The organism is Microbacterium sp. NPDC089186 (genome assembly GCF_040685115.1).
GTDB classification, from domain to species: domain Bacteria; phylum Actinomycetota; class Actinomycetes; order Actinomycetales; family Microbacteriaceae; genus Microbacterium; species Microbacterium galbum.
Window position 1 is genome coordinate 565,612 of the sequence record NZ_JBFBHJ010000002.1, and the last position, 54,243, is coordinate 619,854.

Annotated in this window: 57 protein-coding genes and 4 tRNA genes (2 of these 61 cut by a window edge); 41 read left to right on the top strand and 20 right to left on the bottom strand. The window is 66.7% G+C overall.

All coding sequences use genetic code 11. The annotated features are described in order from the left end of the window. The 6 genes from AB0N82_RS08925 to AB0N82_RS08950 form a co-directional block, all read left to right on the top strand. Positions 1-60, top strand: partial view of a hypothetical protein gene (locus AB0N82_RS08925; protein WP_363390588.1) — the 3' portion only. The gene continues 135 nt to the left of window position 1, outside the view; only the last 60 of its 195 coding nucleotides appear in the window; its start codon lies off the left edge, out of view; its stop codon occupies positions 58-60. A gap of 13 nt (positions 61-73) precedes the next feature. Then, the gene (locus tag AB0N82_RS08930; RefSeq protein WP_363390591.1) at positions 74-298 is read left to right on the top strand and encodes a hypothetical protein; all 225 of its coding nucleotides are present in this window, start codon (positions 74-76) and stop codon (positions 296-298) included. Then, the gene (locus tag AB0N82_RS08935; protein WP_363390594.1) at positions 291-2,570 is read left to right on the top strand and encodes a hypothetical protein; all 2,280 of its coding nucleotides are present in this window, start codon (positions 291-293) and stop codon (positions 2,568-2,570) included. The genes AB0N82_RS08930 and AB0N82_RS08935 overlap by 8 nt, the downstream gene beginning before the upstream one ends. A 211-nt stretch (positions 2,571-2,781) precedes the next feature. Beyond that, positions 2,782-3,636, top strand: a complete 855-nt coding sequence (locus tag AB0N82_RS08940; protein WP_363390597.1) for a replication-relaxation family protein — start codon at positions 2,782-2,784, stop codon at positions 3,634-3,636. Further along, positions 3,633-4,082, top strand: coding sequence for a hypothetical protein (locus AB0N82_RS08945; protein ID WP_363390600.1), 450 nt, complete (start codon positions 3,633-3,635; stop codon positions 4,080-4,082). Before AB0N82_RS08940 ends, AB0N82_RS08945 begins: the two co-directional genes overlap by 4 nt. Positions 4,083-4,430: 348 nt before the next feature. Then, positions 4,431-6,065: a recombinase family protein gene (locus tag AB0N82_RS08950; protein ID WP_363391204.1), complete on the top strand. Its 1,635-nt coding sequence runs from the start codon at positions 4,431-4,433 to the stop codon at positions 6,063-6,065. Here AB0N82_RS08950 and AB0N82_RS08955 read toward each other — a convergent pair. From AB0N82_RS08955 to AB0N82_RS08970, 4 genes are all read right to left on the bottom strand, one after another. Then, positions 6,022-6,098, bottom strand: a tRNA-Met gene (locus AB0N82_RS08955). The genes AB0N82_RS08950 and AB0N82_RS08955 overlap by 44 nt on opposite strands. A gap of 27 nt (positions 6,099-6,125) precedes the next feature. Further along, positions 6,126-6,197, bottom strand: a tRNA-Thr gene (locus tag AB0N82_RS08960). Between the two features lie 67 nt (positions 6,198-6,264). Beyond that, positions 6,265-7,695, bottom strand: a complete 1,431-nt coding sequence (locus tag AB0N82_RS08965; RefSeq protein WP_363390603.1) for a peptidoglycan DD-metalloendopeptidase family protein — start codon at positions 7,693-7,695, stop codon at positions 6,265-6,267. Between the two features lie 240 nt (positions 7,696-7,935). Continuing rightward, positions 7,936-8,733, bottom strand: coding sequence for an inositol monophosphatase family protein (locus AB0N82_RS08970; RefSeq protein WP_315995066.1), 798 nt, complete (start codon positions 8,731-8,733; stop codon positions 7,936-7,938). Between the two features lie 61 nt (positions 8,734-8,794). Here AB0N82_RS08970 and AB0N82_RS08975 point away from each other — a divergent pair, with 61 nt between their 5' ends. Next, positions 8,795-10,384 carry an NAD(P)/FAD-dependent oxidoreductase gene (locus tag AB0N82_RS08975; RefSeq protein ID WP_363390606.1) on the top strand — a complete coding sequence of 530 codons (1,590 nt, stop codon included), beginning with the start codon at positions 8,795-8,797 and terminating at the stop codon, positions 10,382-10,384. Here the strand turns inward: AB0N82_RS08975 and AB0N82_RS08980 are convergent. Continuing rightward, positions 10,381-11,784, bottom strand: a complete 1,404-nt coding sequence (locus AB0N82_RS08980) for a PLP-dependent aminotransferase family protein (RefSeq protein WP_363390609.1) — start codon at positions 11,782-11,784, stop codon at positions 10,381-10,383. The two genes, AB0N82_RS08975 and AB0N82_RS08980, sit on opposite strands and share 4 nt — an antisense overlap. An 81-nt stretch (positions 11,785-11,865) precedes the next feature. Between AB0N82_RS08980 and AB0N82_RS08985 the strand changes: the two genes are divergently transcribed. Continuing rightward, positions 11,866-12,540 (top strand): pyridoxamine 5'-phosphate oxidase family protein, encoded by a 675-nt coding sequence (locus AB0N82_RS08985; protein ID WP_315995069.1) that lies wholly within the window; start codon positions 11,866-11,868, stop codon positions 12,538-12,540. Positions 12,541-12,606: 66 nt separating this feature from the next. Here the strand turns inward: AB0N82_RS08985 and AB0N82_RS08990 are convergent, their stop codons facing one another. After that, a complete protein-coding gene (locus AB0N82_RS08990) occupies positions 12,607-16,080 on the bottom strand; it encodes a bifunctional proline dehydrogenase/L-glutamate gamma-semialdehyde dehydrogenase (protein ID WP_363390612.1) in 3,474 nt (1,157 codons plus the stop codon). A 99-nt stretch (positions 16,081-16,179) separates the two neighbouring features. Here AB0N82_RS08990 and AB0N82_RS08995 point away from each other — a divergent pair, with 99 nt between their 5' ends. Further along, positions 16,180-17,067, top strand: a complete 888-nt coding sequence (locus AB0N82_RS08995) for a LysR family transcriptional regulator (protein ID WP_363390615.1) — start codon at positions 16,180-16,182, stop codon at positions 17,065-17,067. 93 nt (positions 17,068-17,160) lie between these two features. Here AB0N82_RS08995 and aztD read toward each other — a convergent pair whose 3' ends face one another. The 4 genes from aztD to aztB are packed head-to-tail and all read right to left on the bottom strand — an operon-like array spanning position 17,161 to position 21,367. Further along, entirely contained in the window at positions 17,161-18,357 is a 1,197-nt protein-coding gene (gene aztD, locus AB0N82_RS09000; RefSeq protein ID WP_363390618.1) for a zinc metallochaperone AztD, read from the bottom strand. A 33-nt stretch (positions 18,358-18,390) separates the two neighbouring features. Then, positions 18,391-19,296 carry a zinc ABC transporter substrate-binding protein AztC gene (gene aztC, locus AB0N82_RS09005; RefSeq protein ID WP_363390621.1) on the bottom strand — a complete coding sequence of 302 codons (906 nt, stop codon included), beginning with the start codon at positions 19,294-19,296 and terminating at the stop codon, positions 18,391-18,393. Then, on the bottom strand, positions 19,293-20,498 hold the full coding sequence (locus AB0N82_RS09010; RefSeq protein WP_363390624.1) for an ABC transporter: 1,206 nt from the start codon (positions 20,496-20,498) through the stop codon (positions 19,293-19,295). Before AB0N82_RS09010 ends, aztC begins: the two co-directional genes overlap by 4 nt. Before the next feature lie 14 nt (positions 20,499-20,512). After that, positions 20,513-21,367 (bottom strand): zinc ABC transporter permease AztB, encoded by an 855-nt coding sequence (gene aztB, locus AB0N82_RS09015; RefSeq protein ID WP_315995075.1) that lies wholly within the window; start codon positions 21,365-21,367, stop codon positions 20,513-20,515. Positions 21,368-21,414: 47 nt separating this feature from the next. Between aztB and aztA the strand changes: the two genes are divergently transcribed. Continuing rightward, positions 21,415-22,113 (top strand): zinc ABC transporter ATP-binding protein AztA, encoded by a 699-nt coding sequence (gene aztA / locus AB0N82_RS09020; protein WP_363390627.1) that lies wholly within the window; start codon positions 21,415-21,417, stop codon positions 22,111-22,113. Here the strand turns inward: aztA and AB0N82_RS09025 are convergent. Further along, positions 22,085-22,513, bottom strand: coding sequence for a MarR family transcriptional regulator (locus tag AB0N82_RS09025; protein ID WP_315995077.1), 429 nt, complete (start codon positions 22,511-22,513; stop codon positions 22,085-22,087). The two genes, aztA and AB0N82_RS09025, sit on opposite strands and share 29 nt — an antisense overlap. 147 nt (positions 22,514-22,660) lie before the next feature. On the opposite strand from AB0N82_RS09025, the gene AB0N82_RS09030 reads away from it, so the two are divergent. The 3 genes from AB0N82_RS09030 to AB0N82_RS09040 all read left to right on the top strand — a co-directional run bounded on the left by AB0N82_RS09030 (position 22,661) and on the right by AB0N82_RS09040 (position 24,171). Further along, on the top strand, positions 22,661-23,035 hold the full coding sequence (locus tag AB0N82_RS09030) for a hypothetical protein (RefSeq protein ID WP_315995078.1): 375 nt from the start codon (positions 22,661-22,663) through the stop codon (positions 23,033-23,035). Between the two features lie 92 nt (positions 23,036-23,127). Continuing rightward, entirely contained in the window at positions 23,128-23,481 is a 354-nt protein-coding gene (locus AB0N82_RS09035) for a hypothetical protein (RefSeq protein WP_363390632.1), read from the top strand. A 345-nt stretch (positions 23,482-23,826) separates the two neighbouring features. Continuing rightward, on the top strand, positions 23,827-24,171 hold the full coding sequence (locus AB0N82_RS09040) for a hypothetical protein (protein ID WP_363390635.1): 345 nt from the start codon (positions 23,827-23,829) through the stop codon (positions 24,169-24,171). Positions 24,172-24,649: 478 nt separating this feature from the next. On the opposite strand, the gene AB0N82_RS09045 is transcribed toward AB0N82_RS09040, so the two are convergent. Next, a complete protein-coding gene (locus AB0N82_RS09045) occupies positions 24,650-25,453 on the bottom strand; it encodes an XRE family transcriptional regulator (protein WP_363390638.1) in 804 nt (267 codons plus the stop codon). A gap of 447 nt (positions 25,454-25,900) precedes the next feature. Here AB0N82_RS09045 and AB0N82_RS09050 point away from each other — a divergent pair, with 447 nt between their 5' ends. From AB0N82_RS09050 to AB0N82_RS09090, 9 genes are all read left to right on the top strand, one after another. Next, positions 25,901-26,908, top strand: coding sequence for a hypothetical protein (locus tag AB0N82_RS09050; RefSeq protein ID WP_363390641.1), 1,008 nt, complete (start codon positions 25,901-25,903; stop codon positions 26,906-26,908). Between the two features lie 123 nt (positions 26,909-27,031). Then, the gene (locus AB0N82_RS09055; RefSeq protein ID WP_363390644.1) at positions 27,032-28,282 is read left to right on the top strand and encodes a hypothetical protein; all 1,251 of its coding nucleotides are present in this window, start codon (positions 27,032-27,034) and stop codon (positions 28,280-28,282) included. An 82-nt stretch (positions 28,283-28,364) separates the two neighbouring features. Continuing rightward, positions 28,365-30,575, top strand: a complete 2,211-nt coding sequence (locus tag AB0N82_RS09060) for a hypothetical protein (RefSeq protein WP_363390647.1) — start codon at positions 28,365-28,367, stop codon at positions 30,573-30,575. A 713-nt stretch (positions 30,576-31,288) separates the two neighbouring features. Beyond that, positions 31,289-31,837: a hypothetical protein gene (locus AB0N82_RS09065; protein WP_363390650.1), complete on the top strand. Its 549-nt coding sequence runs from the start codon at positions 31,289-31,291 to the stop codon at positions 31,835-31,837. Positions 31,838-32,543: 706 nt separating this feature from the next. Continuing rightward, entirely contained in the window at positions 32,544-32,786 is a 243-nt protein-coding gene (locus tag AB0N82_RS09070) for a hypothetical protein (RefSeq protein WP_363390653.1), read from the top strand. Beyond that, positions 32,758-33,564 carry a hypothetical protein gene (locus AB0N82_RS09075; protein WP_363390656.1) on the top strand — a complete coding sequence of 269 codons (807 nt, stop codon included), beginning with the start codon at positions 32,758-32,760 and terminating at the stop codon, positions 33,562-33,564. Before AB0N82_RS09070 ends, AB0N82_RS09075 begins: the two co-directional genes overlap by 29 nt. A 220-nt stretch (positions 33,565-33,784) precedes the next feature. Continuing rightward, positions 33,785-34,036: a DUF3892 domain-containing protein gene (locus tag AB0N82_RS09080; RefSeq protein WP_363390659.1), complete on the top strand. Its 252-nt coding sequence runs from the start codon at positions 33,785-33,787 to the stop codon at positions 34,034-34,036. A 46-nt stretch (positions 34,037-34,082) separates the two neighbouring features. Continuing rightward, positions 34,083-35,045 carry an exonuclease domain-containing protein gene (locus AB0N82_RS09085; RefSeq protein WP_363390662.1) on the top strand — a complete coding sequence of 321 codons (963 nt, stop codon included), beginning with the start codon at positions 34,083-34,085 and terminating at the stop codon, positions 35,043-35,045. A 667-nt stretch (positions 35,046-35,712) separates the two neighbouring features. Continuing rightward, positions 35,713-36,930 carry an SIR2 family protein gene (locus AB0N82_RS09090; protein WP_363390665.1) on the top strand — a complete coding sequence of 406 codons (1,218 nt, stop codon included), beginning with the start codon at positions 35,713-35,715 and terminating at the stop codon, positions 36,928-36,930. 306 nt (positions 36,931-37,236) lie between these two features. Here the strand turns inward: AB0N82_RS09090 and AB0N82_RS09095 are convergent. From AB0N82_RS09095 to AB0N82_RS09110, 4 genes are all read right to left on the bottom strand, one after another. Continuing rightward, positions 37,237-37,318: transfer RNA gene (locus tag AB0N82_RS09095), tRNA-Tyr, on the bottom strand. 91 nt (positions 37,319-37,409) lie between these two features. Continuing rightward, positions 37,410-38,291, bottom strand: coding sequence for a PfkB family carbohydrate kinase (locus AB0N82_RS09100; protein WP_363390668.1), 882 nt, complete (start codon positions 38,289-38,291; stop codon positions 37,410-37,412). Continuing rightward, positions 38,288-38,788 carry an FBP domain-containing protein gene (locus tag AB0N82_RS09105; RefSeq protein WP_315995081.1) on the bottom strand — a complete coding sequence of 167 codons (501 nt, stop codon included), beginning with the start codon at positions 38,786-38,788 and terminating at the stop codon, positions 38,288-38,290. Before AB0N82_RS09105 ends, AB0N82_RS09100 begins: the two co-directional genes overlap by 4 nt. A gap of 46 nt (positions 38,789-38,834) precedes the next feature. After that, entirely contained in the window at positions 38,835-39,314 is a 480-nt protein-coding gene (locus AB0N82_RS09110; RefSeq protein WP_315995082.1) for a hypothetical protein, read from the bottom strand. Between the two features lie 106 nt (positions 39,315-39,420). On the opposite strand from AB0N82_RS09110, the gene AB0N82_RS09115 reads away from it, so the two are divergent. Both AB0N82_RS09115 and AB0N82_RS09120 read left to right on the top strand, forming a co-directional pair. After that, a complete protein-coding gene (locus AB0N82_RS09115; protein ID WP_315995083.1) occupies positions 39,421-39,909 on the top strand; it encodes a YajQ family cyclic di-GMP-binding protein in 489 nt (162 codons plus the stop codon). Positions 39,910-39,975: 66 nt separating this feature from the next. Then, entirely contained in the window at positions 39,976-40,539 is a 564-nt protein-coding gene (locus AB0N82_RS09120) for a hypothetical protein (protein WP_363390673.1), read from the top strand. Here the strand turns inward: AB0N82_RS09120 and AB0N82_RS09125 are convergent. Continuing rightward, positions 40,529-41,659 (bottom strand): site-specific integrase, encoded by a 1,131-nt coding sequence (locus tag AB0N82_RS09125; RefSeq protein WP_363390676.1) that lies wholly within the window; start codon positions 41,657-41,659, stop codon positions 40,529-40,531. The two genes, AB0N82_RS09120 and AB0N82_RS09125, sit on opposite strands and share 11 nt — an antisense overlap. Beyond that, positions 41,607-42,197 (bottom strand): helix-turn-helix transcriptional regulator, encoded by a 591-nt coding sequence (locus tag AB0N82_RS09130; protein ID WP_363390679.1) that lies wholly within the window; start codon positions 42,195-42,197, stop codon positions 41,607-41,609. Before AB0N82_RS09130 ends, AB0N82_RS09125 begins: the two co-directional genes overlap by 53 nt. Before the next feature lie 92 nt (positions 42,198-42,289). Between AB0N82_RS09130 and AB0N82_RS09135 the strand changes: the two genes are divergently transcribed. The 12 genes from AB0N82_RS09135 to AB0N82_RS09190 all read left to right on the top strand — a co-directional run bounded on the left by AB0N82_RS09135 (position 42,290) and on the right by AB0N82_RS09190 (position 50,518). Continuing rightward, complete coding sequence (locus tag AB0N82_RS09135) at positions 42,290-42,487, top strand: helix-turn-helix domain-containing protein (RefSeq protein ID WP_363390682.1); 198 nt, start codon at positions 42,290-42,292, stop codon at positions 42,485-42,487. 35 nt (positions 42,488-42,522) lie between these two features. Beyond that, on the top strand, positions 42,523-43,113 hold the full coding sequence (locus AB0N82_RS09140) for a hypothetical protein (RefSeq protein ID WP_363390685.1): 591 nt from the start codon (positions 42,523-42,525) through the stop codon (positions 43,111-43,113). Positions 43,114-43,856: 743 nt separating this feature from the next. Beyond that, positions 43,857-44,141, top strand: coding sequence for a WhiB family transcriptional regulator (locus tag AB0N82_RS09145; protein WP_363390688.1), 285 nt, complete (start codon positions 43,857-43,859; stop codon positions 44,139-44,141). 31 nt (positions 44,142-44,172) lie between these two features. Beyond that, positions 44,173-44,245: transfer RNA gene (locus AB0N82_RS09150), tRNA-Arg, on the top strand. A gap of 28 nt (positions 44,246-44,273) precedes the next feature. Then, positions 44,274-44,546, top strand: a complete 273-nt coding sequence (locus AB0N82_RS09155) for a hypothetical protein (RefSeq protein WP_363390691.1) — start codon at positions 44,274-44,276, stop codon at positions 44,544-44,546. Beyond that, a complete protein-coding gene (locus tag AB0N82_RS09160) occupies positions 44,543-44,914 on the top strand; it encodes a helix-turn-helix domain-containing protein (RefSeq protein ID WP_363390694.1) in 372 nt (123 codons plus the stop codon). The genes AB0N82_RS09155 and AB0N82_RS09160 overlap by 4 nt, the downstream gene beginning before the upstream one ends. A gap of 12 nt (positions 44,915-44,926) precedes the next feature. Beyond that, positions 44,927-45,469 (top strand): hypothetical protein, encoded by a 543-nt coding sequence (locus tag AB0N82_RS09165; protein WP_363390697.1) that lies wholly within the window; start codon positions 44,927-44,929, stop codon positions 45,467-45,469. Further along, positions 45,466-45,771, top strand: coding sequence for a hypothetical protein (locus AB0N82_RS09170; RefSeq protein ID WP_363390700.1), 306 nt, complete (start codon positions 45,466-45,468; stop codon positions 45,769-45,771). The genes AB0N82_RS09165 and AB0N82_RS09170 overlap by 4 nt, the downstream gene beginning before the upstream one ends. Further along, positions 45,768-46,028 (top strand): hypothetical protein, encoded by a 261-nt coding sequence (locus AB0N82_RS09175; RefSeq protein WP_363390703.1) that lies wholly within the window; start codon positions 45,768-45,770, stop codon positions 46,026-46,028. The genes AB0N82_RS09170 and AB0N82_RS09175 overlap by 4 nt, the downstream gene beginning before the upstream one ends. A 751-nt stretch (positions 46,029-46,779) precedes the next feature. Next, complete coding sequence (locus tag AB0N82_RS09180) at positions 46,780-49,389, top strand: phage tail tape measure protein (RefSeq protein ID WP_363390706.1); 2,610 nt, start codon at positions 46,780-46,782, stop codon at positions 49,387-49,389. Beyond that, positions 49,386-50,024: a hypothetical protein gene (locus tag AB0N82_RS09185; protein ID WP_363390709.1), complete on the top strand. Its 639-nt coding sequence runs from the start codon at positions 49,386-49,388 to the stop codon at positions 50,022-50,024. The genes AB0N82_RS09180 and AB0N82_RS09185 overlap by 4 nt, the downstream gene beginning before the upstream one ends. Further along, positions 50,021-50,518, top strand: coding sequence for a hypothetical protein (locus tag AB0N82_RS09190; RefSeq protein WP_363390712.1), 498 nt, complete (start codon positions 50,021-50,023; stop codon positions 50,516-50,518). Before AB0N82_RS09185 ends, AB0N82_RS09190 begins: the two co-directional genes overlap by 4 nt. Before the next feature lie 4 nt (positions 50,519-50,522). Here AB0N82_RS09190 and AB0N82_RS09195 read toward each other — a convergent pair whose 3' ends face one another. Beyond that, positions 50,523-50,684, bottom strand: coding sequence for a hypothetical protein (locus AB0N82_RS09195; RefSeq protein ID WP_363390715.1), 162 nt, complete (start codon positions 50,682-50,684; stop codon positions 50,523-50,525). 80 nt (positions 50,685-50,764) lie between these two features. Between AB0N82_RS09195 and AB0N82_RS09200 the strand changes: the two genes are divergently transcribed. Beyond that, a complete protein-coding gene (locus AB0N82_RS09200) occupies positions 50,765-51,721 on the top strand; it encodes a hypothetical protein (protein WP_363390718.1) in 957 nt (318 codons plus the stop codon). Between the two features lie 183 nt (positions 51,722-51,904). On the opposite strand, the gene AB0N82_RS09205 is transcribed toward AB0N82_RS09200, so the two are convergent. Continuing rightward, positions 51,905-52,027: a hypothetical protein gene (locus tag AB0N82_RS09205; protein ID WP_363390721.1), complete on the bottom strand. Its 123-nt coding sequence runs from the start codon at positions 52,025-52,027 to the stop codon at positions 51,905-51,907. Positions 52,028-52,207: 180 nt separating this feature from the next. Here AB0N82_RS09205 and AB0N82_RS09210 point away from each other — a divergent pair, with 180 nt between their 5' ends. The 4 genes from AB0N82_RS09210 to AB0N82_RS09225 form a co-directional block, all read left to right on the top strand. Then, the gene (locus AB0N82_RS09210) at positions 52,208-52,405 is read left to right on the top strand and encodes a hypothetical protein (RefSeq protein ID WP_363390724.1); all 198 of its coding nucleotides are present in this window, start codon (positions 52,208-52,210) and stop codon (positions 52,403-52,405) included. A 384-nt stretch (positions 52,406-52,789) separates the two neighbouring features. Further along, the gene (locus AB0N82_RS09215; RefSeq protein ID WP_363391226.1) at positions 52,790-52,966 is read left to right on the top strand and encodes a hypothetical protein; all 177 of its coding nucleotides are present in this window, start codon (positions 52,790-52,792) and stop codon (positions 52,964-52,966) included. Between the two features lie 186 nt (positions 52,967-53,152). Further along, positions 53,153-53,494 carry a hypothetical protein gene (locus tag AB0N82_RS09220; RefSeq protein WP_363390727.1) on the top strand — a complete coding sequence of 114 codons (342 nt, stop codon included), beginning with the start codon at positions 53,153-53,155 and terminating at the stop codon, positions 53,492-53,494. A gap of 616 nt (positions 53,495-54,110) precedes the next feature. Continuing rightward, on the top strand, positions 54,111-54,243 hold the beginning of the coding sequence (locus AB0N82_RS09225) for a hypothetical protein (RefSeq protein ID WP_363390730.1). The gene runs 176 nt beyond the window's last position; 133 of the gene's 309 nt are visible here — the first part of the coding sequence; it begins with the start codon at positions 54,111-54,113; its stop codon lies beyond the right edge, outside the window.

Sequence of the window (54,243 nt, forward strand, 5' to 3'; positions counted from 1 at the left end):
CTCATCGGTGCCTCGACGGCCCTGCTGTGGTGGTTGCGCGTCCGTCGGGACCGCTGGTGAAGGGAGCCAAATCATGACTGCCCAGAAACGGGGTCGGGGTCGGCCGCGCCGCGAGTATCGCATCCGCGTCCGCGCTGAACGCCGCGAGACCCCGGACTACGACAAGCTCGCCCGTGCCCTCCTCGAGCACGCCGCCATGGAAGACGCCAAGAAGAACGGGAAATCAATGACCATCCCGGAATCGGACGGTAGTGCGCCGAACGCCGCCGCGGATGAGGGAGGGGGTAATCATGATTGAAGCGTGGCGACAGCTGCACTGGCCGCGCCCATTCGATCAGGACGCGGCGCTCGGCTTTGTCGAAACGCTCGCCGCAGATGAGTCACGCGGCCCCGTCGTAATTGAAGCCCGCTCCGAAGCCGGCGCCATTCGTCATCTCATCGGCGGGCATCGCACCACGGTGTCGAGCATTGGCAGCAGCCTGCGCAGGCTGCTCCCCGGCGTCTCGATTACCGACCTTGAAACCGACCGCGAACCGGTCGAACGAGCTGGCCGCGTTCGGATCCGCCAACGCCACCTCGGCCTCAGTCTTGATACCTCCGGCGCAGCCCTTCGAGCCTTGTACTCGGCGTTGTCGCAGGCGGTGGGGAAGGGCGACGTGCTGGTGCTGCAGATCATTCTGGGCGCGAGCGTCCCACCGCAGCCGATCCCGGCGTTCACGCCCGACCCGAACCTGACCATCTTCGACCTCGTCACGAAAGGCACCCGCCCCGCGCAGCCAGAGGTGCGGGCGGACCTGCGAGACAAACTCGGCCAGTACCGCTTCCGCAGCACGATCCGCGTGGGGGTCAGCGCAAGCAGCCCTGTCCGCCGTCGGCTGCTTGTTCATGCCGTGCTCGCAGCACTCCGTCAACTCCAGACCGGGTCGACCCGCATTGACCTTGTCTCCGACCGCCCCGAGCTCGTCGACGAAGCGATCATCCCGGCGAAGAAACCGCTGCGCCTGACGGCCAGCGAAGCGCTATGCCTCCTCGGATGGCCCACCGGAGACGGTGCGCTCCCGGGACTGCCGCCGATCTACCCGCGGCGCATTGCCCCGCCCGTCGGGTTTACCCCGAGCGCCGAGCGGATCTTCGCCCGCACCAACGCGCCCGGCCCAAGCGTTCCCGTCGGGATCGCCATCGCAGACGCTGTCCGCCACAGCCACGTCATGGGTCCAAACGGCGTCGGGAAGAGCACGGTGCTGCTGAATCTGATCGCGGCGGACGTCGCGGCGAATCGCAGTGTGGTGGTCATCGACGCTAAGCGCGACCTCGCGATGGATGTCCTGACCGTCATCCCTGAGCACCGCGCGGGCGATGTGGTTGTCCTCGACCCGAGTAGCGCTGACCCCGTCGGTCTCAACCCGTTCGCCGGAGCAGGTGACGACGGCCCCCTCATCGCTGACCGCCTTCTCGCCGTCTTCCGCAGCCTGTTCCCCTCGGCCTTCGGCCCGCGGACGAGCGACGCCGTACACGCCTCGCTCCTTCTCCTCTCCAGCCAGGACGGCTCGACCCTCGCTGATCTGCCGCGGCTCTTAACGGATGACCGGTTCCGCCGGGGCTACACCGCGACCATCACCGATCCCTCTCTGGCCGGCTTCTGGGCGCAGTACGACGCGCTCAGCGACGGGGCCCGTGCCGCCATGGTCGGCCCCGTACTCACGAGGCTCAGGCAATTCCTCCTTCGGCCCTCCATCCGCGCTGTGCTGGACCAGCCAAAACCCCGCTTCGATCTCCGCGACCTGTTCACCAAGCCCCGCATTCTGGTCGTGCCTCTGAACCGTGGTCTTCTCGGCCCGATCTCGGCTGAGCTCTTGGGCTCGCTACTGGTGTCGCAGCTGTGGCAGCTGACCCTGGCCCGCGCCGGGGTACCCAAAGACGAGCGCCTCCCCGTATCCATCTACCTCGACGAGGCGCAGATGTTCGTCAAGCACGAATCAGACCTGGGCGAAGCACTCGAGCAGTCCCGCTCCATGAACGTCGCCTGGCATCTTGCGCACCAACACCGGGCCCAGATGCCCGCCAGCCTTCTCGCGGGCATTGCCGCCAACGCGAGGAACAAGATTCAGTTTCAAGCTGATCCCGCCGACGCAGCCGCCGTGACGAAGTACTCAGACTTGACGCCCGCGGACGTGATGAAGCTCCCGCCCTACAACGTCTACGTCGACCTCGTCTCCGGCGGCGTGCAATCCGGCTGGTTCTCCGCCGTCACGCTGCCACCACCCGCCGCCGTATCCGACCCCGAGTGCGTGCTGGCCGAGAGCCGTGCCCGCTACGGACGTCTCGATGACCCACCAGCTTCGGCCGCTTCCTCGACGCCATCCCCGAGCTCGCCCCAGGGCGGCGGCGCGACCGTCGCGGACGCGGCACCCGACGACGATGTCGTGACGCTCGTCGTCCTCGGCACCGAGCCAACCCCTCTCCAGACCTCACCCGCGCCGGATCGCACAACGGGCGATGGACCGACCGACGCCGCAAGCGACGCGGGTGATGACGAACCGATCGGTCGCCGTCCGAGGAAGCGCTCATGACTGCCCAGCAGCGCACTCTGAGAAGAGGTGAGCGGCGTCCGCTCGGGCGTCCGTTCGCCCGTCCGCTCGCCGGAACTTCGACCGCCGTTCTGCCCCGTAATCCCGCGGCACCAGCGCCGAGTTGGGAGCGGATTATCCCGCCCCAGGCGGGATGCCCACGGCCCACCCAACTCGCCAGCTCCGTCCTCCGCCCCACAGGGGGACTCCGACCATGACGACCCCATCCTCATCTTCACGGACGGGCGCCGGACCGTCCCGGCTGCGCGACCTGCGCCTGAGCCTCTCAAGCCGCGATCATCAGATCCTGCAGTTCCTCAGCCGCCATCGTTACGCCACCACCACGCATCTCCGCGACGTCTACTTCGCGGACCACGCCACCGCCACGGCGGGCACCCGGGCCTGTGTCCGCGTCCTCCACCGGCTGCTCCGCGACCGGCTCGTGGCGCGACTGGAGCGCCGCGTCGGCGGCACCGCCCGCGGGTCCGCGGCCAGCATCTGGTACCTCGATGCCGCCGGCGAACGCCTCACACGAGACGAGGACGCGGCCCGTCGCCGCTTCGCTTCAGTCTCGACCGTGTTCCTCGAGCACACTCTCGGCGTGGTCGACGTCCATGTCGCCCTGATCGCCCAGACCCGACGCACCGGCACCCAGCTCGAGTGCGTCGCCATTGAAGCCGAGGCCTGGCGCAGCTTCTTCACCGCCCACGGGACAACAACCATCCTCAAACCCGATCTCTACGCCCACCTGGCCACCGCCGAGTTTGACGATTACTGGTACATCGAGTGGGACGCCGGCAGCGAGAGCATTCCCGTCGTCCTGGCCAAATGCCGCACGTACGCCGCCTACAAGGCCACCGGCCGCGCCCAGGCCGAACACGGCGTCTTCCCCCGAGTGCTCTGGATCGTGCCGTCGCAGCGCCGCGCAGAGCGGCTCACGAGCGCTATCCACCGCTACCCGGAGCTGCCGAACCGGCTGTTCACCGTCATTACACCGGACCAACTCGCGGCCACAATCGATCCCGCCACCGACACCGAAACGACTGAACCCCGAAAGGAGCAACTATGAGCCCCGAAACACCATCGCCACCGGACCGCGACCCCGAACAAGGGAAGTGGGACGACGATCGGTTCGGCCCCGAAGCCCAAGCCTCCGTCGATCGCTCACTCCAGACGCTTGTTGAGCCCGACGATGCGCTCCGACTGCTTGCCCTCGTAAAGGAAAACGGGGCAGGGTTCGCGGCCTACCTCCTGCTGCCGGACACGAACATCGCCGCCGTCAACCTCGAGGAGGCCTTCCACGACGCCTACGTCGACGCCTGGGAGACCTTCGCCGAATTTCGCCGCGACGTCCTCGACGGACTTGGCTGGCTCGTCGCCGTCAAGAACGTCATGAACGAGCAGGGCATCCCCGACGACCATCTGCGCTGGAACCACGCCGTCGTCGATGAACGCATCGCCGCCACCTACGACGCCATCCGCCTCGACGGCTGGTGGCACATCTTCTACAAGTAGCCCCCGCAGATAACGACTTCCGGCCCCTGTGCGGGGTCGGGCACAAGTGCACCCATCCGGGTGCTCAACTTTTCCCCAGGTCAGCGATGACAAAACCACATCACTAAACATCTCGACTTAAAAGGTCAGATGAGCGTAAATCAAGAGGCTACGTCCGTCGCCCAGGCGGCACGGGCGCTATGGAAGGGAGGCAAAATGACAGACACAAAGCACACCGCCGCGCGGCCGGGTCGGGGGTCGTTCGCAGGCTGGGAGCAGCTCCTCGGCCTGGACGGAACCGCCCCGCTAACGACGAGTGACTCTGGAGGCCAGGCCATCCTGTACCTCCGCGTCAGTACCCAGCGCCAGATGCACACGGCTGTGGACATCGACGCTGACGGCAACTCCATCGCTACACAGCGTGAACTCTGCATCAAGCGCTGCAAACGCCTGAAGGCACCGATCGCTGAGACGTTCGTCGAACCAGGCAACTCCGCGCAATCAATCGCGAAGCGACCCGTCTTTCGGGAGCTACTGAGCTACGTCGAGGAACACCCCGAAGTGGGGTACGTCGTTATTTACATGCGTTCGCGAATTTTCCGCAACCAAGCTGACGCCGCCATCACCAAACGCATCCTTGCCAGCATGGGCGTGAAGCTCATCTCCGCCAAGGAAGAGTTTGGCGATGGCTACATGGCCGACGCCATGGAAGCCATCACCGACATCATGAACGAAGTCCAGGTCCGTCAGAGCGGCGAGGACATCAAGAACAAATTGCTGCACAAGGCGAAGAACGGCGGTACGGTCGGCCGCGCCAAGCTGGGCTATCTGAACGTCCGCAAAGACTTCGACGGCCGACTCGTCAACACCATCGACATCGACCCCGTGCGTGCCCCGCTCATCAAGTGGGCGTTCGAGCAGTACGCGACTGGCGAGTACAGCACGATACGGCTGGCGGACGCGCTCGCCGAGCAGGGCCTGACGACGAGGAAGTCCGCCAAATGGCCGGAGCGACCGCTGTCCCGGAGCCAACTCAGCATCATTCTCCGGGATCCGTACTACCTCGGCATGGTGACGTTCAAAGAGCAGGTCTATCCCGGTCGTCATCCTGCGATCATCGAAACCGCACTCTTCGAACGAGTGCAGGAGGTCATGAACGCCCGGCTGAAGCGCGGTCAGCGAGACCGGGTCCACAGCCACTTCCTCCGGGGTATGTTGCTCTGCGGTCAATGCGATGCGGAGGGAAGGGAGCACCGCCTCATCTTCAACCAAGCCCGCAATCGACACGGCGAGCTGTTCGACTACTACCTGTGCCGAGGCCGACAGGATGGCGTCTGCGAGCTACAGTACCTCCGAGTTGCCGACGTCGAACGTGCCATCGCGACGCTGTTCGGGACAGCCTCACTGCCGGGCAGCGTGCTCAAGGAAGCTCGCGAGCAGTTGCAAAACGCCCTGGAGCACCTTCTGGCACGTCAGCGAGAGCAGCGTGTTCGGCTCTCGAAGGAGCTGCAGAAACTCGAAGCCAAAGAGGAACGCCTCGTCGACATCGCCGCAGAGGGCGAGCTGCCGCCGGAGACCGTTCGTAAGCGCCTCCGGGAGCTTCAGATCAAGAAGAACGGCGTCAGCGCGAAACTCGCGTCAACGGAAGACTTCCTGCGCGCCAAGACCGAGTCCGCGATGATCTACCTCGACCTGATGGAGAAGCCTCGCGCACTGTTCCTGTCCGCGAGCGACGGCGTGCGCCGCATGCTGCTATCAGCCTTCTTCTCACGTATCTGGATCCATGACGATGGGTACCAGGTGACCGCATCCTCTGAGTACCAGCCAGATGTCGCTGACATCCGCAGCGCAGCGATTGAGGCAGCGGCCAACGAAAAAAGCGCCGGAAATAATTCCGACGCTTCTGCTCGCGAACCCCTGGCTCAATATCTTGAAGTCATTTGTTCGAGTAAGACGACCTTGGTAGCGGGAGCGGGGCTTGAACCCGCGACCTCACGATTATGAGTCGTGCGCTCTCACCAACTGAGCTACCCCGCCGCGTGGCATCCGGATACCGAATGCTTGAGCCCCGAGTCAGGATTGAACTGACGACCCCTTCCTTACCATGGAAGTGCTCTGCCACTGAGCTATCGGGGCGTACCCGGATCGCTCCGGGCAACTAGAAGAGAATATCAGACCGAGACACTCTCTTACGAATCGAGGGTCATCCTCCGGCGTGCTGGCGCAGCCAGGCGATCGGGTCGATCGGCGTCGTGCCGTTCTGGAGGATCTCGACGTGGGTGTGCGCTCCGAAGGAACGACCGGTGTTGCCGGTGCGACCGAGGAACTGACCCACGTGGACCTTCTCGCCCTGCGTGACCTGGAGCGAGCCGTATTGCATGTGGCCGTAGCGGCTCGAGACGAGCTGCCCGTCGATCTCGTGGTCGATCAGCACGGTGACGCCGAAGGCGCCGCCCTGCTCGGTCGCGATGCGCACGGTGCCGTCGGCGATGGCCTGAACGGGCGATCCCTCGCCGGGAACGAAGTCGGCACCCTCGTGGAAGCCGCCGTCTCGCATGCCGAAGCCGTACGAGATGGACACACCCACGGCGAAGGGCCACTGGATGGGCGCGGTCGGGTCGTTGACGTAGAAGTCGGACGGGCGGGTGATGCCCGAATCGAGAGCCATCTTCGCGTAGGTCGTGGCACTGTAGCCGTCGTCGGCGCGGTCGACGACGCCGGCCTGCGCCTGCGCGGGGGCGACGTAGGCCTGGATCTCGCCGTCGCCGGCGGCGACGTCGCTGCCGCCGACCGCGAGGCGGGTCGTGGCGGACGCGGCCGGGGCCGTGACGCTGTCGGTGCCGCTCGCCGAGGCGAGGGCGCTGACGGGCATGGTCATGCCGACGGTGAGCAGGCCGACGACGCCCATGACGCCCACCGAGAACGACGTGGCCGCGATGCGGCGGACGTTCCGGCGGGTGCGCGGAGCGGCCGCCGCCGCGGCGGGCAGCCCCTCCGCGACAGGCTCCTGGGGCGCGACGATCGGCGACTGGATCGCGGTCTCGCCCGTGAAGGCGAAGAGTCGCGCGGCGGTGGCGAACTCGTCGGCCTCGTCCGCGGACGCGGAGGGCGATGCGACGGGCTCGTCGGCGGCGACGGAGGCCGCGAGCGCGGGGACGGCGGCATCCGGGCTCTCGTCGACCGGCTCGGCGGCGACGGCGTCGTCGACGGCGGAGTCGATGATGACCGAGGATGCCGGGCGACGACGCGAGCGGCGGGTGACCGGAAGCGTGATGGGCGAGGTCGGCAGCGAGACCGGGGTGGTGGCCACGTCGCTGTCGGCGCTCTGCAGGATGACGGCGACCTCGTCGGAGCGGCGCTCATCGACGACGGTGACCTCGAGGGCGTCCGCCTCGTCGGCTGCGGCGCCGTCGGCCGGACCCTCCGCGACAGTGTCGCGGTCGGGCAGCGTCGGCTCGATCGTCGCGGCGATGACGGTCTCCATGACGGCCATCGCGACGTTCTCGATCAGCTCGGGCTGAGAGGCGGCTTCGGCGTCGACGGGCGCCGGATCGGCGGGCTTCGGGGCGGGCTCGTCGACGACCGCGGTGGGTGCTTCGCTCGCGGCGAGACGGCGCATCTCGGCGCGGGTCAATCGCGGAGCGGACTCGGCGGCGGGCGTGGCGAGGGGGCGACGAGACCGCCGGGTCGGGGCGGGCTCAGTCTCGGGGGCTTCTGACGGCAACGCGCGGGGGCTCTCGTGTCGTGTCGCAGGCGCGACGGCTTCGGGCTTTGGGGGCTTGGCCTTTTCCGCAGGTTCGGGTCGCGGAAAAATAACGAACTGGTAAACACCCTACCTCGGGCGGTCTGGGAATGCCATGAGCGCCCCGCCTTTTCACCTGTCGTAGTCGAGCAGGGGCTCCAGGCGGTCGAAGAAGGCCGGCCCGGCGGCGATGACCATGCCGTTGCCGGGGCGCCCGCCGGGCGCCCCACCCACCGTGCCGCCCGCCTCCTGCACGAGGAGCGAACCGGCCGCGTGGTCCCAGGGCTGCGTGCCGCGCTCGTAGTAGGCGTCGACGCGCCCCGCGGCCACCGAGGCCAGGTCGAGGGAGGCCGCACCGATGCGGCGCACATCGCGAGCGATCGGCATGACGCGCGCCAACTGGTCGAGCGCCGGACCGTGGGTCTCGGGGTTGTAGCCGAAGCCGGTGGCCACGAGGCCGCCGGCGGGGCCCACCTCGCTCACCGCGAGGCGTCGGTCGCCGAGCCAGGCTCCCCCGCCGCGCGAAGCCGTGAACAACTCGCCCGTGACGGGGTTGAAGACGGCTCCGGCGAGCGCCGTCCACGCCGCCGTCTCGGCGGTCCCCTCGACCGCGGCGATGCTGACGGCCCATGCCGGGATGCCGTAGGCGTAGTTCACGGTGCCGTCGATGGGGTCGACGACCCAGGTGATCCCGCTCGTGCCCTCCTCGGCCCCGGACTCCTCGCCGAAGAACCCGTCGTCGGGCCGCTCGCGCGCGAGCTCCGCGCGGATGAACGCCTCCACCTCACGATCGGCGGCGGTGACGATGTCAGCGGCGGCCGACTTGGTCGCGGCCACCGTCACCCCCTCCTGTCGACGGCGATGGGCGAGTTCGCCGGCCTCACGGGCGATGCGCGCGGCGATGTCGAGCAGTTCTGCGGGAAGGGTCATGGCATCCACGCTAGTGCGCCACCCCCTGCGCGGAATTCGTCGCCCTGGTTAGCGTGGGGTCATGACCGCTTCGGATTCTCGCCGGTACGACGTCGTCATCGCGGGGGCCGGGCACAACGCCCTGGTCGCCGCGGCCTACCTCGCCCAGGCCGGGCGCCGCGTGGCGGTGATCGAGAAAGCCGAGGCCGTGGGCGGTGCCGCCGTCTCGGAACGCCCGTGGTTCGGCGTCGATGCCCGCCTGTCGCGCTACTCCTACCTGGTGAGCCTGCTGCCCCAGAAGATCATCGACGACCTCGGGCTGCGGATCACGCTCAAACGGCGTCGGTACTCGTCGTACACACCCGACCCGCGCGATCCGTCCCGCGGAATCCTGATCGACACCCAGGATGCCGAGGCGACCACCGCGTCGTTCGTCCGGACCCTGGGCGACGAGGGCGCCGCCGAGGCGGAGCGGTTCTCGGCCTTCGGCGAGCGCCTCGCCCCGCTGGCCGCGGCGGTGTTCCCGACGATGACGGATCCCCTGCCGACCGCCGAGGAGCTTCGCGCCCGGGTGGGCGACGACGACCTGTGGGACGCGCTGACGACACGACCCCTGGGCGACCTGCTGCGGCGGTCGTTCGAGAGCGATCTCGTGCGCGGCATCGCCCTCACGGACGGACTCATCGGCACCTTCGCCACCTCCGACGACCCCTCGCTCGTGCAGAACCGCTGCTTCCTGTACCACGTGATCGGCGGAGGGACGGGCGACTGGGACGTGCCCGTGGGCGGCATGGGTGCCATCACGAAGGAGCTCGAGCGAGCCGCTCTCGAGTCGGGCGTCGAGATCTTCACCGGCGTCGAGGTCGTCTCGATCTCGCCCGACGGCGACGTTCACACCATGACCGACCGCTCCGAGGTGTTCCACGGCGAGCTCGTGCTCAGCGGCGTGGGCCGCGCCGCCCTCGACCGATTGCTGTCCGCGGGCGGGAGCGCGACCACGGGCGCCGAGACGCCCGAGGGCGCTCAGGTCAAGGTCAACATGCTGCTGTCGCGCCTTCCCCGCCTGCGCGACGGATCGGTCACTCCCGAGGCCGCCTTCTCGGGGACCCTCCACGTCAACGAGACCATGACCCAGGTGGATGCCGCGTACGCGGCGGCATCCGGAGGGCTCATCCCCGAGCCGCTCCCCGTCGAGATCTACTGCCACTCGCTGACCGACCCGTCGATCCTGGGCGACCACCTCGTCGCGGACGGCGCACAGACGTTGACGATGTTCGGACTGCAGGTGCCGCACCGACTCATCGCCGACATGGATCCCGTCGCCGCGGGCGCGAAGCTGCTGGCGGCGGCGCAGGCCTCGCTCGAATCGGTCATCGCGGAGCCGCTGCGCGACTGCATCCTCCGCGCCCCCGACGGGCGACTCTGCATCGAGGCGCGCACGACCCATGACCTCGAGGAGTCGCTGAACATGATCGGCGGCGACATCTTCCACGGCGCACTGTCGTGGCCGTGGCTCGACGCCCCCGCGTCGACGCCCGCCGCCCGGTGGGGCGTCGCGACACCTCACCCGCGCGTGCTGGTGTGCGGCTCCGGCGCGCAGCGCGGCGGGGCGGTCAGCGGCATCGGCGGGCAGAACGCGGCGATGGCGGCGCTGGAGATCCTGGAGGGCTAGAGACCGCGCGCCACCGCGATGATCCGGCCGACGGCATCCATCAGGGAGGGCGTGGGCGGCTCGGCATAGCCGAACACGATGCCCGCGGGCAGGTCCGCGGCGGTCCCCGGCACCGCATAGGACGACAGGGGCGAGACCAGGATGCCGAGGGCGGCGAGCGCGTCGACCATCGCCCGCTCAGACGCCGGTGGGGCGTCGTCGAGCAGCACCACCGCGTGCAGCCCACCGTCGGTCGCGGTCAGCGTCACGCCGTCGACCGCGGCGAAGGCATCCAGGAGCAGCCGGCGGCGGTGGCGGTAGTCGCGGCGGCGGCGAGCGGTGTGCCGGGCCAGAGCTCCCTCCGCCAGATAGAGGGCGAGCGCGCGCTGCTGGACCTGCGACACCGGCGGGTCGAGGTCGGTGCGCGCCTCGACGATCCGATCGCGCAGGACACCGGTCGCGACGATCCAGCCGCAGCGCAGCGCCGGACTGAGCACCTTCGACAGCGTGCCGATCGACACCACGTTCGCGGGATCGAGCAGATGCAACGGCGGCAGGGGCATCCGGCCGTGCGGGAACTCGCTGTCGTAGTCGTCCTCGACGACGACCGCGCCGACGCGCGATGCCCCCTCCAGCAGGCGGGAGCGGGCAGCGGCATCCAGTCGGCTTCCCAGGGGGTAGTGATGATGCGGGGTCACGATCACGGCGTCGAGGTCGTCGTGCGCCTCGAAGGCGTCGAGGTCGAACCCCCTATCGAGCCGGACGGGCAGAAGCACCGCCTCCGCGCCGAGGCGGCCAAGCAGGCGACGGACACGCGGGTAACCGGGGTTCTCGATCCCCACGCGCAGGCGGGAGCCGCGGGGCGAGAGGGAGAGCAGGGTGAGCAGCATCGCGTCGCTCGTGCCCGCGGTGACGATGACGTCGTCGGGTGCGAGGTCGAGGCCGCGGGTGCGCCCGAGGTGGGCCGCGATCGCCGCACGCAGCGCGGGGTCGCCCGTGACATCGGCCACGTCGGGCGCCACCTCGATCGCGCTCGCCCGACGCCAGGCCGACCGCCACGCGACGTCGGCGATGCCCGCGGTGCCGGGGCGACCGGGACGTAGGTCGACGACCGGGGCGTTCGCCGCGGGCACGGGCGACGTCGACGTGGCGGCGGACGACGCCGCGACCGGGCGCGCGATGTCGGCGACCGCCGTGCCCCCGCCTGGTCGGGCGACGAGATACCCCTCCCCCGCGAGGATCTCGTAGGCCGACACGACCGTCCCGCGCGCGAGCCCGAGGTCGGCCGCGAGCGCGCGTGTCGACGGCACGTCGTCACCGCCGCGGACGCGCCCGGCCAGCACCGCCGCTCGGATCCCGCGCGCGAGCTGTTCGTGCAGCGGGACGGGCGCGCTGCGATCCAGGATGCCGACGTCGATCACGACCCGATTCTGTCACCGGTCCACTCGATCGCCACAGAACCGGACTAGGCCATGATCCACGCGGCGGGGTGAGATCTACCCATGACCGATCTGCCCCTGACGACCCTGACCCGTGTGCGCCGCGGAGCCCACCACCAGGTCACCGACCGCGCAGCCTTGTACGACGTGATCGACGGCGCCCTGTCCGCCACTCTCGCAATCGTGCGCGACGACCGCCCGATCGCCCTCCCGGTCGGCATCGGCCGCGACGGCGACGACCTCCTCGTGCACGGGTCGACCGGCAGCGACTTCTTCCGCCGCCTCGCCGCGGGCGCGCCCGTCTGCGTCACGGTGACGCACCTGATGGGGCTGAAGTACGCGCGCTCCCTGTTCGACAGCTCGATGCGGTACCGGTGCGCGGTCGTGCACGGCGTGGCATCCGTCGTTCCGCCCGAGGAGAAGGAGGCGGCTCTGCTCGCCCTGTCGGAGCACCTCATGCCCGGGCGCAGCTCCGACGTCCGGCCGATGAACGCCCGCGAGCTCGCTGCGACGATGGTGCTGCGCATCCCCCTCGCCGAGGCGAGCGTGAAGGACAACGCCGGGTCGCTCGTCGAGGAGGACGACGACGGCGAGGATCGCCGCGTCTGGGCGGGGATGCTGCCGCTGCGGGTCGTCGCCGGAGAGCCGGTGACGTCGGCGCAGACGACGGAGGGGACGCCGGTCCCCGCCTCGGTGCGCCGCGCGGCGGAGCGCATCGCGGCGTCGGGCATGGCGTAGCCGCGACCGGACACGGGAAAGGCGGGGCCGCCCCGGAAAAAGGAGCGACCCCGCCTTCGACGACGTTCAGCGGCGGACGAGCGGCGGCACCGCGTACCGGCGGGGCGTGCCGAACCGGTGCGCGGTGATCGACACGGCCTGCTCGCGCAGGAACGGCAGCAGCTCGACGTGTCCGGCTCGCGTGACCTCGCCGGCGTAGACCGCGACAGACGGCGACCCCCCTGTGGCCTCGGCGACGGCGAGCGTCGAGCCGCCCAGCAGGCGCACGCGCCCGCCGGTGCGCGCGAGGCGCGCCGCGCGGCGAGCCCAGTCCGCGGCGTCCTCCACCGCGGCACGGACGCCCACGCCCTCGAGCCATGCGCGCACGGCGGGCGACAGCTCGGCGGCGGCGCTCACGGTCACGACGGAGCCCGCCCGCACGCCCGCCGCGACCACGCGCACGAGGGCGGACGCCGACGCGTCCTCGACCCGCACGGTGACCGGCACGGCGGCGTAGCGCAGCACGTTCTGCTCCGACTCCAGCGCCGTCACGTCACGGGCGAGCGAGAACTCCTCGGCCCACGCGGCGGCGTCGCTCGCGAGCGCCTCGGCGAGCCAGTCGCGGTCGGCGGCGGGCACGGCGGCCAGCGCCGGGGCGGCGAGGGCGTCGGGCGTGCGAGGCGTCGAGGTCTCGGCATCCGCCCACGTTCCGAACCCGAAGAGGTAGTGCGGTCCGCCGGCCTTGGTGCCCGCGCCGACGGCCGACTTCTTCCACCCGCCGAACGGCTGCCGCTGCACGATCGCGCCGGTGGTGCCGCGGTTGACGTAGACGTTGCCGGCTTCGATGCGAGCGAGCCAGGTGTCGATCTCCGCGGAGTCCAGCGCGTGCAGCCCCGAGGTGAGGCCGTACTCGATCGCGTTGACGATCTCGATCGCCTCGTCCAGCGTCTCGGCGGTCATGATGCCGAGCACGGGTCCGAAGTACTCGGTGCGGTGGAAGGCGCTGCCGGGCTGGACGCCCTCGCGGATGCCGGGGCGCCACAGCGAGCCGTCGTCGTCGAGCTTCTTCGGCTCGACCACCCAGCGCTGGCCGGGCTCGAGGGTCGTGAGCGCCTGCAGGAGCTTGCCGTGCGCCGGCTCGATGAGCGGCCCGACGCGCGAGGCCTCGTCCCACGGCATCCCGACCTCGAGCGAGGTGACCGCGTCGACGAGCTGGTCGCGGAAGCGACGCGAGCGCGCCACCGAACCGACGAGCACGACGAGGGATGCCGCCGAGCACTTCTGCCCCGCGTGTCCGAACGCCGACATCGCGACGTCCTTCGCCGCGAGGTCGAGGTCGGCGCTGGGCGTGACGATCACGGCGTTCTTGCCGCTCGTCTCGGCGAGCAGCGGCAGGTCGGGGCGGAACGAGCGGAACAGCTCGGCCGTCTCGTAGGCGCCGGTCAGCACGACCCGCTCGACGGCGGGGTGGGTGAGGAGCTGTCGGCCGAGGTCGTTCTCGGACACCTGAACGAGCTGCAGCACCTCACGCGGCACGCCGGCCTCCCACAGCGCCTCGACCATGACGGCCCCCGAGCGCTCGGCCAGGGCCGCGGGCTTGATGACGACGGCGGATCCGGCGGCGAGCGCCGCGAGGGTCGAGCCGGCGGGGATCGCGACGGGGAAGTTCCACGGCGGCGTGACCACGGTCACACCGACCGGGGTGAAGGTCGCGCCGTCGACGGTCTCGAGGGTGCATGCCTGCTCCGCGTAGTAGTGGGCGAAGTCGATCGCCTCCGACACCTCGGGGTCGCTCTGCTCGATGACCTTGCCGCATTCGGCGCCCATGACCTCGAGCAGGTCGGCGCGGCGCTTCTCGAGCGCATCCCCGGCGCGGTGCAGGATCTCGGCGCGACCGGCGGCCCCGAGCGCACGCCACGACGCGGCGGCGTCCGCGGCGTCCTGGATCATCGCGTTCAGCGCGGTCTCGTCAGTGACCGTGTGGTCGGCGATGGTCTGCGCGCCGAGGGTCGACTCCTCCATGCGAGCGACGATCGCCCGCGACCAGTCGCGGTTCGCCTCGATCGCCGGGTCGGAGTCGGGGGTGTTGCGGAAGCCGTGAATCGGCGCGGGGGCCGCGGCCGCAGTGCGGTCCTGCACGCGGTTCGATGCGGGAACGCCCTCGGGCATGTCGGCGAGGGATGCCAGGAAGCGGTCGCGCTCCCGGGCGAACAGAGCCGCATGGGTGTCGAGGTCGAAGACCGCCGACATGAAGTTCTCGCTCGACGCCCCCTCTTCGAGGCGGCGGATCAGGTAGGCGATCGCGACGTCGAACTCCTGCGGGTGCACGACGGGGGTGTAGAGCAGGATCGAACCGACCGTGCGACGCACGACGGCCTGCTGAGCGGTGGCCATGCCGAGGAGCATCTCGACGTCGATGCCGCCGGTCACGCCGCGGCGCTCGGCGAGGAGCCAGGCGAGGGCGACGTCGAAGAGGTTGTGCCCGGCGACGCCGATCCGCACGTTCGCGGTGTGCTCGGGGCGCAGCGCGTAGTCGAGCACGGCCTTGTAGGAGGCGTCGGTCGCCTGCTTGGACGGCCAGGTGGCGAGCGGCCAGTCGTGCACGTCGGCATCCACGCGTTCCATCGGCAGATTCGCGCCTTTGACGACGCGCACCTTGATGTGGGCTCCCCCGGATGCCACCCGCGCGGCGGTCCATTCCTGCAGGCGGATCATCGCGGCGAGCGCATCGGGGAGGTAGGCCTGCAGCACGATGCCGGCCTCGACGCCGTGGAACTCGGGCTCGCCCAGCAGCGTCTCGAAGACGGCGAGGGTGAGGTCGAGGTCTTTGAACTCCTCCATGTCGAGGTTCAGGAACGTGCCCGTCTCCTTCGCGACCCGGTACAGGGGGCGCAGGGCCGCCACGGCATCGGCGACGGCCGCGTCGAACGCCCACGGCGTGTGCGGGGCGACGGTGGACGACACCTTGATCGAGACGTAGTCGACGTCGTCGCGCGCGAGGAGCTTGCGGGTGCCGGCCAGACGACGCGCGGCCTCCTTCTTACCGAGGATCGCCTCACCCAGCAGGTTCACGTTGAGGCGGATGCCGTCTCCCCGGCCGCGGATCGAGGTGATGGCCTCGCCGAGCTTGCGGTCGGTGGCGTCGACGATGAGGTGGCGCACCATCGAGCGCAGCGCCGTCCGCGCGGCGGGGACCACGACCTGCGGCAGGATCGGCGCGGCGAAGGCGCCGAGACGGATCGCGGCCTTGAGGTGCAGCGGGAGGAACCCGGGGATGAGCGGGGTGAGCGCCGCGAGGTTGCGCGCGGCGACGCGCACGTCTTCGGGACGCACAACGCCGTCGACGAATCCCACCGTGAAGTCGAGGCCGTGCGGGTCGCGCAGCACGCCGGCCAGACGCTCGGCCGAGACATCGACCGGCTCCTCCCGGCTCTCGGCGAGCCAGCGGCGCACGAGGGCGATCGCCTCATCGGCGAGCTCGGCGGGCGACACGAGCTCCTGCGGCGACGGCGGAGCGGGGGTGGTGCCGGACGTGGTGTCGGGGACATCGGTGAGCGACATGGCGATCCTTCCTCGGATGCTCTCAGCATGGGGTTCGCATCCGTTCGAGAAAAGCGATGAATACTGACGCATACTGATCGAGAGAACCGAAGGGATGCCGTGTTCGATCTGCGCCGACTCCGCCTGCTGCACGAACTGTCGGTGCGGGGCACCCTCGCGGCCGTCGCCGAGGCCCTGTCGTACAGTCCGTCGACCATCTCGCAGCAGCTCGCCCTGCTCGAGAAGGAGGCGGGGGTCGCGCTGCTCGAGCCCGACGGACGGCGGGTGCGCCTCACCGCGCAGGGCGCCGCTCTGGCCGCGCACGCCGCCCGCATGCTCGCCGCCGACGAAGCCGCTCGCGCCGAACTCGAACGCATGCGGCCCTCGCTCGCCCCGGTGCGGGTGGCCGTGATGCAGTCCGCGGCGCACGGCCTGCTCCCGCGCGCCCTCGACGCCCTCGCCGCCAGCGAGCCGCAGCTGCGCGTCGAGGTGGCCGAGCTCGCCCCCGAGGAGGGACTGTTCGAGGTGGCCGCCCGCGGCTTCGACCTCGCCGTCGCCGAGCAGTACCCGGGTCACACCCGCGAGCATCGCGAGGGCCTGGAACGCGGACTCCTCGGACGGGATGCCATCCGCCTGGCCGTCGCGCCGAGCGATGCGGCGCACCGGCTCGAGGATCTCCGCGACCGCGCGTGGGTGATGGAACCGGTGGGCACCGCCGCTCGTCAGTGGGCCACCCAGCAGTGCCGGGCGGCGGGGTTCGAGCCCGACGTGCGGTTCGAGATGGCCGACCTCACCGCGCACGCGCGGCTCGTGGCATCCGGTCACGCCGTCGGCATGATCCCCGACCTCGTCTTCGCGGGTGAGGCGCCTCCCGTGCGGCTCGTGGACCTGCCGGGCGAGCCCCGACGCGAGGTGTTCACGGCCGTGCGCCGCGGAACCGCCGACCGCCCCGGCGTCCGTGCGGTGCGCGCGGCGCTGCAGGTGGCGTACGACCGGGGCGGACGGTGAGACGCACCCGGGTCGCAGACGCGCACTCCCCTCGCAGAAGTCCGCCGCGGCCCGGTGAGGACGCGCGCATCTGCGAGGGGAGCCGAGCGTCGCTTACTTCGTCAGGGCGATCTCGTTCGGCGTCTGCGCGAGCGTCACGCTCTTCACGACCTCGCCGGTGGTGAGATCGACCGCGTGCACGGTGTTCTTCGCCGGCTCGGTGACGTAGGCGATGTCGCCCGAGACCTTGATGGCGGGGTGGGCGTCCTGCCACTCGACCGGGCCCTCCCAGGCGTCGATCACCGGGAAGGCGTCGGTGAACTCCCCCGTCGCCGGGTCGAGCACGTGGATCGCACCGTCCGACGAGAGCACGTACGCGAGCTCACCGGGACCCCGCGCGACGTCGCGGAAGGTGTACTCCGCGCCCTCGGGCATGTCGATCACGCGCTGGGTCTTCGCGGCGGTGTCGATCAGCGCCACGCGGTGCAGCAGGTAGCCCTCGGCATCCCGGTCGTCCTTGTAATCGCCGACGACGAGGGCGCTGCTCTCGCTCACGTAGGCGTTGCCCATACGGCCGTAGGGCTGGTCGGGGGCGGTGAGCTTGGTGAACGCACCGCCGTCGAACACGAGCGCGCCGTTCTCGCAGCCGAACACGACGACCTCGTCCTTCGCGGTGCCCTCGCCGTGCACGCCCGGACAGTCGGCGCTCTCGGCGATGGTGGAACCCGCGGCATCCTTCGCCACGACTCCCGTGCGGCCGTCGGCGGTGCCCACGGTGGTGAGGAACGTGCCGTCCTCCAGCACGATCGAGACACCGTGGTGCGCCTCGACGCCGGGGACGGTCTGCACCGCGGGAAGAGAATCGGTGGATGCCAGGAGGGCGTCGCTGTCGAAAATCGTCGAGTCGCTCGTGCCGTCGGCGTAGAGCACGGTCGTACCGCCGTGGGTGACGACGTGACCGGGCTTGGACGCCTCGAACACGAGGTCGGTGAGCTCCGGCTCGACGCCGGAGGCGCCGGCATCCAGCACCTGGAAGCCCGCGCTCGTGGTGACCATGACGTGACGGCCGTCGCCGGCGGGGTTGAGCCGGGTGAACTCCTCGCTCGGCATGTCGCCGAGGGTCTCGAGGGTGTCGCCGTCGAGCACGAGGATGCCGCCGGGGTACGACAGGGCGACCCGGGTCGCCGCGTCGGCGGGGGCGCTCGACGCGGGGGCGGCCGAACCGGCGCCGCCCGCACAGGCGGACAGGCCGACGGTCGCGCCGACCGCGAGCGCGAGCAGGCCCGCGCGGCGGAAGGAGGAAGTGCGCATGTGATTTCTCTCTCTCAGGTGGTGACCGGTCGCTTACGGCGACAGGCCGGTGGCGATGCGCTCCGTGTTGACGCGCATCATGGTCAGGTAGTCGGGGGCGTCGCCCGCGGCGTCGGTGAGCGACTCGGTGAACAGCTCGGTCACCTCGACCCGCCGATCGGCCTCGTCGGCGAGCGCGCGCACGAGTCGATCCGGTGACGACGACTCCGCGAAGATCGTCGGCACTCCCGCCGCATCGATCGCCGCGACCAGGTCTGCCAGGTCGCTCGCACTCGGTGCGGCGAGGGTCGTGCCGCCGGGGATGACCGCCCCGATCACGCGGAATCCGAACCGATCGGCGAGATAGCCGAACACGTGATGGTTGGTCACCAGCGCCCGCCGCTCGGCCGGGATGGCGGCGAACGCGGCCGTCATGTCGGCATCCAGCGTCGCGAGCTCGGCGCGATACGCGGCGGCGTGGTCGGCGACGGCGGTCCCGCCGAACTCCTCGAGCACCGGCGACAGGGCGTCGACGACCGCGATCATCTGCGCGGGGTCGGTCCAGAAGTGCGGGTCGTCAGCGCCGTCGGCGTCGGTCGAGCTGTAGGGCAGCACCTCGACGGCGTCCCCCGCGACGAAGGTCGCGACGCCGTCGGCGGACGCGGCGTCGAGGTGCTGCTGCAGCCCCTCTTCGAGCCCCAGGCCGTTGGCCACGAGCAGGTCGGCCGAGCGCATGCGGGCGGCCTCGGCCGCCGAGATCCCGAACGAGTGCGGATCGGCGCCGGGGCGCATGAGGGTCAGCACCTCGACCTCGTCACCGGCCAGATGCGAGACGACGTCGCCGAGGATGTTCGTCGTCACGACGACCAGCGGGCGGTCGGATGCCGCTCCCCCGGCGCACCCGGTCAGCGCGAGCAGGGCGGCGGTCAGCGCCGCGGCGAGCGCCCGTCGCCCCGTCATCGGCCCGTCTCCGCGACGAAGAGCGGAACATCCCCGGGCGTGAACTCCCGCGCGACGCGCGCGCCGTCGGCGAAGTCGAGCTCCCACAGGCGACCCTCCGCGGGGCCGTTGAGGTAGGCGCGCTGCTGATCGGCGATCAGCGACACCGGGTTCCCGGCGGCGAGGCTCGCGCCCACCAGCGGTACGGATGCCGCCCGCAGCTCCCCCGTCTCGCCGTCGAGCACGAGCACACGCCCGTCCGCCGTCAGAGCGAGCAGGTGGGCGTCCTTGTCGTCGACGGCCGTGGCCTGCACGACCGGCTCGGCCGTCGGCACGAGGTTCCAGGTGCGCTCTCGGGTGTCGAGCATCCAGACGCCCGCCTCCCCGGCGGGGGCGGCGACGGTCGGGCGGCCCTCGCGGTTGGCGAAGACCGTCGCGCGCGGCGCGGTCGTCCCCGCGGGGTAGGCGATCCGCTCGATGACCGGGCCCGCATCGGCGACCGTGACGAGGAGCGCCCCGTCGCGGCATCCGATGACCGCTCCGACCCGCGTGGTGATGGTGCCGGCCGGGTCGATGCACGGGGTGGGTGCGCCCACCTCGTCACCGTCGGCCGCGTGCAGGGTCACCTCGCCCGCCGAGGCGACGGCGGCGAACGATCCGACGGGGACGACCAGGCCCCCTCCGGCGGGACGCTCGAGCCGGAACCGCTCGACGACCTCGCCCTTCGACAGCGCCTCGGTGTCGAGGAGCACCGCCTCGCCCGAGGCGGGGAAGAACAGCCCCGTGCCGCCCGTCGTCGACGAGTTCGACGTCGCCACGGTCGCCACTCCCCGTCCCTCGACGGAGCCGAGCACCCGCGCCTCGGCCCGGTAGTAGTGGAAGTGGTCGACGTGGTCCCAGGTCCACACCCCGCTGTCCACGATCGAGACGCCCTCGTCGTCGGCGGCGAACAGGTACCGCCCGTCGGAGTGCACCGAGGAGGGCGCGCGCACGCTGCCGATCTCGACGGTCGTCTCCTCGAGCAGGTCGAGGTGCGAGACGCTCCCTGCGGCGTCGATGGTCGTGAGGCCCAGGGCGGGTTCGGCGAGCTCTGCGGCGCCGTCGATCGCGCCGTGGGTGTCGGCGGAGGGCTCCGGGGCGGGCGCGGCCGGAGCGGCGCAGCCGGTGAGGACGAGGAGACCGAGAGCGCCCAGGAGGGCGCAGCGGCGGGGGGCGGAGAGCATGGGGGGCCTTCGGGTCAGACGGAAAGAGGAATGGGGGATGCCGCGCGGCGGCGGACGGCGTCGACGGTCGCGCGGAGCACCCACGACAGCCCGGCGCCGGCGATCGCGGTCGCGGCGATGGTGGCGCCCGCGGCGGTGGCCCCGTGCCAGGAGACGAGCAGGCCCACGGCGACGGCGGCGGAGCCCACGACGGCGGCGAGCAGCATGGTCGTCGGGATGCGCGCGGTCCACTGCCGCGCCGCCACCGCGGGGGCGACGAGCAGACCCACCACCAGGAGCGAGCCGACCGCCTGGTACGACGCGACCACGGCGAGGGTGACCAGGCCGACGAGCACCGTCTGCGCGATCCGGGGACGCAGCCCCAGCACCGTCGCGACGCGCTCGTCCACGGCGGCGGCGACGAGTGCGCGATGGGCGAGCACCGCCGTGGCCACGCCGATCGCGGCGGCGATCGCGAGCACGACGAGATCGTCCGCGCCGACCGCGAGGATGTCGCCGAACAGGATCGCCGTGGCATCCGTCGCGAAGCTCCCCGCGTGCGAGATGACGATCACACCGAGCGCCAGCATGCCGACGAACAGCAGCCCGATGCTCGTGTCGTACGAGAGCTTCGCCCGGCGCTGGAGGGCGCCGATACCGAGGCTCATCACGATGGCACTCGCGGCCGCACCGAACAGCACCGGCACGCCCGCGACGGTCGCGAGGGCGACGCCGGGGAGCATCCCGTGGGCCAGCGCCTCGCCCAGGAAGGCCATCCCCCGCACGATCACCCAGGTACCCGCCACCGCGCACAGCACGGCCACGAGGACGCCGCCCCACAGGGCACGCATCACGAAGTCGAGGGAGAAGGGATCGGTGAGCCAGGACACGATGTCCGACCGTAGCGTTAAGTGATAACGATTCTCAAACTCGTATGATGGATGCCGTGCACCCCCCTCCCGAACCCGTCGCCGCCCTCACCGCCCACGCCGTGCGCGTGTCATTCGGCGACACGACCGCACTCGACGGAGTGGGGCTCGTCGTGGCGCGCGGCCGTCTCACCGTGATCGTCGGCGCCAACGGCGCCGGCAAGTCGACGCTGCTCGAAGTCCTCGCGGGGGCTCGCGAGCCGTCGTCCGGGCGCGTCGACACCCACGGGTCCTCACGCTCGTTCGTCCCGCAGCGCGCGGCGGTGGGCGAGCACCTCCCCTTGACCGTGCGCGACGTCGTGACGATCGGCGCATGGGGACGAACGGGGCCCTTCCGCCGCCTGCGGCCCGCCGACCGCACAGCCATCGACGACGCCCTGCGCCGCCTCGACATCGTGGATCTCGCGCGGCGCCCCTTCGGCATCCTGTCGGGCGGCCAGCGGCAGCGGGCCCTCCTCGCCCAGGGGCTCGCCCGCGGCGCCGACGTCCTGCTGCTGGACGAACCCACGACCGGCCTCGACGCGGCGAGCGCGAAGCTCAACCGGACGGCCGTCGCCCGCGAGATCGAGCGCGGAGCCACGGTCGTGTGCGTCAGCCACGACCAGCGCCTCATCGCCGCCGCCGATCACGTCGTCGAGCTGGCCGACGGCCGCGTCGTGCGCAGCGGGGTCGAAGGCGTCAGCTTCGAGCGCGAACGCGCTCGGTGATGCGCGCGAGCATCTCCGCGGCGGCGGCAGCGACGTCGGCCGGCTCGGAGCGCACGGCCTCTTCGACCTCGCGGGGGAAGCGTCGCAGCGCCACCCACGGCTCGTCATCCATGTCGACCTCGAGGTAGATGTGGTTGACGCGGCGATCCTCGGCGTCGAGTTCACGTCGCAACAGGCCACGGCCGATCAGGCGATCGACGAGCGTCGTGACACCGGCGGCGGTGACTCCGAGATGCGCGCGCAGGTTGGACGGGCGGATACCGGGCTCTTCGGCGATGCACGACATGGCCGACGCCTCGAGTTCGCTGACGTTCAGGTCACGACGCGCACGGGCGATGGCCTCGTCGCGGGCCGCGACGTAGTCGTCGAGCGCCGAGAGCAACGCAGAGGGAAGCGACATGTCGACCCCCCTCCGAGTGCGATCCGGCCGATCGCTCGACTCCACTCTAGTGAGGAATCCGAATATTTCGCGAAGATAATTAACAGCGTGAAATACGTGGTACGTTAGAAGTCAACGCGACCCGACCACTCGACGAAGGAGATCATCATGGCCACGCTGTTCTACGGTTCCGACACCGCCCCCATCTCCCTCCCCGATCGCCTGATGGGCTACATCAAGGTGATCACGTCGACGAAGCTGCGCCGCGGGGAGTCTTTCACGCTCACCTGGACCGGCACCGACGAGGAGAGCGGCCGCTCGACCATCTGGCTCCAGCCCGCCATCCCCCTGCGCTTCGTCTTCGAATCCCCCGAGCCCGAGCAGCTCGTCGGCGATTACCTCCGCTCCTTGGCCGATCAGGCGAACGCCGCTTCCGGCCTCGTCGTGGACACCCGCACGTGGGAGGCCGCCGAACAGGCATCCCGTACGCCGGTCCACTCCGCTCGCGCGGCTGCAGCCGGCCGCCCGGTGCGAGCCGCCTGATACCACGCTTCGCCACCCGGCGCCGCACGCCCCCCACGCCCTCCATAATGTGGGGGGCGTGTGACATTCATGCGCCTGAATCGAGGTGACGGATGCCGGTACGAAAGCTGCTCGACAAGGCGCTGCTCGAGGCGTGGCTGACGGACTTCCGCGGCCTCGGCTACCTCACCGGCAGCGACATCCGCGTCCTGGAGCAGGATGACGACGCCGATTCCGACGCCGACATCGGTCTGATCGTCGTCGATTTGAGCAACGCCAAGACGATCACCTACCTGCAGCCGATCGCGGGTGGCGACGGCACGTGGAAGGCGACGATGGAGGCACGCGACGCCACCATCGAGCTCGGTGCGGTCGAGCTCGTCAACCTCGGCAACGAGGTCAACGTCCTCGGCGCGCTCGTCGCGTTCCTCGAGACCAAGTCGAAGGCGCTGCTCGCCGCCTGCTGACGGGCGATGCGTCGCCGCGGGAGGGCGGACGCGGAGTCTCCGCACCGTCGAATCCCGATCTCGCGTCGCCCCGTCGCCGTGCGCGCGTCCGCGCGGACGATCCCCGCTCGGGAAAAGAAAAACCGCTCCGCGAGGAGGGGTTTGTTCTTCCGGTGGGGGGTTCGGATTACTCATGTAGCGCCGAAATTCCGCGGATCTCCGGAGGCCTCTTCAAAACGATTCCCCTGGAATCCTCTCACTATTCCTCCGATCTACCCGCGATCCCCTGTGCCGCCTGAGAAGTGACGGGTTCACCTCCATCATTCCGAACATGTTTACGCCGCATCGCGGAGCGCCGCGACCGCCGTGTTCGGAGGAGCAGCTTCCGCTTCCACCCGGTCCGGCCTGTACTTGCTTCACTCGGCTCACGCCGCGGGGTTCACCGCGTTCGATCCGGCCGACGACAGGGAAGCGCTGGTAACCCACATCAGCGGCCACCGCGTTGCCGTTGTCTCGAAGCGGGTGCTTTTGGCCCTGAAAATCGCAGCGGCGCGCGAGAAGGATCAGAGTGACATCAGCCGCCTCCTCTTAGACATGAAGATCACGGATCCCGACGAGATTGTTGAACTCGCTTGCTCCGTCTTCGTCGAGGACAGCATGGCGCTCATCACAGGACGCGATGACGCCGTCTGGAAGCAGCCCACGCGTTGAGGCGCGCTTTCCTCTACGCCGCCAGGATGGCAGGCTCGGTGTCTCCGCGTCCCACCCCGCTGCCTCAGCAGAACGGGAATGAAGATCGACGGCGAGAGGGTTCCGTCGGCGGGCGAGGTGGGGAGTTCGCGTCAAAAGAACACAGCAAGCCGGAGATCCAGCTCCCGCCGGCGGCGTAGCCTCCGGCACCCCCGCGCCGCCTACGTGCGTGAGCGGGTGAGGAGCGGGATCATATTCGACGGTCGCACAGCCTCTGACGGCAGACTCCACGCAGCCGAAGGTGTTCGCGCGACAACAACCTCGAACAGGTCGCGTGGGGCGCGAGCCTGGTCGATGAGTGTCTCACGCTCAATACCAGCAGCGTCCAGCAGCTCGACCGAACGAGGCCGCATCGAAGGCTGCTCCGTCGCGCTGATGAGACCAGGCTCTTGACGCCGCCAACCACGCTGCGTCAGCGTGATGACCGCATTCCGGTACGTCACATCACTGATGGATCCAAGGCGTCGGGCACGGAAGTGTCCCAGGCGCGCGCATTCACCGCGGTAGGTAGCAGTGGCCGAAGCTCATCTTTCGGCATGAGCAACTCAGCGGCGAACCTGTTGGCCTGGTCTTCAACGACTCGACCGCCAGGTTCCGCATCTGCATGCATGACGAGATGACCCAGCTCGTGCGCTACGTCGAACCGCTGACGGTAATAGTCACGTTTCGTCGGGTTGAGGACGACCACTGGCCGCTCGCTGGACTCGAATGAGTATGCATCGACTGCCGAGGTCTGCGGCGGGCTAAACACGACGAGAACACCGTGGGACTCGAGGAGGCGGACGAGATGCTTCAGCGGACCTGCATCCAGACCCCACTCGCGGCGCAGACGACGGGCCGCCTCCTCTGGGGCATCCGCCCCATCGTCGAATGACACCTCGAAGGATGGGACGTTCACCGGTGGGAACTCGACGTGCTTCTCTACCGCCTCGGCTATATCGACGGCAAGGAGACCGAACGCGAAGGCCTGGTCGCGGGCCCGCTGGCTCGTGGGACGCAGAGACCGAAAATGTGGAACCGCGGTTTCGTGCCCCCTGGACGCACCTCGAGGACTGAAGAAGTCCGGGGTCACGCCCAGGCTCATGGCGAGCTCGGTAATAGTGGCCGGTGTTGGTCGCTTCGCTCCCGATTCCCAGGCCGCGAGGGCAGTGGAGCTCTTTCCGATTTGCGCTGCCAACTCACTCTTGCGGAGACCTTCGAGCTGGCGCGCAAGGGTGAGTCGTTCTGGTGCGAAGAGCGTCAATTGGCGTTCTCCGACGCGGCGGTCGGGCGCAGGCGAACAGCGACATCGGGCTCGTCGACGCGAGGCGAAACTGGCCCGGGCTTCGCGCGGGCGATGGGGTCGCCATCCGTTCCGCCACTCAGCGGCTCTGCCCCGTGCCAGGGGCTACCGAGGTCGTCGTTGTATCGGGAGTGCCCGATGAGGAGCTCCCGCTCGAATGTCGCAAGGTTCAGTGCGTGGCCGAGGACGTACGTGGGCATCCCGACGACCGGGAGTGCATCCTGCGCGGCAAGTTCCTTCCGATTCGTCCGCTGACCCCACCCAGCCCCTCCCCGTCCGAACGGATGATTCTTTGCCCGCGTGTGTCGCTGCGATGTCGCGCTCCGGCGCGGCGGGCGCGCCTGAAGCCCGAAAAACACGGCCTCTCATGAAAGAGGGGCGATCCGGAAAGCCCCCTATCCTATGAGCGTGAGCCAGGGCCTTCCCATCGACGAGGACGCAGCGGATGATTCGGCACCCACAACACAGGCGAAACCGCCTGGCACTAAACGGAGCAGATGGCCCTGGGTCGTCGCTACCGCAGCCCTGGTGGCCGGTCTGATTGCGGGTGCATTCACGACTCTGGCATTTCACTCCGCAGACCTCAGCAACTGGAGTTCGTGGGCGCGCGATTTCACCAAAAGTTCGGGGTTCGCTGGTGTCGCGGCTGTCGTCGCCGCCCTGATCGCGGCGGTCAGCATCGGACGCCAGGTGAAGGTGTCTCGCGACGCGCTCGTCCAGTCCCGTTCGACCGCGGATGCATCATCATGGTGGACGTCTTTCGAATGGGCCAGCGGACGAGCAATCCCTATCGGAAAAGATGATCGACCTCTCCCGGACTCCGTCACAATCGGAACGCTGCAAGGCCTCGCCGGTGCGGCACAAACGACGGTCCAAAGCGTCGCATGCGCACAGATGATCAATGTCCTCACTGCCCGGATGAAAGCGGCGGGCATCGCCCCTGAGAAGGCGGAAGATGTAGCCGGCCCAGGTTCCTCCGCCGCGTTCGACGCGCTGGAGTCATACGTGAGAGCTAGCGCAGGAACCCCGGCAGCCTCCCCACAAGCTGAGGCACTCCTCTACGAACGGGGGGTTCTCCAGTCGCTTCAAGACGTCTTTCCGTCCAGCATCGTGCCCGCAGGTGCGGATATCGCTACCGCGCCGTCCGACGCGGTCATCCCCCACAACGGTGTCGACGTCCACATCGAGATCCTCTACGGCCGAGCGCCCGCAATTGCCCGAGCAAAGGTACGCTCGTTCCGAAGCAAGTCCAATGCGCCCCTCGTCCTGGTCTCGCGTTATCCGTCCCCCTTGGATGTCGACTTCGCGCTGCATATGGCGGTAGTCACTGTGCAGTGGCGCGGCCCGGAAGACACCGAAGAATTGAAGGCCGCGGTCATCACCGCCAGCGCCATGCGCCCTCAGGAGAACAGCTGACGGGCGTTGGCTGACGAGCAGGCCTCGTGCTCTGGGCACCCGGGATGTTGGGGGCGACGTATTTCAAGGCCTTCCCTTCGCTATCGTCTGTGTGCAGAAGCCGGCGACCGGAATAGAGGACTGATGGACCCCATCAAGGTGGCCGCGAGGATGGACAGCGCTCGTTCGGAGTTTCTCCTGGCTGAAGTCGCAGATGCCTCGCGGCCGATCTACGTCCCGCGCGCCATAGCCTTCTCGGACTCACTATCCGTCTCGAGCGTGGTCCAGGCCGTGATCACATGGGGCACCCGAGCAGCGGAGGGTGTCGTTGTCACCAACCTCAACACCCAGCATCCCCATGCACGTGCGGACCTTGCCCGCAACACCTCGTTGCTGACCGCCATTCTGATGGCAGATCGCGTCACATCATCAGATGGACGCGACATCACAGCCGCAGCTCGGAGGTTATGCGTTTCCGCCCTCGCCGAGGACGCTGCCGACCTTCCATCCCTTGCCTCCGGTATTCGCGTGGGCACCGACAGAGCGGTAATCGCGGCCGACCACATTCCCGGTCTTGCGCGCCCTCGCGGTATGTATCCGCGCGGCCCACTCGACGAGTCGTCTCGGCCGATGTATGCCGGCATCGGCCGAGTCGATGTGCGCTCGGTGAGGGGACGCCCGCCACTGGGCCACCGGACTCTCGGGATCAGCGGACAGAAGCCGCAATCGTGGGGCGAGAACTACTCCGCCGCGGGGAGCGCCCTTGGCATGCTGCTGTTCGAGCTCCTCCAGAACACCGACATCCACGCCACCACCTCTACGGGCGGGGGCCCGATTCGTCAATCCGTTCGACTTCTGCACGTTCGCGGGGTCAGCCAGAAACGCGACGCACTGCTTAGCTCCGCCGCAGATGACCAGCGTCTTGCAAACTTTTACGCGAAGCTGACCTCTGGGGGATCAGCGCAGGTGCGCCTCCTCGTTGTCTCCGTCCTCGACTCGGGCCCTGGTCTCGCGCGGACGCTGCTGCGACGCGAGAACATCATGGCTCCCTCCTCCCCCGACCAGGAGCTCACGTATTTGCTCCGCGCTCTTCGCATGACTGCACGCGGGGGGCAAAGCGAACCGATGAGGGGGCTCGGGCTGAAGCGTGCGCAGGTCTTCCTCACTGCGCTCGGCGGATACGCGCGCATCCGAAGCGGGCGCTTTGAATTGCAACGAGACTTCATCGCTAGGCCGTTCGACGAAACGAACGATTCGGAGCGTTCCTGGTGGGGCGGGGTAAGTAAACCTTCGGCGAAAGAGCACGCATCGGGAACTGCCATCACACTCGTCTTACCTATTCCTCCGGCAGCAGACCCCGACACGTTGTGGAAGGCGGCAGCGAATGGCGGCTGAGAGGCGAAGTCACGTCACCTCGGATGCGTTCATATTCAGCGCACGGATCCCCGCGGCACCGAACCGAGAGAAAACAGTGACGGTGGTGTTCCTCCCGGCCACCATCACCGGCGCTAGCGTGAGCAACCATTTGCGCGACTACCTTTTCACCAATCCACTCACAGCCGAGCTGTGGCTCGTCGCGCCGTCCTTCGCCGAAGCGGGCCTGCGCGCGACCCAAGATGCCGCGTTCAAGGACCGGATCGACCAGTCCGCCGCATTGGACGCCGTTCGCTTGATGATCGTGAACCGCGACGGCTCCTGGTCGGAGCTGCGCACATCACCCAGCCCGAGCATCGTGGTCGATAAGACTACGAGGGACGAGGTTCTCGCGACCGGTCTCCGAGTGATGTTCCGCGAGGGCCACGGACTTGCACAGGCTCCCGCGGGTCTTCATTACAGCAAACCCGGGGGTAAGCACAGCGAGTTCTTCCTCCGTACAGGTGCTGTCGTCGCTCGCAGTGCGCTGGCGTACTTCGCCGCGGTGGCGCTCCTGCCCACCACCTCGCTACGGACATATGGGCGGATCTGGGTCGACACCAACGCCATTGCCAGCGTCGCACACGCTCTGACCACCCTGCTCGCCATGTTCGACGGGAAGCCACGGCTTATCCCCGTCGACAGCTTCGGCGGACATGAGCGGTTGCACGAACATGCTCTCGTCCCCAGCGAGGAGCCTCTCGTTCTGATCTCCGCGAGCACTTCCGGCAGTCTCGCGAGAAAGCTTGAACAAGAACTGGGCATCGAGGGGAGCGATATTGTCACGCTGTTCTCCGTCGGCCCCACTCCCCCCACACCCGTGCTCTGCGATCTGACGAGCGTGGCACCCGGTGACACCGACGAGCATCGCTTTGAGGCGTTCGATAGCTGGGAGAGCGGCGGTTGCCCGCTCTGTAAACAGGGTCGGAGCCTGATTAGTTTGCAGGGCGAGGAATTTGTTCCCGATACAGCCCGCGCCACCGAGCGAACGCTCAAGGCGGTGCACTCGAACAAGGCTCTGCGGGACTTCATTAGGGTCTTCATCGGGAAGGATGTCATCCGCGCCGGTCGAAAGATGCCCACGTTGCAGGGCACGGCGCGCACTGTGAGCTTCGAACTTGCCGCCCAGTTGAAAGATCCTGCAAGCCCCGTCAGAGCCCGCGTGGTCGAGGAACTGCGGCGTCGGATCCCAGCGCGCATCCGCTACATCGTCTCGCTAGGAGACACGGATTCGGAAGTCGTCGCTCAGCTCACGAAAGAGGTATGCGACGAGGCGGGTCTCGTCGACGTGACCGTTCTCCCGAAGAGCGAACTGGGACATAGTTCGCTCCAAGACGGACATGTGTTCGTGGTGGCCGGCACAGTCGGCACCGGACGCCAGTTGCTGAATGTGAGCAGACTCCTGCGCCCATTGAAGGCAGAAATGCTTCACTACTTCGTTGTGTGCGGGCGCCCCCGCAGTAACGCCGCATGGTCATCGCTGCAAAGTGATCTGCGGTTCGCAGGGTCAGCCAATTTCTATCCGATGCACACCATCTGGCTCGTAGACTCCGAACCTGACCGGCACAGCCGTGACCCATGGACCCTTGAATTGCAGACCCTCCGTTACGTTTCCAACCATCTCCCCCAGAACGTGGCCGACGAGGGCGTCAGCGCTTTGACGTCGCGCATCAACGAGCTGATCGAGGAGGCACCGTCGGACGACATGGCGCTTTTTGCCGCCTCAGATTACGGTGCGGCCGGCTCGGCTCTGCAGCTGAATCCGAATTTCGCATTCTGGGACTCGGGGACGATGGCCGATGCGGGGGGCGCAACAGACGACGAAATTTACTTCACCATGGCCACCGTCATGCATCACTTTCGATACGCTGCGGAAGGTCAGTACGCTCTTTTCGGGCTTCCTGGGCATAGCTATGTCCTCAGTCCGCTTACGTTCGGACGCTTCAACGATCCGATCATCCAGGCGTGCATCCTGCGCACGACGCAGGGCGGCGAGCTGGATTACCGCAGCCACAGTGAGACAAGCAGGCACATGGCGGATGAGATCCTCCACCTCCTCTCGGGTCACGACGATGCCGCATTCGGCGGCGCCGCGACCGAGTTCGTCCTGTCGCTGGCGCGAGGGATCGTCAACCCGGATCCGACGGGAGCACTTCGGCTGCAGGCGGATGACCTGGCTCGCGTGGGCGAGTTTGCAGAGTCCGTATCTGCCGCGCAATACCCGCTGCTGTCAGCGCTGCTACGGTTCATCGCCGCCGCACCAGAGCCCGTGTAGTGCGTACGGAGCAGAACGACCTGTTCACCAAACCACTTCCGAAGCGAACGAGCCCGTTGAAGAGCCCGTGGCCCCACAGACGAGTCAGCGCCGGTGACCCCTCGACACCGCCCACGACGCGACTCGATGTTCGGTGGAGCGCGATCCGACCGACCACGGCTTCGTTGACCAGCCGCGCGTTGGGCGCGCCGGCCTCAGCAAGATGCCCCTGCACGAGCGTTGTCCACTGCGACGGCGCCCACCGAGCGGCATCTGATGCCGCCGGAAAACCGTAGACGAGGACGAGCGCCGACCCGAGCGGGCGCCATCTGGGATCTGACGGTTCAGATACCCCCGTGAACGAGACCCACCCCGCGCCAGTCAGAAAGAAATCGGATGGTTTCGTTGTCGGATCTGAGGAGGGGGCTACGCGAACGTTCACGCCCGCTCTATGCGGCACTCGGGCAGCTTTGGCCATGTTGCGGATCAGCTTGCGGCGCTGTAAGCACGTTCTGGTGAGTGCAGGAGACCCGGCGACCACTTTTCGCGTGCCGCACGCCCCTGAGGGTCCGATATTTGCCCCGGCAGAGGTTCGACAGCTTTCTGTCGCACTTCTCACCGCAGCGAAGACAGCCGAAACGGTTATACACGAATGTCTGGATTACGCGCCTCCGCACGAGTCCACCGCGGCAGCATGGTTCAACACACGACATTCCGATCGACCGAATCACGCAATGGAGATTTTCCTCAGCATGCAATACTCGATTCTCTCGGCCGCAGATCATATTCGAGCATTCAATGCGCTCTTGCGGGCACCTCGCCTTCTTACTACCTCCACCGTGACCGTCGCGAGAGGCGCCGTCGAGGCGTTCGCGCGGGCATGGCACCTCGCGACCGCAGGTGATCTCGATGACGCGCAGGGCCGCCACCTCTCCGCGCTATACAGCGAGCTGCGATACCCGCTCACCTTGGGGGAACAGATCTATCTGCGCGATGGCCGGCCGACCGATGCTGAGGAGAGCCGCGCACAATATAAAGATGAGCTAGAGCGTCTCGGCCTCGGGGCGCCGGCCCGCTTCGAGACCTCCCGCATCACAGCCGAGTTCCTCAGCGCGGCGTTCCAGGATGACTGCGGACGCCTCACCTACTCGACCCTGTCGTCGGTTGCTCATGGGCATCGACTCGGGGTGAACTCGTTCATCTTCACGGATGACAGTGGCGGGGTAGCAGGGCTCACAAACACCCGGCAGATAGTGCTCGACCTCGTCAGCACCCTGACATAGGCCGGCATAACCGCGATGGAACAGACGACGGTACTCTTCGGCGGACGGTCTCGGCATCGCGAGCTGCTTGCGACGGCCATACGACGCATCGAAGGAGCCCTGTCGCCGCTCGACAATACGGCGTGAATCTGTCCAACGACAACCGCAGTTGCACAGACGACATAATCAGTTCTCGGCCGAAAAGCGAACATGCAAGAATCCTGAGCAGCCCTCGCGCCGTCGAGCACCGCGCAGGACTGCGGCGGAGAATCGCGCAACCTCACCCCGACCCCCAGCATCAGACACGCCCGGCGGCAGACTATCGAGTCGTTCGGCAGACCCGACAGCTACGGCGACAGCAACCTGCACAATGCACACATCCGGCGTTCGCACGGCGAAGCCGAGCCGGCAGTCCTCACCGTCAGCACCCTCACCCTGAGGGGCCCGCGCCGCATCTTTGTGTGAAGGGGCTGCATTCACCCCGGAGAGCCCACCATCGAGCCGCGACGCCGCCCGCCCCACACGAACCGACACGTACCGGTCAGTGCACTGGCCGAGGTCTTCCCAAGAGTACGCAGGGCGTGGGGCCCTGAGACGTGGGCTGAGAACGTGCCGGAGGGGAAGCTCCAAGCGCGCCGCACTCCCTCCCGGCCTGCGTAGCCGCCAGGAACAGGGACGGCCACTCATCCGAACAGACGGTATACGGCCCCGCCGCAGGGTAGGCGGCATGCCCCACGACGAGACCGCCATCCCTCGCTCCGCCACCGCAGTCTCCCTCGCCGGTGTCGGTACCATTGCGCTCAGCGCAATCACCGCCGTGAAAACGATTGCGAACGCGTGCCCGCCAGAGCACGTCATGACCGCCGTCGTTCCCGCAATCATCGCTCTCTTCACCATTGGTGCGATCTGCCTGTGGGCGGGGCCGCGGTTAGCCTCCCGACGTGGACTTTCAAAGCACCTGGTGGAGTGACTTCAGCGCTGGAACGGCCAGCACGATTGTCGGAGGGATAGTCGTCCTGCTCGTGCAGCTGTCCGGCTCTCTCACCCCCGGGGGCAGCCAGACAGCACCCGCGTCGCAGGCCCCCGTGAGCGGCGCGGAAATGACACAACCTCCGAAGCCGTCGCCCACGCAGCGCAGCGTCCCCACCGCGGTTCCGATCCTCGCCGGTGTCGTAGGTCTTCTCGTTTTCCTGCTGTGGACCCCGGTCATCGTGAGATTCAGTCTCGGCGCAGCCGCTGTCGCGGCGATCATGGGCGGCTTCTACGCGTGGCGCACGACGCAAACTCATGCGTGGAGCGGACCGAGCAGGGTCGCCCTCAGCACACTCACTGTCGCAGTGGCGTCACTCGTCGCCGTATGGAGTTCGGTGATGATCAGCTCGTGGAACGGCGCGACGCTCACTAGCATGCTGACCCGAGCGCGCGGGGAGGGTGAGGGTTTCGAGTACATCCTCAGCGGCCTGGTGCGGCACCTTTCCGACAGCGGCGACGCTCGCATGTTCGCCGTGTCCGCTGCGTTCAGCATGTTCATCTGCCTCGCGCTGCTGAGCCTGTCACTGATCGATCTCTTCACTTGGGGGGCTTCGCTTGCGCCGTCGCCTTCACCAGCGGGGTGGCTCGCGATATGGCGGCAGCGCGGCCGCGATGCTTTCGCACGCCTGAGTGCGAAAACTCTCGCCCTAGCGGTTCTTGGTAGCGCGCTCGCGATGGGGCATGGCCCGGGTCCGCTGCATCTGCTGAACGGCTGACGCTTGCCGACTGGTAGGCACGCTCGCAGCCCCCTCAGATCGCCCACAACGTCAGAGCTTTTGGCGAGCTCCGCCATTCGGACGATTCTTCCCCGCCTGATTTCTCGCAATCCACCCTTGCATCCGCGCCTATCGCGAAAGCCTCCGTGCGTACGTTCGCGCGGGAGTGCGACAATCGGGACGTCCCCCCTTTCGGGGGACGTGGTACTGAGGAGAGAGCATGCCTGACGCACGGATCACACACGTCCGCAAAGACCGTGAGCGCGATATCGCCGCTGTAGGAAACAAGGGAGTCTGGGACTGGCCTGTCGCGCAGGTGATCACCTCCATCGAGGAGGGCTCCAACACCTTCTACGTGTGTCCGCAGCGAGCGAACGTCCTCGTCGCAGCGACCCCGGCCGGACACAAGTTCCTCAAAACCACGGCGGACACGACAACGAAGAACAACCTTGACGAACTACCAGCGTTCTGACGCGCCATTAATCACTGCCGGTATAGCTGGCACCAAGCTCGCTGGCATGGATTTCGTAGCCGTGGATTTCGAGACCGCGAATCCCTCGCGCGGGTCTATGTGTTCCCTCGGTGCGGTGCGCGTACGCGACGGTGTCATCGTCGACACGTTCGCGTCGCTGGTCAAACCCGCCGACGGTCATACTTTCGCGGACGCCAACGTGCGTGTGCATGGCATCACTGCCGAGCTGGTGGCAGCAGCACCCACCTGGGCGGAGATCTTGCCGCGCTTCAGCGAGTTCGCAGCCGATGACACCCTGGTTGCACACAACGCGCGCTTTGACATCTCGGTGCTCATGAACACCTGCGCCGAGTACGACCTTGACTGGCCGGCGCTCGAGGTGCTGTGCACGTTGCAGGCCGCGCGTGCGACGCTCCAACTGCCCTCATACTCCCTGCCGTGGGTGAGCGAACACCTGGGGCTCGAGAGGTTCGAGCACCACGATGCTCTACAGGATGCGAGGGCCGCGGCAGCTATTCTCATCGCGTTGATCCGCATGGTTGGTGCCGAGTCGATTTCACAGTTCACCGCCGCCACGAAACTTCGGACACGCTCGACAGACCTCGAAGCCCCGGCAATTCCCGCCGGAGCGCCCGTCGCACCCCCGGGGCGGCTGGGTTTCGAACTTGAGGTCGTCGTGTTTACGGGGGCTTTGACCTCGATGACACGTGCTGAGGCTCGTCGGCTCGTCGTTGGACAGGGCGGGGCGTGGCAGGACGGAGTGACAAAGAAGACAACGCTCCTCGTCACCGGAGACCACTACTCGACCACGTTCCGACCTGGCGGGGTGTACAGCGCCAAGCTTCAAAACGCGTTCGACAAGGTCGCCGCTGGTCAGACACTGGAGATCGTCACTGAGGACGACTTCCTTCAGCGCGCGGCACTGAACAACGAAGAGCTTCGCGCGTTCGCCAGGCAGGGCCCGAAAGTGCCTGATCACGTCGTCTCGCAAGCAGGATCCGGGCCCTGAGGCGATGTGTGGGAGTGGTTCCAGAACACACTCCGGCACCCGGACGGGCGGGCAGTGGGCTGTGAACCATGCACGTGGTGCGATCAGCCTGTCCCCTCTGGGGCGCACTGGATTCATCGCGACCGCCGAGTGTGCGGAATTCACTGCAACTACCGCCTCAAAGCTGCAGCCAAAAGGGCATGGGCCAGGTCGGGAATCATCGTCCCGGCGTTGAGCTGAGCGCTGAGGACGTTGGCGAGCACCTCGGTATCCTCAGTGTGTGGCCTCCGAGTTCACGACCTGACTAGATAGCCCGATGTGAGCCCGAATGCGTAGTACAACTCCTTTCTTCAATGATCCCGCTGCGGCGCAGCGCATTCTCCAGATTGCCGAAGCGGAAGGGAGTTTGCTTCTTTACTGCGGGGCAGGCGTCACCATCGACCGCACCGGACATAGTTGGGGCTCACTCGTGCGGTCCCTTCTCCCCGAACGTCGTCACCGCACCCGCCCCGGCGTTCCCACTCGCGGGCAGGTGGAATCGCTTCGCCGCGATTCACCTGAGTCGCTGGCATCCAGCGTCGTGCACGTCCTACGAGAGAACTACGGTGGAGGGGACACACTCCAGCATCGTCTTCGCACGCGTCTTCGAGACGCCCTCTACCGCACGCAAAGTCAATGGCAGGCGGGGGTGCTGGTCTCCGAGCTCGTGTTGCTGGCCGCAGCGCGCGCGATTTTCGGACGGCACACACGCTTCTTGACGACCAACTACGACACCCACCTGGAGCGTGCGTACGACGCGTTCCGCTCAGAGCAGACAGGCTTTCCGGTGCCCGGGCTGAAGGTGTACGTCGCGGGGGTGACGGCTCCCGTCCGAGTCGTCGAGCCGCACGTCCCTGATGATTCCGAAGCGGGCGGCTACATCGACATCGTCTACCTTCACGGACGTCTTCCTGACACCGGCCAAGGGAAAGCAAGCTGGCCGCTCGTACTCGACGAGCGCAGCTACGCGTCCAGCGCATCGCGCGTCGAGGAGGCTTTGTGTGCGTCGTTGGACGACGCGACATACGCGCTGCTGCTGGGCACCAGCTTGACCGACATTCCGCTCATCCGCGCCCTCAGCAAGACCGCGAGCGGAGGGTGCGAACGCGTTGCCGTCCTGCTGCGCGCAGATTTCGCGCACAGTAAGGACGAAGACGAGCAGCTGGCCATTGGACTCGCCACCCTTCGCGCGTCGACGCTGCGAGTCACCCCGCTCTTCCCGGACTTCCCTCAGCAGGTCGCTCAACTCGTTACGGAGGTCACCGGCCACATGGCGTACCCCGTCGCACGGATCGACGATCTTGCCACTCTCCCATATCTGGACCGTGTTGACCGATGGTGGCACGAATGGTTCAAAGCAAACGGTGATGATGTTGACATCACGGATGGGCTTCGTTTGATGTTGGCTGACGCTTACCGCCTCGTCGGCCTGGAACCGCCACACCGCCCGAACGACGTCCCGACAGAGCAGCTTCAGGTGGAAGTGTGGGTGCGTCAAGCGCCCGTGCGCACCAACCGCACGCTTCGGCGCTGGGCGCGGTCATCCGACGTGAGCCCCGCGGGCCTTCGAGGAAAGGTCGCAGAGCTGGAAACAGCCAGCTACCTCGCACCCGTTCGGGCATTTGTCGAAGGCCGCCCCCTACGACTGTCCATCGAAGACCTCGAAACTGCCCGCCGCGCACACGATCAGTACACCTGGAAGTCTTTCCTGAGCGTCCCCGTGCGAGTGCAAAACGCCGTCGTTGGCGTGGTCACCCTCGCGAGCGACCATCCTCTAGCGACGAGCTCTCTGGCGAAGAACGACGAGGTCATCGAGGAGCTGGTTCAGACCCTCCGCGCGGGTGCAGAACTGATTCTCAGCGTGTAGCGTTCGCCTGGCGGTACGCGGCAGCAAGAATCGAGCGCTGGCTACTCACATGGCGCTCGCGGTTGTCGCTACGAGCCTTGTCAGCGATGGACTCGCGGGCCGACCTGCCCTGGGCGCGAGCGATGTCAGCGTTGGACGTTCGAGGTACGTTCATGTGAAACCCTCCGTACCCTCACAATACTCGGGAAACGCGTCACGGGATCTGTGTTGCGCGCCAACCACAGAACGGCCGCCGGATCCGGCGGCCGTTCTGATGGGAGCTGGAGATATGCGAACGTTTTGCGCTAGTTCTCCGAACGCCCCCGGTGGCGAGTGAGGGATTCGAACCCCCGAATGCAATGCAGTCTGATTTACAGTCAGATCCCTTTGGCCGCTTGGGTAACTCGCCAGATGCGCACCCGCCCGGCTTTCTCAGTCGACCAGAGGCGCGAGAAACCACTCTACTATCCCCGGAGGGGTGCCTCAAACCACGCGCGCCGTCACTCGGGCGTCCGCAGCAGTGCTCCCTCGTGTCGGCAGGTGGCGGCGGCCACGTCCATGGCGCGCGAGAGCACGGCATCCCACTCCTCCGCCGTCGCGGGCAGGCGGTCGCGCACGAGGGCGGCGGTCGTGGCGAGCACGGCGTCGCCCCCTCCCATCGTGTCGACGATGCGGCCCGGCAGTTCGGAGATCCCCCGCGACACCGAGGTGCCGTCGGCGTCGATCGCCGCTCCCCCGGCGCCGTAGGTCGCCAGCACCGCGCCGACGCCGAGGGCGACGAGCTTCTCGCGGAGCTGCTCGAGCGGCGCGTCGTAGAGCAGATGCGCATCGTCCTCGCCGACCTTCACGAGCAGCGCTCCGGATGCCGCCTTCTCGAAGCCGCGGACGAACTCGGCGCGATCGTGGAGCATGCCGCTGCGGGGGTTCGGGTCGATCGCGAGGGGCGTCGACGGCGAGGCCGTGGCATCCACGAGCAGGTCGGTCTGCTCGCGATCGTCGAAGGGGAAGCAACTCACGACGACCATCGGGGCGGCGGCGATCGCGGCGTGCTCGGCGTCGCCGTACGAGACGCGGCGGTTCTGGGCGGCGTCGTTGAACACGTACTCGGGCTCGCCACCCGGCGAGCGCGTGCTGACCGCGCGCGACGTGCCGTGCTCCGACGGGCTCGCGAGCAGCTCGACGTCGTACTGCTCGAGGTAGCGGCGGATCTGCTCCCCCGCGTCGTCGTCTCCGACCATGGCGATGAGGGATGCCGGCACTCCGAGCCTCGACAGGCCCACGGCCACGTTGAGCCCCGCTCCGCCGACGAACTCGCGCACGCCCGTCTCGTCTCGCAGCTCGTCGATGAGGGCGTCGCCGATCACGACCACGCGTCCGGTCACCGGGTCACCTCCGCGGCATCGAGCACGCGCGAGACGAACTCCTCGGTGCGGCGCTTGGTGCCGTCGATCTTGCGGTCGACGCTCGCGCGGATCTCGCTGGGGGCGAGCGGGGCCGCGAGGCGCACCGTCTCGTGACACGACAGGTCGGCGCAGATGTAGGTGCCGACGGTGTCGCCGTGCTCTCCCGCCTCGCCGGCCTTGCGCGCCGTGAACAGCGACACCTGGTCTCCGGGCTGCATCGTGTGGCAGAGGTTGCACATCGCCGACCGCGCGCGGGACTGCCCCTCGGCCGCCCGCAGCACGACAGCCGTGGGCTCGCCGTCGTGCTCCGTGAGCACGTAGCCGCGCCCGCGCGTGCGGGGGTCGCGCCACGCGAGGAAGTCGAGGTGGTCCCAGTCCGCCAGCAGGAAGTCGTGGGGTAGGGCGATGATCCGCAGCTCGTCGGGGGTGGCGTTGACGAACGCGTCCCTGACCTCGTCTTCGGTGAGTGCTCGCATGGCATCCGAGTCTACGAGCGACACGGAGCCGTGGCGCCTGCCGGTCTCACTTCGTCACCGTCACCCAGGCCCGTTCCGTGTCCGAATCGACGGTGAGCACGACCTGCACGGTGCCCGACAACCCGACGCCGTACGTGTTCCCCTGCGGCGCCGAGGAGTCGCACCGGAACGTCCCGCTGGTCAGCACGGCACCCTCCCCGTCCGGGGTGGAGTCGCGCAGCGCATACGTCATCCGTTCCCCTCCTTCGCATTGGCCCGAGACCGTCAGCGCGTCGCCCGCGTCGAAGGCGTCGGAGAGCACGGTGTCGGTGGTGTTCACCCCGTCGACCACTTCGAAGACGGCACGGGCGACCTCGGCGGGCCCGGCGGAAGGCACCGCGTATGGACGGGGGGTCTGCGACACCGGCGTGGCGGTCGGCGCCGGGGAAGGCTCGGTCGCCGGTTCGGCGTCGGGTGCGCACCCCGCGGCTCCGATCACCACCAGAGCGAGCACGGTCAGGACGATGGGTGTTCCACGCACGGCCATCACCCGACGCTAGGCGCGACCGCGCCGGGTGTCGAGGCGCTGTGCGTTCGAGGGACACGACGTCCAGCCCCGGGACGCCACTCCTGCGCGCCGGTACCTTTGGATCATGGCTGACTCATCGTTTGACATCGTCTCCAAGATCGACCGGCAGGAAGCCGACAACGCCCTCAACCAGGCGCACAAAGAGGTCGAGCAGCGCTACGACTTCAAGGGCACCGACGCCTCCATCGCGTGGAGCGGCGAGTCGATCGTCATCAAGGCGAACTCCGAGGAGCGCGCGAACGCCGTGCTCGACGTGTTCCAGACCAAGCTCATCAAGCGCGGCATCTCGCTCAAGAGCCTCGACAGCGGCGAGCCGGTGCAGAGCGGCAAGGAATACCGCATCACCTCCACGCTGAAGGAGGGCATCTCGCAGGAGAACGCGAAGAAGATCGGCAAGATCATCCGCGACGAAGGCCCCAAGGGCGTGAAGTCGCAGATCCAGGGCGACGAGCTGCGCGTGCAGTCGAAGTCGCGCGACGACCTGCAGGAGGTGCAGCGCCTTCTCAAGGCCGCCGACCTCGACGTCGACCTGCAGTTCACGAACTACCGGTAGGCGTTACCGCTGACCTGGACTTTCTTATCCATGGTCCGCGGACAGTCCGCAGAAAGGGTTGCTTAGATGGACATGCCCCAGGAACTCATCGATCTCGGCCTACGACTCACAGAGACCGCGACTCGCAACACCGCCTCTGCTATCGCGAGTCGCATTGGGGCAGCGAAAGCCTCGGGGCGTAAGGACGAAGCGATCGCTGCGCTCGAGGACATCGTCAGCGAGCTTGTAGCGGACAAGCAGGAGCTCACTCGCGTCGCTCAGGCGTATCAGTCCGAGCTAGTGGCGCAGCGCCTATCAAGCGGGGATGTGCGGTACATCGCCGACACCCTGTTGCCACTGCTGGAACAGTTGGCCACTGCTACCCCGAACGGTCAGCAGCTCGCGCAACAACTCGACGCCTTCAAGCCCGTGCTCTCAGCAGAGACGGCGAACATCCTGCAACTTCTTGGCTTCAATTTCCGGAAGGCGATCGGTGAGCCTCTGACCAATTTGACGGCTAACGCGATTGAGTCGCGCGTCAACCGTTCCGAAGAACTTCAACTTGAGACTCTGAAGCGTGAACAGCTGTACATTCAGCTCGCCTTGGACCCCGAGGCTCATGCTCGGTTCACGTCGATGTTCAGGAAGTGACGCTTGAGTGAGCTGACCCCGCTGCGCGCGATGAGGCCATAAACGCAGCTGTTGCGGCTCGCGTTTTGTCCTCGGCGGAGGGCCAGAGGTGCGAATAGACGTTGAGCGTGATCGACGGTTGCGAGTGACCGAGGGCCCGTTGCACGGTGACGACGTCGCAACCGGAGGCAATCAGGTTGGACGCGAACGTGTGGCGCAGCGTGTGCAGCGTCATCGAGTCAGGGAGGCCGGCGCGCTTCCGGATGCCGCGCCACTCCTCCCCCGCGTTGTTGCGCTGGAACAGATGCCCAACGGGCGTGCGGAACAGGTGCTCACCCGGATCCGTAATCGAGTACCGGGCGACGTGGGCCGAGAGTGAGGCGGTGAGCTCGCCGGGGACGTAGACCGTTCGCTCACTTCCGTATTTCGGCGTCACGACGGAAGTCGTTGCGATGGAGGATCCCTGCACCTGGCGACGCACCTGAATGGAGCGGCCGAGGAAGTTCACGTCCCCGAGCTGTAGACCAGCAGCTTCCCCGAGGCGAAGGCCAGCGAAGAGACACACCTCTACGAATGGGCGAAACTCCGCCGCCTCAGCTAGCACCCTAACCGTTTGCTCAAGCGAGAGGATCTCCATAGCCGCGTCTGCGCGGCGTACCCTCGGAGGCTTGACTGTGGACGCGGGACTCTCGGCGATGACCTTATCGAGCATGGCGGCGCGAAACGCCATTTGTACGTAGTTGAGCCGGGTTCGCATGGTGGATGCCGCGAGGCCGCGTTTCGTCTCGCCGCTTACCCACGACTGAACGTCAGACGGCTTCACTTGACCGATTGGCCGGCGTCGCCACGGAACGCTGTACAACGCCGTCTCAGCCGCCTCGACCGTGCCACGGGCCCATGCTTGCCGCGCTACCCATGCGGCCACCCAGTCATCCCAGAGCGCAGTTCCCGCCCGCGGGTCGACATACATGCCGGTGACGACCGACGCCGTCACTTCGTCTAGCCAGCGCTGGGCGTCTCGCCTAAGCCGAAAGTGACGAGCGTGTTCCCTACCGTCAGCATCTCGAAAACGCGCCCGCCAAGACCCATTAGACCTCTGCTTGACGCTCGCCACGGCCCAACTCCCCCCTCTCATCCTCATTTGCGAGTTCGCGCATCCTTACGATGTCGCTCGCGCGTATCTCGAAGTCCTCCCTAAGGGAACCTTGCGTCACAGCGACCTCAGCAGCCCATCGCGCGACCGCCGTGGCAGGCAACATAAGGGAGCTGAGTCGAGACGCCGCTTCTCTCACTTCGATTTCCTCATGTTGCGCGTGCTTCTCCACAAGACCCGCGGCCTCGTCCAGCTGCAAGGCGTACTCAGTGAGCGCAGCGCCGACAGACCCCATCAGATCCGCCAGCGCATCCGCAACACCGTCGACGGCTCCAATGATTTGCTCCGTTGCGGACCCTCGCGTCATGTCGAAGACGCGACTGCCGAGGATTTCAGCCAGCACTCGCGCCTCGCCTAAACGAACGGGGCGCTGCCCTTTTTCCGTTCTACTGACGGTCATCTGTGAGTAGCTGTCGAACCCTCGCTCCACCATGCGACGGGCTAACTCACTTTGGCTCATGCCCTGCCGCTCGCGAAGCATCGCCACATTCCGGGCGAAGTTCAGATCGTCGTCACGCTCACTCATAGGGCCATGGTCCCACATGATTGTGGACGGTTGCACAAAGCTGTGGAGATGCATTACTGTTGGGGCATCCACAAAATTGATTGGAGGAGCGCATGACCACCACCATCCGGCCAAACGCAACCAGACCGCGCTTCTACTTCGTAGATGAGGCAGCAGTTGAACTTCGGCGGAGCGCGGCGTCGGTGCGTTGGATGCTGCACACCGGCCAATTGAAGGCGGGAAAGATCGGCGGTCGCACAGTCATCTCGGCAGCCGAAGTAGATCGAGTGATCAACGAGGCGTTCGCCTGACCACAGCAGGAATTTCCGGAGCCGCCAGACCATCCATGAATGAAAAAACCCTGGCCATCGCTGCAATCGATGAACCAGGGTCAGGCTCCCCAAGAGAAAGAGGAACCCAAATGTCTGTTACCCCAAGCGTACACGTGACGCCCACCCGCATCAACTCGGAGATCCCCACTAGTCCCGAAGCTCGGGCCGCTGCTGAGTGGCTGAGTGCCCACGAAGAAGCGGTCGCGAAGATGCGGCCGGCGTGGGCAGATCCCGCCCGCACGATCGCAGCCCTGGACTTCGACGGCGAGGCCGAGTCGGTCTGGTTCGTCCGCCAGTTCGAGACCGTTGAGGTCATCCAGGGCGCCAGGGTGCAAGGGGGCGATATCGAACTCGACCGCCCCGCTCACATTCGCAATGTATCGATGCCCAGCGTCGAAGAGCTCAGCATGCTCGAGGTCGGCGAGCTTGGCTCAGACATGATCCGGGCCGCTCAGTATTTAGCAGCTTGCGAAGGCACCTCGACCGACGATTCCGAACTGCGTGTCAGCGACGTGTTCCGCCTACGCCAGATGGGCGTCGCCGTAGGTGAGCAGCTTCGGCGCCGAACCGGCGTGGACGACAAACTCCGCGGGCTGGATGACTGACCACATGACCAGGGCACCGGAGGTTCGTAGGGGTTCCTCCGGCGCCCTGCCCCGCTTGAAACGAGGTGACGCATGGGGGTGAAGCTCGTAAAGCAACTCATCGCCTACTCCGTGGACGTTCCGCTCAATCTCAACGAGTACCGCCTGCTGCTGAATATGGCGCTCACTGCACTAGATGCCGATAATCCGCCCCGGTACTTCGATAGTCGCGAAGCATCCGCTTACGCGCTCGGTCGACGGATTCCAGATCCTCCCCCACCGGGGGAACCGGAGCTTCCTGAGCGCCTAGCCGCGTTCGAGGCGGTGAAGACGGCTACGCGAGGGCTGGTTGGCCTGAGGGCTATCGAGCGGCTAAAGACGGGTCACAGGGGCCAGCGTGCCGAGTACGCGATACGGCTCGACCCGGTGTTGAGCAGGGGCACCGACGAGTGGAGAAAGCGGAAGGCTCGCCCTTCCCCAAAGCCTCGCCCAAATCGAGCCGCTGACCATACCGATGATCCATCGGTTGACCCTGCGGATGACCCTCGACCAGAGACGGAAAGGGGAAGGGTCGCCCTTCCTGTCTAGGAAGGTTCCCCCTTCCGCATTAGGAAGGCTCGCCCTTCCTGTAGGGGAAGGGTCGCCCTTCCCCCAAGGAGACAACAGGACTCACTTAGGAACAGACAGAAGGAAATATGCCCGCCTAACGCAACCACCTCACTAGACCCTGTGGATAACTTTCGGAACGGAGATTCAGAGAACGCATGACCCGCAATAGCCCCCGCCTGACCGAAGCCGCCCGCATGCTCGACGTCCTCACCCGCGCCGGTATCGACACACCGCCCGCATGTGACGGGGATGACACGTTCATCGCAGACCGGGGAACGCTCGTCACGGCCGACCTCACACGAATGCGTGTCGTCTGCTCACGGTGTCCCCTCATCGAGCCCTGTGGGGACTACGCACGCACCGCCAAACCCGAAGCCGGTTACTGGGCCGGCATCGCCTACGGCAAACCCGAAAGAGCGGCAGCAGCGAAAACAGCATGACCCGAGAGTCGGAGGCCGGTCCGACCCTCACCCCCTCGTAGCTCAGTGGACAGAGCAGCCGGTTTCTACCCGGTGGCGCGCAGGTTCGAATCCTGCCGAGGGGACGCAACACCCCTACCAGAGGAACAACCCATGACCGAACCTCAAACCGTAGAAGCACTCATCAGCTACGCCGGCCACGCGTTCTACAACGCAGGGATCCCATACCGAGGCGGACGCATGGCCCGCCTCATCCGCAGCATCGGCAGCACCCAACGAGCCCGCCACATCATCGACACCTACCTAGCCGACCAGATCGAAGCGAAAAGCTGGCAGGGATTCGAGCTCTACGCACACAGCGGCTACGCAGACCCCACCGGAGCAATAGCCGCGCGAAACGTCGACCTCAGGAGGAACAACCGATGAGCGCATTCGTCAAATCCGGGATCTTCCTCAGCGTCGAAGAAGCACAGATCCTCTATCAAGGTGCGCAATTTCGGAACCTCATGTCGAATCGCCGCGACGACACAGCGCTTTATCGGATCCTCCACGCCGTAGCCCTCACCGCTTTCAGCAAACCTGCCGCTGACGGCAGCGAACGGCGGCAATTGACGGCATCCGACGAGTATGGATATACGACGGTTGGACAAGTCGCACGAAGAGCCGGAATCTCCGAACGCACCGTGCGACTGCACATCGCCCAACAATCCCTCCCCGCCACAAAGAACGGCCGCGAATGGGTGATCGCAACCAGCGAAGCCGAGACCTATATCGCCGCGCACAGAAAGAACTAGGAGAAATACCTCATGGGACTCAACACCCTCCACGAGACCATCAGCAGCATTCGCGACGCAGCCGGGCGCGAGCACGACGGCTACAGTCGAGCCACCCGCGACATTGACAACGACACCTCGCTCAGCGACGCCGGCAAGACCGACTACAAGAACGCCGAACGCACACAGGCCAAGGAGCGTCTCCGCGCCCTCCGCGCCAAGGAGGAAGCAGCGATCGACACCGAAATGCGCCGCCTCGAAGCACGCATCGAAGCGGCGGGACGTGGCGTCGGCGCAAACGACATCATTGCGTTCCGCGACGCGCACGACCGGGCCGACAACCTCAAGGACGCGGAGGAGGCAATCCCCGTGCTCAAGCGCGCCTTCCGCAACAACGACACCTCCCTTGCTCACGCCGTCTTCCGACGCGCGATCGACGCCGGCTGGACCACCGTTACCAACGCGTTCATCGCGGAGAAGCCCGAGCTGAGCGACGTCGTCCGCGACCTCCACAACCTCAAGGAGATCAAGGAGAACTCACTCGGCCGCACGATGACGTACGGCCTCCTGGGATGACCGACACCACACCGGCCGAAGTCGCACGCGTCGCCTACGCAGGGGGCGACGTGGCATCACAGATCGCCCACCTCGAGCGCGAGCTAGCCGCAGCACGACACGACGCCCTCATCGCAAGAGTCATGGCCGACCACGGACTCACCAGCGACGACGCTCTCCTCCTCACCGGGGACGACGAAGCCACCCTCACCGCACAGGCACAACGCCTCAAGGAGCGAACAGGTGACAGCGAACGCCGCGCACCCACAGCCCGACAGATCGAGCGCATGACGTACGAAGACGACACAGACGGTTGGCCGTGACCGCAGACACCACACTCACCATCGGGCCGCACACACTCACCGTCGAATACGAAACAGCGCGACGCATCGTGCAAACCTGCGCGGAAACAGGACGACGCGGCGGACTCGTACCTGTCACCGCAGACCTCATCGTATGGGTCACACAGGCAACACCCCTTAGCGTCCACCGCACAGGTCAGTACGCGAACGAGTACGCGGACATGCTCAACAGCGAACCGCCACGACGCGAACAACAGCGAGGGTTCGTCGTCGACTGACCCATTCAAACATCCGTTCGAGGAGGTGGGGAGGCCCCCCGAGGCCATCTCAGCGAAGGTCTCCGGGTACTGCCGACCTCCCTCTCCGGCTTTTTTTTCCACAGACCACGAAGGGATCGAAATGCCACGCGAGTTGTATCGGTTCGAGTTCGGAGGTGCTCCGTTCTCAACCCAGATGGACGAGGACGTATCCAGCTACAGCACGACGACAGACCCACCCAACGTGCGGACCGTTGAGGGAACGTGGAAGACGTGGCACCTCAGCGTCCCGGACCCCAAAGTGGGGGGACTGGCCGGTGTCCGCCTGGTCCGATCCGTTGGCGCAGACGGCGGCCCACATCCGCGCGGCAACCTCACCGCTGAGGAAAGCGGAGCTCACGGCTCGATGCTCATGGTCGCTGGCCCAACCGGGAATCCGGTTCATGTCCCCGGAATCGGTGACGTCGACGGAGGCGAGACCTACGGCGTGCCCGGAGGTTGGGGCATTGTCTCCCGGTTCTACACCGACGGGGAATGGGATGACATCAGGGCAACGTGGGAGGCATGGGTTCGATCGCAGTGAGTCGGCCCACGCCCCCTGGCACCCCCTCCCCTCGCACCAACTAGGACCGCCGGGGATAGCACCACACATTCTGCGAGCGACTTGACCTTGTTTTTTCGGGTTGCGTCCTCGCTCTGCACATAAGAACAGGCCATCGGCCCTCACTTCTTTTGAGGTGGGGGCCCTTGCCATTTACGGAAGGGGCTCACTGTGCCCGACAGAGTTGTGAAGGTCGTCTTGTCCGCTGCGGTGTCGGACTACAAGACGAAGATGCTCGAGGCCGCTCAGGCGACCCGCACGGTCGGTACTGAGGGTGAGAAGCTGCGGCAGACCCGGGAGGCGTTTGAGGCTGTTGGTAAGACGGCGATGGTCGCAGGCGGTCTCATTGCCGCCGGCCTGACTGTCGCGGTCACGAAATTCGCTGAGTTTGACGCTCAGATGAGCAACGTGCAGGCGGCGACCGGCGAAACCCGGGAGAACATGGGGCTTCTCCGCGACGCCGCGATCGACGCGGGAGCGTCTACCGTGTTCTCCGCCACCGAAGCCGCGCAGGCTATCGAAGAACTAACGAAAGCCGGTGTATCAACGGCCGACATTCTCGGGGGCGCGCTTAATGGCTCCCTGGATCTTGCCGCCGCGGGACAGCTCAGCGTCGCCCGAGCCGCGGAGATCACATCGACCGCGCTCAACCAGTTCGGTCTGCAGGGTCAGGATGCGGCACACGTCGCGGACGTTCTTGCCGCGGGCGCGGGTAACGCAATGGGGTCCGTCGATGATCTGGCGCAGGGCCTCAAGTTCGTTGGCCCGGTCGCAGCGTCGATGGGTGTATCTCTCGAGGAGACGACAGGGGCGCTTGCACTGTTTGCTCAGCAGGGCATCATCGGCGAGCAGGCGGGCACGTCCCTGCGCGGCGTGCTGTCGTCGCTTACGTCGCCGTCGTCCCAGGCTCGCGCCGAGATCGAACGCCTCGGAATCACCCTCTACGACAGCCGGGGCAATTTCCTGGGACTCGAGAACGCCGCAGGGCAGCTCGCAAAGGCATACGGGACCATGGACGGCGCCTCCCGTGACGCATCGATAGGCATCATTTTCGGTCGTGAGACGGTTACCGCCGCCACAGCGCTGTACCAGGCCGGCGCAGAGGGCGTCGATGAATGGACGAAAGCGGTAGACGATTCCGGGTACGCAGCGGAACAAGCTCGCACCCGACTCGACAACCTCAAGGGCGATCTGGAAGCACTGAGCGGCGCGATGGACTCCGCGCTCATCGAAACCGGCAGCGCCGCGAACGACACTCTCCGGGCAATGGTGCAGGCCCTTGCCGGTCTCGTGGACATGTACAACGGCCTCCCGGAGCCGGTGAAGGAAGCCACCCTCCTCATCGGCGGAGCAACCGCAGCCGTCGCCCTCTCAAGCGGCACCGCCCTTCTCGCGGTCCCGAAGTTCCTCGAGATGTCGGCCACGGTCCGCGCTGCAGGCCTGAGCATGGGTGGCCTGTCACTCGCCGCGGGCGGCGTCGGTCTCGCCCTGGGCGGTCTGCTCGCCGTGATCGGCGAGGTAGCTCGCGTGCAGGCTGAGGCCCGATCGAATGCCCGTGCCTACGCAGAAACGCTCGAAGATGGCACGAACCAGATCACGGCAGCGAGTCAGAAGCTGGCACAGGAAAACCTCGCCACCGAGAAGTCCTTCCTCTGGATGCAACGAGGGTCCGTCTACGACGCCGCCGAGAAGCTGGGCCTTTCGCTCGATACAGTCACCGACGCCGCGACGGGCAACGTTGATGCCCTCCGCCAGCTCGAAGACGTCATCCGGGCTGGTGGAGGTGAAATGGACGCCGCCCAGCGAGTCGCCGATGACCTCGGCGTCTCGCTGACGGACGTATCGGCCGCGTCCACGCTGGTGCGGGAAGGGGTGCTCGGGGAGAACCAGTCCATCGAAGAGGCGATCAAGGTCAACCAGCAGAAAGCTGACGCGTCCCGCGGGATGGGAGACGCCACGGAGAAAGCCGGTAACCAGGCTCAGACCGCGGCGGGTCAGTACCTCGACGAGGTAAGCGCGGTCTCCTCGATGAACGATGAGCTCTCGCAGCTCATCGAGACCATCAATGAGGCTAATGGCGTCGGTCAGGATGCGGTTTCCGCGAACATTGACTATCAGAACGCCATCGCAAAGGTCGACGAATACATTCAGAAAGCCCGTGAGGGTGCAGACGGTTACGTCGCCACGCTGGACACGACCTCGCAGGCTGGTCGCGATAACACGGACATGCTGAATGATCTCGCCAAACAGGCGCAGGACGCCGCTGACAAGCAATTCGCGCTGGACGGGAACACTGACGCCTACCGAGCGACCCTTGAGAACGGGCGACAGGCTCTCCTCGATCGAGCTGAGCAGCTTGGCATGAACGCTGAGCAGGCGAGTGCTCTCGCAGACCAGATCTTCCGCATCCCGTCTGAGACGGAATGGCAGGTGATCGCGGAGACGCAGCGAGCCCGAACCGAGATCGACGGTTTCATCCGCGACTACTCGGGCCGAAGCATCCCCATGTACGTGCAGCAGATGCGCACCGAGTCGGGACGGCCTGTGAACGTGGGTCAGTTCGCAGGAGGTGGGCCGATCTTCGGTCCCGGTGGCCCGCGCGACGATATGGTCCCCGCCATGCTTTCGAACGGTGAGCATGTCCTGACGGCCGAGGAGGTTGCCGCGGCCGGCGGACACGCGGGTGTGATGCGGTTGCGGCAGGACCTGCTCTATTCGCGTACTGCCGAGAACAGCAAACCCGAACACTTCATCACAGACCGCGACAAGGAGAACGCATGAGCTACTTCATGTTTGACCAGTCGGACACAGAAGCGCTGATCGTCACAGACACGCTCGTGACGGATATACACGATCACCCCGCGATGTTCGCCCACAAGGTGTGGGCGCTCCCGACGATGAATCTCGCTATTGCCCTCACCGGAACCTCGACAGTCGGGGATGAGCGCTACCGGTGCCTTTCGACCGTGCACGGACCCCGAGACATCGTCGAGCTTGATGGAATCGCGCCCGATCTTCTGCGCGCCATCCATGCTCGCGTTCAGCACGAGCACGGGCCGATCGGCAGCTCGACCGTCTATGTCTTCGGGTGCCCGACTGGCACGTCACAGCTCGTGCGTTACACGTACCGATCGGTCATGGACTACGAGTCATCGTCCGAGACCGGGGCCGCGACGGCCGTCCGACCCGCACCAGAGACATTCGAGGCCGAGTACCCCGAGACGCGGGAGGACTTTGTTCAGCTCGCCGTCCGAGTGCGGGATGAGAACGACTCGGGGGCGTCACCCGAGCCGGTCGCGATAGGCGGCGACCTCTTCCTGACGACCGTCCGGGACGGGCTCATCGGTACGGAACACCTCTACCGATTCGCCGATTACGAAGAACACCTTGCCGCGATGAACGGCCGCAACTCATGACTGGCATTCATGAGCTCATTGATCGGCAACGGCAGCTTGACGCGCCCCCCGCGGAACCAGAACCGCCCGCAGCCACAACCCCCGTCAACGAGGGCCTTGAGTTCTTGATCGCCGAGGCAAGACGGACGAGAGACGCGAACTGGGTAGACCTCGAAGTCATCCTCGGCGGCGAGATCGTCCCCGTCACATTCGGCGAGACCAGCGGCGACACGTGGATGCATCTGTGCGGCTCAAACCCCCCTAAGCGCGACTCCGACCGCCCGTACGGGTACGACTGCGCCGCCGTAGCTCGAGCATTTCCCGCTGAGCGGATCAAGCTGCAGGGCAAGCCCACGGACGCCGGCACGTGGGCCTCGGTGTGGGATCTTCTCGCCGAGGAGGACTGCGCCAACGTGCAGGCCGTGCTGTGGGGCATCCACATTGGAGACCACCTAGAAGCGCGCAAGCGACTCATGGCGCAGAGAGATGCGTCGGATGAGGCGGCTGCCGACTAGGCGGTCACGGTTCATCTGTATGCCCGTTGGTCTCACGCCAGCGGGCATACCCCTTCATCCCTTCCGTGACCGCACTACGGATGACGAGGAACAAGAGGCCGAAGAACAGGCCACCGCCGATGACGAAGATGATCAGACCGGTGAAGAACACATTGGGATCGAACATGTCCCGAACCTTGACAGCACGCGCTTTTAGTCGAGCGAGAGTAGTTGGGCCATTGGACTGCTCGTCGGTATGTTGCTCGGATGGCAGAAAACGCGAAACGGCTGTCACCGAAGGAATGGTTTGTTACCTACCTCGGGGACCTCATCACGTGGCTCAAGGGCAGCTGGGTGCTGAGTATCGCCAGCTTCGTCTTCACGGTTCTGCTGGTGTCAGTACAGGCAATACCAGCGGAGCACCTGTCCGGGCGACGACGCGTCGCCATAACGATCGGGTTGGGCGCCTTGATCGCCATCACCGTTTTGATTGACAAGATCGCGGACCTGATCGAGAAACGAGAGAAATCGCGTAACGAGGAGGACGTGCAGTCAAGGGCTGACAGGCTGCTGAGGGCGTCCGAGGAGGCTGCTCGGAACAGCGTCAGTGACCTGAATGCACTTCTCGAAACGGCACACGAACTCGCCTTCCTTGCGGGCGCCAGTCGCGCGAATCAGATGACTGCTGTGCGCAAGGAATCTGTCCGGTCTGCGGCGCACGCACTCGGGCCTGGTGCCCGCGCCACGTACTACACGCTGGAAGGGGCGCCCGGACGTCGCCGCCTGGACCACCCGGTGCATGCCGTCAGCTACGGCAGGGACGATCGTCCAGACCGCCCGTTTGTCGAGACCGACTTCCCGGAGCTGAATATCTGGGGCGCTCTCACGCGTAGCGACACGGAGGCGCAGGTATTTCGGGAGCCCGAGCACGTCCCGGGCTTGGACTGGGAGAGAAAGCCTTACGCCACGTTCATCAACATTCCCGTGAAAGCCGGGCCTTTAGTCTTTGGCATGCTTAGCGCCAACTCGGCGCACCCTGAATCGGTCGGGGAACCGCAGCGGGCCGTACTGATCGGCATAGCTCGTGCGCTAGCCCTGACGGAGTCGATGATTCTCGGGTCCGCGACTGCTTCGAACCAGCGAGATGCAATGTCGGCGGCCAGCGATACCCTTCAGGGGATAGAGGAACTCGAGCGAGAGAACGAGCAGGAGGCATCAAAATGAGCAAGACCGAGACGCCGAGCGAAGGATCGACCCGTCGCGATGAGCCACAGGTGTCCCGCCTGCGCGCCCGTGCTGAGTGGCTTCTATGGCTGGACGCGCGGTCAGCCGGCGACCGTGATCGACTCAGCAGCGGGCGTACTACTAAACGAGTGGCCTAACGCGCGTTCATCAGTCTGAAAAAGACTATGTCGGCTGGCCGTTCGGGAGTAGCACCTGGACGATGAAGTTGTCGTCGCCGGCCGCGGGTGTGCGAGTGACGACGAGGGACATGTTGATGCCGGACACTTCCGCGATGGGCTGAGACATAACGGCAGGCTAGGGCGCACCGCCGACATCGCGAGCGCTTGGGCCGGTTCCCAGTTGTCCAGGTCGAGGGGTGTCCGTCGCGTAGACGGCCCTGAGGCCAGATCGTGAGCACGATGGCGGCCGTTTGGTCGACGCAGTACCCCCCTGTCTGGCTCTGCATGTGCGGCGTAGTGTCCGCTTATGGGTGAGACAGAGAACGACGACGAGGTTGCGGCCGAGCATTGGGATGATGACGGCGGGCAATCTGCGGCGAAGATGAAGAAGGACCGTGCGGATCGTTGGGATGAGGCGACGGGCGCGCATTGGCACGAGTATTTGCCGACTGCGGAGACGCAGGCTCGGCGTGACGTGGAAGTGGATCGGGAGCAGAGGGAATAGGCGCGAACCTATTGTTAGTCAAGTCCCGAGCCGGTTCGCAGCGATGGAGAATAAATTCATGCACGAAGGTCCCCGCCGCCAGTAAGAGGGGCATCAAAGGTGCCTGACGACGGGGACTTTCGCACGCTATCGGCCCTGTCCCCCAAATGGGGGGGCGTATCTTTCGCTGCAGTACTACTGGTAGACACTTCGACGTTCGTCGTTTCCCGCCGATCGAGGGGCGGCAGGCGGCGAGTTCGCGTTCGAGAGCCGATCGATTCCGGTGCGGGTCAGTAGGCCACCTGCGGAGGGCCTTGACGAGACACTGCGAAAGTGCAGTCAACCGAAATGCGGCCATTTTCTCGCTGCAAATAGTGCCCCCTATCTATTCGGCGAGAAGAGCGTATGGTCACGAATATGTGGATAACTCTTCTCGTCTTACTGGTCGCTTGGGCGGTGCTGACGATCGTCGGGTTCACGTTCCAGGGGCTGCTGTGGCTCGCCATTATCGGCATCATCCTCTTCGTCGCCACCATCATCTTTGGCATCATTCGCACCCGCGCGGGCCGTCGAGCCTCCTAATCGGTACACCCGCAGCACTCTTCGCGCTGACCCTGAAAGGGTTCGAAACCCATGTCCACCCCAAACCACGCAACGCGCGGGGCTCCGACCCCGACCGCTTACCCCAACCCCCTTGGGCTGACTTCCGTTCTTCCCGGCTCACTGCCGCCCAGTCTTGGGACTCTTAACGCCCCCGAGACCTACCAGGTGGACGCTGTGTTCAGCCGACGCCCAGAGCCCCAAGAAGTCTCCGCGATCCACTCGCCAGACAGCCTCAAAGCGCTCAGCGCGGCCGGGTACCCCGAGGTCACGCTGCGCGTGTCGGACAGGCGTCTCGAAATCAAGAACACGAACCTCGACCAACTTCAGGATGGTCTGGCAACCTTCATCGCCGACCACCTTGCCGCGATCACAGCGAGCCTGCAGAAGGAACGTCTCGCGCAGCAGTCACGGCTGGCAGCAGCGGCAGAAGCCGAAGGATCCCGAGCCGAAGCCATCGGCGCGAAAGCTGCCCGGATCGCCTTCATCCGCACGCCCGCGACGCTCTAGCCGCAGGTCCACCACCGCGGCCCCCGCCTTCAACGAAGCAGGCAGGGGCCGCGCTTCTGCTCCCCGGCGAGGGTGTCGCAGATGAGACACCGGTCAGTCCACGGAGCTAGGGGGGCGCGTCGGTGGGGACTTCCTTGAACGTCATAGGTTCTCCCTGCGTCTCAGGGGTGTACTCGCCCTGAGGTTCGGGAACGATGTAAAGACCTCGTCCTGAGTTGGCCGTATAGGTGAGCGCGTGCAACCAAGCCGGGTTGAGACTCGGGGTCCGACCCCCGCTGTACTTAAAAACGAGCGATACGCGCGGGTGAATGTACACGGTCGTGCGGCCGCCGCCCGTGCTCATGTCGTCTTTCCAGGTGAAGGTGAAACTCTCGCCCCGTCTAATCTTGGCCATCATCACGGCTTGGAGGTGAGCGAGCAGGCGGTCTTCGAGAGTGACCGACGTGTTCGACTCGTAAGTAAATTTGCCCATGGCTCCTCCTGCTAGCGACTGGATCGGGGCCTGGGCAGGTTTCAATGGGTGGCCCGACAGCGTCGAGTGTCGGCAGTGTGCGACGTGCTCCTCACCCATTACAACGGGGGTGGTGCGATCGGGCAAGCGCGGTACCGTTCACGCATGTCGGACAGTATCGAGCGAGTGCAACTGACCGTCGGTCAAACCACCTTCCCTCTCGCTCCTCTGGAAGCCGTCAAAGAGATCGAGGCTCAAGTCTTAGGCGCGACACGCGCTGGGGGTGGATTTCTAAGGG

Bases quoted from the DNA above. Each gene is read 5' to 3' on its own strand.
- AB0N82_RS09110 (WP_315995082.1), bottom strand. From the start codon at position 39,314: ATGGCCGTGCGTGGAACACCCATCGTCCTGACCGTGCTCGCTCTGGTG.
- aztA (WP_363390627.1), top strand. From the start codon at position 21,415: ATGGATGCCGTGCACCCCCCTCCCGAACCCGTCGCCGCCCTCACCGCC.
- AB0N82_RS09195 (WP_363390715.1), bottom strand. From the start codon at position 50,684: ATGTTCGATCCCAATGTGTTCTTCACCGGTCTGATCATCTTCGTCATC.
- AB0N82_RS08970 (WP_315995066.1), bottom strand. From the start codon at position 8,733: ATGACCCTTCCCGCAGAACTGCTCGACATCGCCGCGCGCATCGCCCGT.
- AB0N82_RS08975 (WP_363390606.1), top strand. From the start codon at position 8,795: ATGACCGCTTCGGATTCTCGCCGGTACGACGTCGTCATCGCGGGGGCC.
- AB0N82_RS09055 (WP_363390644.1), top strand. From the start codon at position 27,032: ATGGACCCCATCAAGGTGGCCGCGAGGATGGACAGCGCTCGTTCGGAG.
- AB0N82_RS09010 (WP_363390624.1), bottom strand. From the start codon at position 20,498: ATGCTCTCCGCCCCCCGCCGCTGCGCCCTCCTGGGCGCTCTCGGTCTC.
- AB0N82_RS09185 (WP_363390709.1), top strand. From the start codon at position 49,386: ATGAGCTACTTCATGTTTGACCAGTCGGACACAGAAGCGCTGATCGTC.
- AB0N82_RS08945 (WP_363390600.1), top strand. From the start codon at position 3,633: ATGAGCCCCGAAACACCATCGCCACCGGACCGCGACCCCGAACAAGGG.
- AB0N82_RS09210 (WP_363390724.1), top strand. From the start codon at position 52,208: ATGGGTGAGACAGAGAACGACGACGAGGTTGCGGCCGAGCATTGGGAT.
- AB0N82_RS09205 (WP_363390721.1), bottom strand. From the start codon at position 52,027: ATGTCTCAGCCCATCGCGGAAGTGTCCGGCATCAACATGTCCCTCGTC.
- AB0N82_RS09120 (WP_363390673.1), top strand. From the start codon at position 39,976: ATGGACATGCCCCAGGAACTCATCGATCTCGGCCTACGACTCACAGAG.
- AB0N82_RS09190 (WP_363390712.1), top strand. From the start codon at position 50,021: ATGACTGGCATTCATGAGCTCATTGATCGGCAACGGCAGCTTGACGCG.
- AB0N82_RS08930 (WP_363390591.1), top strand. From the start codon at position 74: ATGACTGCCCAGAAACGGGGTCGGGGTCGGCCGCGCCGCGAGTATCGC.
- AB0N82_RS09170 (WP_363390700.1), top strand. From the start codon at position 45,466: ATGACCGACACCACACCGGCCGAAGTCGCACGCGTCGCCTACGCAGGG.
- aztD (WP_363390618.1), bottom strand. From the start codon at position 18,357: ATGCGCACTTCCTCCTTCCGCCGCGCGGGCCTGCTCGCGCTCGCGGTC.
- AB0N82_RS09125 (WP_363390676.1), bottom strand. From the start codon at position 41,659: ATGAGGATGAGAGGGGGGAGTTGGGCCGTGGCGAGCGTCAAGCAGAGG.
- AB0N82_RS08985 (WP_315995069.1), top strand. From the start codon at position 11,866: ATGACCGATCTGCCCCTGACGACCCTGACCCGTGTGCGCCGCGGAGCC.
- AB0N82_RS09135 (WP_363390682.1), top strand. From the start codon at position 42,290: ATGACCACCACCATCCGGCCAAACGCAACCAGACCGCGCTTCTACTTC.
- AB0N82_RS09115 (WP_315995083.1), top strand. From the start codon at position 39,421: ATGGCTGACTCATCGTTTGACATCGTCTCCAAGATCGACCGGCAGGAA.
- AB0N82_RS09070 (WP_363390653.1), top strand. From the start codon at position 32,544: ATGCCCCACGACGAGACCGCCATCCCTCGCTCCGCCACCGCAGTCTCC.
- AB0N82_RS09105 (WP_315995081.1), bottom strand. From the start codon at position 38,788: ATGCGAGCACTCACCGAAGACGAGGTCAGGGACGCGTTCGTCAACGCC.
- AB0N82_RS09165 (WP_363390697.1), top strand. From the start codon at position 44,927: ATGGGACTCAACACCCTCCACGAGACCATCAGCAGCATTCGCGACGCA.
- AB0N82_RS09130 (WP_363390679.1), bottom strand. From the start codon at position 42,197: ATGAGTGAGCGTGACGACGATCTGAACTTCGCCCGGAATGTGGCGATG.
- AB0N82_RS09085 (WP_363390662.1), top strand. From the start codon at position 34,083: ATGGATTTCGTAGCCGTGGATTTCGAGACCGCGAATCCCTCGCGCGGG.
- AB0N82_RS09140 (WP_363390685.1), top strand. From the start codon at position 42,523: ATGAATGAAAAAACCCTGGCCATCGCTGCAATCGATGAACCAGGGTCA.
- AB0N82_RS08935 (WP_363390594.1), top strand. From the start codon at position 291: ATGATTGAAGCGTGGCGACAGCTGCACTGGCCGCGCCCATTCGATCAG.
- AB0N82_RS09025 (WP_315995077.1), bottom strand. From the start codon at position 22,513: ATGTCGCTTCCCTCTGCGTTGCTCTCGGCGCTCGACGACTACGTCGCG.
- AB0N82_RS09215 (WP_363391226.1), top strand. From the start codon at position 52,790: ATGGTCACGAATATGTGGATAACTCTTCTCGTCTTACTGGTCGCTTGG.
- AB0N82_RS08990 (WP_363390612.1), bottom strand. From the start codon at position 16,080: ATGTCGCTCACCGATGTCCCCGACACCACGTCCGGCACCACCCCCGCT.
- AB0N82_RS09155 (WP_363390691.1), top strand. From the start codon at position 44,274: ATGACCGAACCTCAAACCGTAGAAGCACTCATCAGCTACGCCGGCCAC.
- AB0N82_RS09065 (WP_363390650.1), top strand. From the start codon at position 31,289: ATGGAGATTTTCCTCAGCATGCAATACTCGATTCTCTCGGCCGCAGAT.
- AB0N82_RS09030 (WP_315995078.1), top strand. From the start codon at position 22,661: ATGGCCACGCTGTTCTACGGTTCCGACACCGCCCCCATCTCCCTCCCC.
- AB0N82_RS09145 (WP_363390688.1), top strand. From the start codon at position 43,857: ATGACCCGCAATAGCCCCCGCCTGACCGAAGCCGCCCGCATGCTCGAC.
- AB0N82_RS09160 (WP_363390694.1), top strand. From the start codon at position 44,543: ATGAGCGCATTCGTCAAATCCGGGATCTTCCTCAGCGTCGAAGAAGCA.
- AB0N82_RS08950 (WP_363391204.1), top strand. From the start codon at position 4,431: ATGCACACGGCTGTGGACATCGACGCTGACGGCAACTCCATCGCTACA.
- AB0N82_RS09035 (WP_363390632.1), top strand. From the start codon at position 23,128: ATGCCGGTACGAAAGCTGCTCGACAAGGCGCTGCTCGAGGCGTGGCTG.
- AB0N82_RS09080 (WP_363390659.1), top strand. From the start codon at position 33,785: ATGCCTGACGCACGGATCACACACGTCCGCAAAGACCGTGAGCGCGAT.
- aztC (WP_363390621.1), bottom strand. From the start codon at position 19,296: ATGACGGGGCGACGGGCGCTCGCCGCGGCGCTGACCGCCGCCCTGCTC.
- AB0N82_RS09200 (WP_363390718.1), top strand. From the start codon at position 50,765: ATGGCAGAAAACGCGAAACGGCTGTCACCGAAGGAATGGTTTGTTACC.
- AB0N82_RS08940 (WP_363390597.1), top strand. From the start codon at position 2,782: ATGACGACCCCATCCTCATCTTCACGGACGGGCGCCGGACCGTCCCGG.